The sequence below is a fragment of the Pseudomonas sp. GM55 genome (genome assembly GCF_000282395.1).
Lineage (GTDB): Bacteria > Pseudomonadota > Gammaproteobacteria > Pseudomonadales > Pseudomonadaceae > Aquipseudomonas > Aquipseudomonas fluorescens_CC.
Genome location: NZ_AKJJ01000041.1, coordinates 57672 through 114310, shown reverse-complemented (window position 1 = coordinate 114310; position 56639 = coordinate 57672). Strand labels below are relative to the sequence as shown.

Genomic DNA, 56639 nt, shown 5'->3' with positions numbered 1-56639 from the left:
CGAGACCTTTTGGTTCCTTTTGTGTCGTTTGACAAAAGGGACTCGCCGTAAGGGCGAAACCATAAGCCGCCATTACCGAAGAAACGGATATGTACACAAAACAACAGGGCCAACCCGCAACAACAGATCAAAGCTCGAAACGCAATTCCGGCCAGATCGGCGACGTCCCACGTTTCTGCGATTCAAGGATGGCCCGGCACAGCGAACATAGCCGCTGATCCTGAAACACCCGACGATCAACACCCGACCAGCGAGGTTGTGCCGGCAACAGGCTGCCGCACAAGGTGCGGTCCGCCGAGCCGCCCAACTCCAGTTGACGGGTCACCAGATGCACCCGCACTTCCTGGCAGGCGAACAGATCCAGCTGTTCGTCAGGCTCGATCAGTTGGTAGGCAAATAGTGACCAGGCGGGACGCGGCATCGGGGGCTCCAAATCGGGGGCGCCACCTTAGCCGAAAGCCTGCGTCTAGAAAAGTGTCATAACAGCGGTTTTAGGGTAGGCCAGACATTTTCCAGTAACTTGACCTGGGCCCCGGCCGCCGGGTGTATACCGTCAGCCTGCATCAAGTCCGGATGACCGCCCACGCCCTCGAGGAAAAACGGCACCAGCGGGATCTTTTTCTCATCGGCCAGGTTGCTATAGACCTCGGCAAACGCCTTTGTGTAACGCGCACCGTAATTGGGTGGCAATTGCATGCCGAGCAGCAACACCTTGGCACCGCTGGCCCGGGAGCTGTCGATCATTGACGCAAGATTTTGTTGCAATTGCGTTGGCAGCAATCCGCGCAGCCCGTCATTGCCGCCCAGCTCGAGGATCACCAGCTCCGGCTTATGCTCTGCAAGCAGCGCTGGCAGCCGCGCCTGGCCTCCGGCACTGGTGTCACCACTGATGGACGCATTGACCACTTTATCGTCGAAACCTTCGCGCCTGAGCCGTTGCTCAAGCAGCGACACCCACCCCAGCCGGGTATCCAGCCCGAAACCGGCGCTGATACTATCGCCAACGATCAGGACTGTACCCGCCGCTGCGTTTTGGGCCATGCACAACAAGGCCAGGCCAGCACTCAAAAACCAGACACGCATCGGACTCTCCATGGGCGCAAGCATTCTCATCGCGAAGGACCTTAGCAAAGTGGTTCCCAGCGCGGAAGGTGAACTGACCATCCTGCACGAACTCAGCCTGGAACTGAACAAGGGCGACAGCCTGGCTATCGTCGGCGCTTCGGGCTCCGGCAAATCCACCCTGCTGGGCCTGCTCGCCGGCCTCGACCTGCCGAGCAGTGGCGAAGTCACTCTCGCCGGGCAAGGCCTGAGCAACCTCGATGAAGACCAGCGTGCACGCATCCGCGCCGAGCACGTGGGTTTTGTGTTCCAGTCATTCCAGTTGCTCGACAGCCTCAATGCCCTGGAAAACGTCATGCTGCCGCTGGAACTCGATGGCCGCAAAGACGCCCGCGAGCGCGCCACCCAATTGCTGCAACGCGTGGGGCTGGGCCAGCGCCTGACTCACTCGCCGCGCCAGCTCTCGGGGGGCGAGCAACAACGTGTGGCGATTGCCCGCGCATTTGCCGCGGAGCCCGATGTGCTGTTCGCCGACGAACCGACCGGCAACCTCGACAGCCACACCGGCGAGCGCATCAGCGACTTGCTGTTCGAGCTCAACAAGGAGCGCGGCACGACCCTGGTGCTGGTGACTCACGATGAACGCCTGGCCCATCGCTGCCGGCGCCTGATCCGTCTTGAAGCCGGCCTGCTGGTCGCCCCTCTGGAGCCTTGATGGCACGTCTGCCGCTGTTGCGCCTGTTCAGTCTCGCCATCCGTCAATTGCTGCGCGACGCCCGCGCCGGTGAATTGCGCGTATTGTTTTTCGCCCTGCTGGTGGCCGTGGCCGCCAGCACCGCCATCGGCTACTTTGGCGCGCGCCTGAACGGCGCCATGCTGTTGCGGGCCACCGAATTCCTCGGTGCCGACCTGCTCCTCGAAGGCAGCTCGCCGGCACGTCCCGAGCAAATAAGAAGCGGCACCGAACTGGGTCTGGAACACGCTCAAGTGGTGGAGTTCTCCAGCGTTATCGCCACCGACAAAGGCATCCAGCTGTCCAGCATCAAGGCGGCCGATGGCACCTACCCGCTGCGCGGTGAACTGAAAAGCGCGCCCGCGCCCTTTGCCGTGGAGGAACCCGGTGGAGGACCGAAACCCGGCGAAGCCTGGGTCGAGGCACGCCTGCTGACCGCCCTGGACCTGAAGATCGGCGACAGCATCGATGTCGGCATGAAAACCCTGAAACTGACGCGGGTGCTGACGTACGAACCCGACCGCGCCGGCAATTTCTACAGCCTGACGCCGCGAGTGCTGATCAATCTCGGCGACCTTGCGGCCACCGGCGTAGTGCAGCCCGGCAGCCGGGTCAGCTATCGGGAGTTGTGGCGCGGCGATGCCAAGGCGCTGGAAACCTATCGGCAACTCATAAAGCCGGGCCTCGCCGCCAATCAGCGCCTGCAAGACGCCCGTGATGGCAACCGGCAGATCGGTGGTGCCCTGGGCAAAGCCGAACGCTACCTGAACATGGCCAGCCTGGTGGCGGTGTTGCTGTCCGGCGTGGCGGTTGCGCTGTCGGCAACCCGCTTCGCCACTCGCCGATTCGATGCCAGTGCCTTGCTACGCTGCCTCGGGCTGTCACGCCGGGAAACCCTGGTGTTGTTCAGCCTGCAACTGACTGTCCTCGGACTGCTGGCCAGCATCAGCGGCGCCCTCCTCGGCTCGTTCGCACAGCTGGGGTTGTTTGCCCTGCTGCATGACTTGCTGCCGACCGACGTGCCTGCGGGCGGGCTGTTTCCGGCCATTGCCGGGATCGGCACCGGACTGGTGGCGCTGGCCGGTTTCGCCTTGCCGCCGCTGGCGGCTCTGGGCCGGGTTCCGCCATTGCGCGTATTGCGTCGGGACATGCTGCCCATCCCTTCCAGCACCTGGATGGTCTACGGTGCAGCACTGGGAGCCCTCGGCCTGATCATGTGGCGCCTGAGCCTGGACCTGCTGCTGACCTTTGCCCTGCTCGGCGGTGGCGTGATTGCAGCGCTGGTGCTGGGTGGTTTGTTACTGCTGCTGTTGAAGAGCCTGCGGCGCATGCTCGCTCGTGCGTCCCTGCCCTGGCGCCTGGGACTTGGGCAGTTGCTGCGTCACCCGCTCGCTGCCGCGGGCCAGTCCCTGGCGTTCGGCCTGATTCTGCTGTCAATGGCGCTGATTGCGCTGCTGCGCGGCGAGTTGCTGGATACCTGGCAAAACCAGTTGCCGAAAAACGCCCCCAATTACTTCGCCCTGAACATCCTCCCCGCGGACAAACAGGCCTTCACCGATCACCTGATCGCCGTGTCGGCGCAATCGGCACCGTTGTATCCGGTGGTGCCGGGGCGCTTGATCAGCATCAACGGCGAACCGGTGCAGCAGATCGTCACCAAAGAATCGGCGGGTGATCGGGCAATCCAGCGCGACCTGAGCCTGACCTGGGCCGCAGACCTGCCGTCGGGCAACAAACTCACGGCCGGCAATTGGTGGAACCAGCAGACGCCGGATGATGTTCCCGGCGTGTCGGTGGAAGGCAAGGTCGCTGAAAGCCTGAAAATCAAGCTCGGCGACCATCTGGTTTTCAGCGTTGGCGGGGCCAATCGCGAGGCGAAGGTCACCAGCCTGCGGGAGATCAACTGGGACAACTTCCAGCCAAACTTCTTCATGATCTTCCAGCCCGGCACCCTGAAGGATCTGCCGGCGACTTACCTGACCAGTTTCTATCTGGCACCGGGTCATGACCAACAGATCGTCGACCTGTCCCGTGCCTTCCCGGCGGTGACGATCCTTCAGGTCGAAGCCTTGCTGGAACAACTGCGCAGCATTCTCGCCCAGGTCACCCTGGCGGTGGAGTATGTGTTGCTGTTCGTATTGGCGGCGGGGATGGCGGTGCTGTTTTCCGGTCTGCAAGCGACGCTGGACGAACGCATTCGCCAGGGCGCATTACTGCGAGCGCTGGGGGCCGAACGGCAGTTGCTGGTCAAGGCGCGGCGTATCGAGTTCGGCTTGCTCGGAGCGGTCAGCGGATTGCTGGCGGCACTGGGATCGGAACTGGTGAGCCTGGTGCTCTACCGCTACGCCTTCGACCTGCCATGGCATCCGCATCCATGGCTGTTGTTGCTGCCACTGGCGGGTGCTGTGCTGATCGGTGGTGCCGGGGTGTTCGGCACCCGTCGGGCATTGAACGCCAGCCCGCTGACAGTTCTGCGCGAGGGTTGATAGACTCCAGCCATCCTCACCACAAGAAGCTGTCATGAGCCGTTACCGCCCTCCCCGCACCGCCGGCACCGCGCTGATCACCCCCGAGGGTGAAGCGCGGATGCGTGCCGAGTTCCATGAACTGTGGCATGTACGTCGGCCCCAGGTGACCCAGGCTGTCAGCGAAGCCGCGGCCCAGGGTGATCGTTCGGAGAACGCCGAATACACCTACGGCAAAAAGATGCTGCGAGAAATCGACAGCCGCGTGCGTTTTCTCACCAAGCGCCTGGAGGCGCTCAAGGTCGTCAGCGAAAAACCCAGCGATCCGAACAAGGTCTATTTCGGCGCCTGGGTCACGATCGAGGACGAAGACGGCAAAGAGTCGCGCTACCGCATTGTCGGGCCGGATGAACTGGACCTCAAACAAGGCCTGATCAGCATTGATTCGCCATTGGCCCGCGCCCTGATCGGCAAGGCACTGGACGCCGAAGTTCGAGTCCAGACACCGACCGGTGAGCAATGTGTTTATATCGTGGCGATCGACTACCCGTAAAACTCAACGGCGGGTAATCAGTCCTTGCCGGGCAACGCGGGTCAGTTGCCTGATTACTTCAGGCGCGTCTTCGAGGCTGGGGGATTGAATCACTGCCAGATCGAAACTGTCGTCGGCGAAACGAGCGAGGGACTCACCGTCTTCGACAAACTGGATCAGGAAGGCAGCGGGACCGCCGGTACGACGTGGCCAACCATCGAGATAACGCAAGAGCGTCGGCTGATGTTTGCCGCCAAGCAGGATTTTTGGATTGCGCTGGGTGAGATGTGCCGTGATCGGCGCGGGACGTACAACGGGGTTGAGTGCGTTCATTCTGTCGTGTCTCTGCCTCAAAAGTCTGCATGGCAGGTGAGAGGCAACACCGAACCAGCGCTTTAGCGGTATTTCGAAGCCTGTTCCGGCTTCTATCGGCAACTGAATGAGTCACCTGGCGCCCCGCAAGTAGCTGTTTAAATCGGCGCATGAGCAACATCCTAGAGAAGCTGACTGGACAGTGTCAAGAATGACGCGCAACAAAAAAGGCCCGCACAATGCGGGCCTTTTCGTTGAGCCAGAGCGGTCAACCGGCGATGATGCGGTCCGCCGAGAGTTTGCCCGCACCTTCGATCAATACCGCGATACTGCCACCGAGCAACGCCAGGGCGAATTCATAACCGTTGTTGGCCATGAACAGACCGTTGCTGATGTGCACCGAGAAAATCGCGACCAGCGTCAGCAACGTCAGGCCAAGTGCGGCCGGGCGAACCAGCAAGCCGATGATCAGGGCCAGGCCGGCGAAGAATTCGATGCCGCCCGCCATTGCCGCCATCAGGTAACCCGGCGTCAGCCCGATGCTTTCCATGTATTGCGCGGTTCCCGCCAGACCATAGCCACCGAATGCCCCGAAGAGTTTCTGCGAACCGTGAGCGGCGAAAATAATGCCAACCACGATGCGCAGAACGGTTGGGCCGTAGCCAGCGCGGGTAGACAGTACCTTATTGATCAGAGTGCTCATGCTGTTTCATTCCTTATAAGTGTGTGGTGGTTGGTCGCTATATTAATCAGTAATTCACATATTAAAAGCGCAAAAAACCCATCATACCTATCAGATCAATTGATCATTTGCGTGAGGTAACCTTTTGCCCCTGGGGCTCCAACGACTCCCGCTCTCGTTCGAACGCCAAGTAATACTTGTTCACGCTATTAACATAGCTGACAGGCCCCATACCCACTTGCTCCATGGCAATGCGTTCGACCTGGAAGAACCACTGGTTGGGATTCAAGCCTCGCCGCCGGGCTTCGGCGCGCATACCCTGAACCCGCTCCGGACCGATGTTGTAGGCTGCCAGCACAAAGGCCATGCGTTCGCGTTCGTTGAGTTTCGGACTGGCAAAGAACTTGCGCCGGATCATTGCCAGGTACTTGGCCCCGGCCTGCACATTGCCGTCTACGTCCTGAATATTGTTGACCCCCACCCGCTGCGCCGCAGAAGGCGTGATCTGCATCAGACCGGTCGGGCCACCGCCACTGCCGCCTGCGGGCTGCAGCGCCGATTCCTTGAACGCCAACGCCGCCAGGTTCAGCCAATCCATGCCTTGAGCGTCGGCGTGTTTTTGCAGCACCGGGCGAAGTTTTTCCAGACGCTGCCGGTCCGCTTTGGCCAGTGGATCGTGCACTTGATACAGACGCCGATAGATCCGCAGGAACGCGGCGTCCTGATCCGACGGTTTTTTGTAACCGGTGAGGAAACGATCAATGCTGGCCCGCAGCATCGAGGCATCACGGCGCACGAACCAGAACTCCTCTCCCGGCTCACTGACGAGTACCTGCTTGTCGAAACGCAGCCTGGGCAGGATCTTGCCCCAGCGTTCGGCAATCGGCTGCTCGACGATGGTCAGGTGGAAGATCCCGCCCTGCACCATCTCCAGCACATCCTCGACGGCAAGGCTCGGATCGACCCATTCGATTGTGACCGGAGGCAGTTTGTGCAGGGCGAGCTTCTGATTGATCTGGCTGACGGCATCCCCGGCGGCGCTGCCGGCAGGCAAAGCCAGAGTCTTGCCGGAAAGCTGTTCAAGGCGGGTGTAGCGGCGTTCGCCCTTGATGCCCACCAGGACCAACGGGATATTGCTGGCAATCGGCTCACTGGTGCTGACGGCGAAGCCGGGTTGCAGATCGAGCAACTCGCCTGGAGCCACCAGATCCCCCTCCCCGCGCTGCAATGCGCCAAGCAGTTGATCCTTGGCCTTGGGAATGATCTTGAGGGTGATTTCCTGACCGTCACGGGCGTGGCCGTTGAGGTATTGCTCGAACGCTCTGAGGCGATGGTATTCGACCCCGATCGCCTGCCCCTGGACTTCGCCGGAACTGTTGCGGCTCTGGTTGACCAATACCCGCAGCACGCGGCTGCTGCGGATTTCCGCAAGATCGCGCACCTTGCTGGCCGGTACGGCTTGCAGCGGCCCGGGCAGACGCGCGACCGCCGACATCGGCAGTAGCAGCGAACAGCACAGCAGGAGCAAAACCGAGGGACGAATCATCCACTCTCCGGAAAGAATATGAGGCACGCTTCAATGACGAATGGCATCAAGCGCAGCGACAAAAACAGAGCGCCCAAGGCGCTGGCACGCGCGAAAGACTGGCACAATGATGGCAAAACTACCAACCCGGCCTGTCCCGCGGCTCAAGAGACAGCGTTAACCCGTTGTAGTTCTTGGTTTTTCTTATAAATCCACGGCTCTGATATGCTTTCCGGCCTTTGGGCCGAGGTAGCACCATGCAACTCATCGATATCGGCGTCAACCTGACCAACCCCTGTTTTGCCGACAAACACCAGGCCGTACTCGACCGTGCCTACGCAGCCGGCGTATGCCAACTGGTGCTGACCGGCACCAGCATCGAGGGCAGCGAGCAGGCCCTTGAACTGTGCCAGCAACTGGACGAAAGCACTTTGCGCCTGTTCGCCACCGCCGGTATTCACCCTCACTGCGCCAGTGACTGGAACGCCGACAGTGCCCGACGTTTGCGCAGCTTGCTCAAGGAGCCGAATGTGGTGGCCGTGGGCGAATGCGGGCTGGATTTCAACCGTGACTTCTCGCCGCGCCCACAGCAGGAAAAGGTCCTCGAAGAACATCTGGCCATGGCCGTTGAATTGCAGCTGCCGGTCTTTCTACACGAACGGGACGCCAGCCAGCGTTTGCTGGAAATCCTGCGCGACTTCCGCGACCGGCTACCGGCTGCGGTCGTGCACTGTTTCACTGGCGAACAGAAGGCACTGTTCAGCTATCTCGACCTGGACTTGCACATCGGCATTACCGGCTGGATCTGCGATGAACGCCGGGGCACGCATTTGCATCCGCTGGTCAAGGAGATCAAGCGCGGGCGCCTGATGCTCGAAAGCGATGCACCGTATCTGCTGCCGCGCAGCCTGCGCCCCAAGCCGAAAAACGGGCGAAACGAGCCGGCATATCTGACCGAAGTCTTGCGCGAGGTGGCGCTGCATCGCGGGGAAAGCCAGGAAGATCTGGCGGCGCACACGACAGCCTGTGCACGAGCATTTTATCGGCTGCCCTCGATTCCACAGTGAACACACAATCCCTGTAGGAGCGAGCTTGCTAGCGAAGGTTTTCTATCATTCAACATTGCAGTCGACTGATACACCGCTTTCGCGAGCAAGCTCCCACATTGACCTGCATCAAAATCCGGATTCTGCATGACGGCACAATGATGGCACCTTGCCAAAACTGTTTCCGCTATCAGAGAAGACCTCCATGGGTGCCTGGCTTAGCAATATCTCGCTGAAATACAAATTCTGGGCGGTCAACGCTGTCGCCTTCTTCACCACGCTATTGCTGGTGCTGTACGCCGTGCAGCTCGAACAACAGGCCCGCAGTCATGCATCCCGGGCTTCGGCTCAGTCACAGGCGCGACTGCTTGGCGCCTGGCCTGCCGGGCAACCACTGCCCAAGACCGAGAACCTGCTGACGTTCAATCGCGGACAGGCGCCGTCGCTGAATGGACAACTCATACCGGAGCTCACCCATGAAAACGGCTGGGTCGAGATCAACTCAATGCCACTGTTCGGTGACAATCCGTTGATGGGTGCCGAAGTGTTCTCGCGCACCGACGACCAGCAGGTTGCCGTGATTGCCTATGGGCCAAGCCTGAGCCAGGTGTTCAGCGAGCGCTTCGCCAACTACGCGTTGGCGGTGTTCATCCTGATGCTGGCAATGCTCGGCGCATCGCAGTTATTGATCCGTTTCCTGCTCAGCCAGCTCAACACCTTGAAAGACGTCATGTTGCACGTGGAGAAAACCGGCGACCTGTCGGCCCGCGTGCCATTGGCTTGCAGCGATGAAGTCGGGCAAATGGCCAACGCCTTCAACGCCATGCAGGCCGGTTATCAACGGGTGGTCAACACCGTCGCCAACACCGCCCGGCAACTGGACGTCGGTGCCGCACGGCTGGCGGCCAGCATGAATGAAGTGCGCCACGGCATGCTCGGCCAGCAAAGCGAAACCGACCAGGCCGCCACGGCGATCAATGAAATGACTGCAACGGTCTATCACATCGCCCAACACGCGGGTGCCACCCGTGACCTTTCGCAATCGGCCGACACCCTGGCCGGCAGCGGCCAGGAGGTCGTGACACGGGTACAGCGCTCGATTGCCGGACTGTCCACCGGCGTCCAGCAGACTGCTGAGATGATTCAACGCCTGGCCGAGGACAGTCAGAAGATAAACGGCGTGGTCAACGTGATTCACAGCATCGCCGAGCAGACCAATCTGTTGGCACTCAACGCCGCCATCGAAGCGGCTCGGGCCGGAGAAATGGGTCGCGGGTTTGCCGTGGTCGCCGATGAAGTGCGCAACCTTGCCAAACGCGTGCAGGCCTCCACGGACGAAATCACGATCATGGTGTCAGCGTTGCAGGCCGGTACGCGAGACGCCGTGGATTTCATGCAGGAGAGCTCGTTCAAGGCCGACGACTGCGTGCAACAGGCGCAAGAGGCTGGCGCGGCATTAGCCGAGATCACTGGCGCGGTGGCGCAGATGCGTGAAAGCAATACACAGATCGCGGTGGCGGCCGAGCAGCAGAGCCAGGTGGCGGAAGAGATGAACCGGGCGGTGGTGAGCATCCGTGACGTGACCGAGAACACGGTGCAGCAGACGGTGACTTCGGCAACGACCAGCAATGAGTTGGCGGCATTGGCCGGGGAGTTGAGCAAGGCGATAGGTCAGCTCAAGCTTTGAGGGCCTCATCGCGGGCAAGCCCGCTCCCACAGGAGTTGTGGTGTTTCAAAATCTGTGACCACAGGAAACATTGTAGGGCTTGCCCGCGATGAGGCCGGAACCGGCACCATCAATGTTGGTCATGACACCTATCAAGCCAATAGCCAGCCTTGATTCGCCGCCAGCATTGACCGGGCCTATTCTTGATCACATGTATTCAACATGGATCGAGGATCAGCATCATGGGTAAACGTCACCCCAACCTTCCTGCCTGGCAATGGCGAGCGTACCCGAACAATCATCAGCACCCGACCAATCTGGTGTTACACCTGATCGCGGTGCCGCTGTTCATCGTGGCGTTTCTGTTGATTGTGTCCGGGGTGTTCAGCCTGACCCTTTCGAACATCGCCATCGGCGTGATCGGTGTGATTGCCGCGCTGGCCTTGCAACGTCACGGCCACAGCCTGGAGACGCAAGCCTCCGAACCCTTCAGTGACCGCAAGGATGCGATATCGCGCTTGATGGTCGAGCAGTTCCTGACGTTTCCGCGGTTCTTCCTCAGCGGTGGCTGGTGGCGCGCCTGGCGCGAGCGCCACCGCCGTCACTGATCAGGCAAACACCGTCACCGTCTGCCGGCTCATGGCGATCAACCGACCATCCGCGCTCCACATTTTCGCGGCGGCATGTCCGTAGCCGTCGGTGGCGTGCTCGGTTTCGACGAGGTATTTGCACCAGTCCAGGGTGTTCAGTTCCAGCGATGGTTGCACAAATTCGATGGTCCAGGTCAGTGTGCTGCCCATCGCCGGTTTCTTCAGAAAAGGCATCAGGGCCGGCGGCCAGGCGTCCACCAGCGCCAGGATATGCGCCTCGCTGACGACCTCTTCTTTCACGTCGCCACGCAGGCGCACCCAGCCGCCCATTTGCCGGGATGTGCTGCCGCTGAACGGCAGCCCGCCGACACTCCAGCGCATCGCCAGATGCCGCATGAACTCAGGGATGACGCCTTTGACAAAAGGCAATTCCTGGCACTCGTCCCAGTGCTTCATTTCAGGTGCCGATTCCGCGGCCACCGCCACTTCCGAAGGGCGTGAGGCGCCAAAACTGCCCTGGATCAACGTCACCACCTGACCCTTCTGCATCACCCGGCCCAATACCTGGCTGACCGCCTTGCCTTCGCGCAACACGTCGACTTCAAAACTGACCGGAACCTCGGGTTCGACCGGGCCGACAAAGGTGATTGCCAGCGAGCGCACTGGACGGTCCACCGGCACCCGGGCACGCATGGCTTCGTACTGCAAGGCGGCCACCAGACCACCAAAAGTGGCGCGCCCCTGGGCCCAGGAGGCCGGGATAGACAGCTCCAGCGGCTGGCTACGGACAGCGTCGAGCAGTTCGGAAAAACGCATGAAAACCTCAAGGATCGAAAAAAGACGAAGGGATCTTAACCATCTGGCGAAGTTGATACATCGCCTATTCCGGCCAAATTGACTGACAGATGAGCCGCACAAGGCTTGTGCCGAACCTATAACCTGTAGGAGCGAGCCTGCTCGCGATAGCGCCCGGACAGCCAACATCAGTGTTGAATGTCACGACCTCATCGCGAGCAGGCTCGCTCCTACAATGGATCTCCGGTGTTTTCAGGATTTGAAACAGGCCTTGCTGAGCTTTTCCAGTACCTGGTCTGCACGGCTTTCGGCCTCGGCCATGGTGGCTGTCCAGACCGCAACACAGGGCTGCAAATCCACCTCCCGTTCAGCCATGGCCAGCCATTGCACGCAATCATGCCAGTCACCCAGTGCGCCCTGGGCCGATTTCAATTGGGGCATAGCCGCTTTCGGCAAACGGTCCAGTTCGGGGTAAGCGTCGATGCCATAGCGCACCCGCTTGATCAGCAGGCGCAACCGGTGACGATCGTGGGCCGGGTCGTGCAGTGCCTCGTCGAGTATTTTCCACTGTTTGCCGAGGCGCTTTTCGATGCTCTTGCGCAGGCCCTTGAGCAATCCCTGACGCTGGGCGGCACGCAGAAAACGCGGAAACGCATCGAGGACGATCAGTAATTGCGCGAGCTCCGGGCTGGCCGCAACGGCCGGATAGGCTTCGGCCATTTGCGCCATGCGCCGCTGTGCGGCCTGGGGTTGATGATGCTGGAGCAGGTGAGCCGCCAGCACTTCGCGATCACGTAATGGCGTGGTCAGTTCGCCCACCCGGGAGGCTGCCGCATCCAGTTGTTCGACACCGGGCAGCCCGCGCAAGGGCCGCAACAGGCTGCGTAACCGGCGCATGGTTGTGCGCAGATCGTGTAACGCTTCAGGGTCAGTACGTTCTTTCAGGCGGGCCTGACAGGCCAGCAGACGAATTTCCAGGCCCAGAACTTGAGCCACCAACCGATCGATCATGGGGGTTTACTCCGTAAAACAGTGCCATACACCACCTGTAGGAGCTGGCTTGCCAGCGATGGCGATATCAGGTCACGGTAATATTCGAGAACCTATCGCCGGCAAGCCGGCTCCTACAGGACTAGCAGTGTTTTTAACGCCCCGCGCGCGACTCACGAATATAGAAACGGGCCTTCTCGGCCTTGTGAGAGCAGCCCTCGAATCCCTCGAATTGCTGCTGGGTCTTGGCCGCGGTCAACAGCGACAAGGCTTTGGAGTAGCTGACGGTCCCGGCGAAACCTTCGGCCTTGGCCAGGTCCAGTTCATGCCAGGCGGCATCGAGCTGGCTGCCACAGCTGTCGCGGTAGGCGGTTTTGCCGGCACAACCGGCAAGCGCCAGGGCAATCAATGGCACGCAGATCCAGGCTTTCATCACTCACTCCTCAAAGATAGGTCAACTAGTCGTGCAGGTAAGACGGTGTGGCACCTGAAAAGTGCCGTTGGTCCGCTATGCAAACTATAGCCCTGACGAGAATAACCATGTGCCGCCATGGAGTGTCGAAAATACGACGTTGCTGCCCCATCAAACGACCATGGCGATTGAAGCATGCCCCTCGATGGGTGCATTGTTGAACCATTCAAACGAGGGCGATTCATGAAAAAACGTGTCGCACTGGTATTGGGCTCGGGTGGAGCCCGGGGTTATGCGCATATCGGGGTCATTGAAGAGATCGAACGGCGCGGCTATGACATTGCCTGTGTCGCCGGTTGCTCCATGGGCGCGGTGGTGGGCGGGATCTACGCCGCCGGCAAACTCAATGATTACCGCGACTGGATCGAGAGCCTGGATTATCTCGACGTGCTGCGTCTGGTGGACGTCAGTTTTCGTCTGGGGGCGATTCGTGGCGAGAAAGTCTTCGGGCAGATCCGCAAGATCGTCGGCGAGATCAACATCGAAGATTTGCGCATCCCCTACACCGCGGTTGCCACCGACCTGACCAACCAGCAGGAAATCTGGTTCCAGGAAGGTTGCCTGCATCAGGCCATGCGCGCCTCGGCAGCGATTCCCAGCCTGTTCACGCCGGTGATGCAGGGCAACCGCATGCTGGTGGATGGCGGCATTCTCAACCCGCTGCCGATCGTGCCCGTAGTGTCGAGCCATTGCGACCTGATCATCGCGGTCAACCTCAACTCCACCAACCAGCGCCACTATCAATTGCCGGTCATCCAGCGTCCCGCCGCCTTCAAGACCCGCTTCGACAGCCTGATCAACTCCGTCGGCTCGAAGTTGCCGTTCCGGCGCAAACAGGCTGAGCAATTGTTGGTTCTGGAACAGGAAGCCTTGAAGGCCGAAGGTGCGGACCTCAACCCGTGGATCGAGTCCGCCGAACCCCAGGCGCAGCAACCCGCGGCCGCTCCGGAAACCAGTGGCGCGCCCCGCTCCGCCACCGGCTCGTTCATCATCGACAACGTCGGACCGGCGTCCTTGCTGGACTTGATCAACCAGAGTTTCGAGGTGATGCAGACGTCGCTGGCGCAGTACAAGATTGCCGGGTATCCGCCGGATATCCTGATCAACGTGCCCAAGCGCGTGTGCCGGTTTTTCGAGTTCTACAAGGCGCCGGAGCTGATCGCGTTGGGACGGGAAATTGCGCGGGATACGCTGGATCGCTATGAGAATGAGCAGAACTGAACGTCTGAAAGCTCTCGGGTGACTATCAGGGCCTCTTCGCGGGCAAGTCGGATCGCCGCACCGCCGCTCCCACAGGGTTCGCGTCGTACGCATGATGTGTGACCGACGCGGTCATCGTGGGAGCGACGGTGCGGCGATCCGACTTGCTCGCGAAAGCGTCAGATCAGTCACCACAGAACATCAAACCTATTCACTCAACAATCGATACCCTACCCCCGCCTCGGTCACGATGAACCGTGGTCGTGTCGGGTCATCCGCCAGTTTCTGACGCAAGTGCCCGACCACGATGCGCAGGTAATGAGTGTCTTCGGTGTGCGTCGGCCCCCAGATGTCCTTGAGCAATTGCTGCTGGGTGATCACCCGCCCGGGATGCCGCGCCAGTTGCGCCAGCACGGCGTATTCCTTGCGAGTCAGCGCAACTTCGGTACCGTCGAGCAGTACCCGGCGATACGCCAGGTCGACCGTCAATGGACCGAAGGTCAGCGCCGCTTGCTGCACCTCGCCGACGGACGCCTGGCGCAACAACGCACGAATCCGCGCCAGGAATTCCTGAATGCCGAACGGCTTGGTCACGTAGTCATTGGCGCCGCCATCCAGGGCTTCGACTTTCTGCCCTTCACCGGCGCGCACGGAGAGCACCAGTACGGGCACCGTCGACCACTCGCGAAAATCGCGCAATACCTGTTGGCCGTCCATGTCCGGCAAACCCAGGTCGAGCACCAGCAAGTCCGGTTTGTTCAACGCAGCTTGTGCCAATCCTTCACTGCCGGTGCCGGCCTCCAGCACTTTATAGCCCTGGGATGCGAGGCTGATGCGCAGGAATTTGCGGATCTGCGGTTCGTCGTCGATGACCAAAATGGTCGCGGTCTGGCTCATGAATTCACATCAACGCAAAGAAGTGGCAAGAGAGTAGCGCAAGCACGATCAGGCTTCACTCTCGTATCCCGGCTGAGCCTGTAGCGGCAGGTGCAACGTGATGCAGGTGCCGCGCCCCTCGATGCCGTCGGCGACGCTGATGCGCCCGCCATGGGCGCCGACCATGCCCTGACAAATCGCCAGCCCCAAGCCGGTCCCCTGCCCGCCACGATCACCCCGCGCCGCGGTGTAGAACATGTCGAAAATCTTCGCCCGCTCCTCCTCCGGAATCCCCGGGCCCTCGTCGCTGACCGAGAAAAACAGCTCACTGTCATCAGCCCCGGCGCGCAATTGCAGACGCCCGTGGGACGGCGAAAAACGCGCGGCGTTTTCCAGCACGTTGATCAGTGCCTGTTCGATCAGTGCGGCATGCACGAACAGCAACGGTAACTCGGCCGGCACGTCGGTGCTGACCTGCAACGGCGCAAGGACTGTCCGCAGACGGTTGAGCGCACTTCCGACGATGTCTGCCGGCGATACCCAGTCCCGTGCCAGCTTCAGAGCACCGTGACCGAGCCGGGTCATGTCGAGCAGGTTTTGAATGTAGCGGTCGAGGCGCTCGGCTTCATCGCGAGTACCTTCGAGCAGTTCACGTCGATCCTCCAGCGGGATCGCTTCACCCAGGGCCAGCAGGCTATCGATACTGCCGCGCATGGATGTCAACGGTGTGCGTAAATCGTGGGACACCGAAGCCAGCAAGGCACTGCGCAACTGCTCGGTTTCGCCGTGCAGCCGCGCCGCCTCCAGATCATCGGCCAGTTGCGCCCGGGCCAGCGCCTGGGCCAGCGGCTGGGTCAGCGCGGTCAACAAGCGTCGGCGCTGGCCGCTCAGGGACTGGCCTTCCCTGGCGCACACGCCGAGCAACGCCAGCGGGCCGTCCTCCACCGATAACGGCCACCACCACCAGCGGCCGAACGGCAAAGTGCCGGTGCCCGCACCCGCCGGTTGATCGTGCTGCCAGGCCCAATCGGCAGCGGCGCGTTCGGCTTCGGTAAACGCCAGCGGGCCACCGGTTTCGACTTTCCAGCCGCTTTGCCCGTCGCGATTGAGCAGGCACAGTTGCACATCGCTCCAACCGTTGAGGTGCTGGGCGGCCGCGCTGACCACCGCCTGGCGGTCGGTGGCGGCGGTCAGTTTGCGTGACAGGTCGAGCAATTCAGTGGTCTCTTCCTGGGTGTCGCGCAGGGCCTGCAATTGCCGGCGCTGGCGCGCCGCGAGGTTGCCGGTGAGGGCCGCCATCAGGAGGAAGAACAGCAAGGTCAGCACGTCTTCTTCGCGCTGGATGCTGAGAGAGAAAGTCGGTGGAATGAACAGAAAGTCATAGGTCAGGAACGACAGCGCCGCACAGGCCAGAGCCGGCCCGAGGCTGCTGCGTACCGCCACCAGCAACACGGCGGCGAGGAACACCAGTGAAATATTCGGCAGTGGCAGAACACTCGCCACGGCCCAGGCCAGGGCGCTGGCCATAACCGTCGCGACCACGGCCAACGCATAGTCGAACCAGACCAGTGAATGCATCGACCGCTGATGGGGTTTATGCGGTTGGTGATCGCTGTCGAGAACGTTGATTTCCAGTCCGCGGGCATTACGCAGCAGCCGCGCCGCCAGCCCGCCACCGAACAGACGTCGGCGCAACCGGGGCCGGGACTGGCCAACCAGCACCAGGCTGGCACGACGTTCGGCGGCATGTTGAATCAAGGTTTTCGCCACCTCGCCAGCCCGCAGCAACACCACTTCCCCCCCCAGCCGTTCGGCCAGTTGCTGGGCGCTTTGCAGGCGCAGACGCGACTGTTCGTCGTGCACGCGGCCGTTGTCCACGTGCACCAGGCTCCAGGGCAGGTGCCGCCGTTGGGCCACGCGACTGGCATGCCGTACCAGACGCTCAGCCTGGGCATCGCCGTCGACCCCTACCAGCAAACGCCCGCGCACCGCTGGCGCCGCTTGACCGAGTTGGCGATAGCCCTGGGCCAGATCGTTATCGACTTGAGCTGCCGCGGTTTGCATCGCCAGTTCGCGCAGGGCCGTCAGGTTGGTCTGGGAAAAGAACGCATCGATGGCCGCCCGTGCCTGCTCCGGCACATAGACCTTGCCGTCACGCAGGCGCTCCAGCAGCTCCCGTGGCGGCAAGTCGATCAGCAGCAGTTCGTAGGCCTCCTGCAATACCCAGTCCGGCAGGGTTTCACGGACCTGCACGCCGGTAATGCCGCGCACCTGATCGTTGAGGCTTTCCAGATGCTGGACGTTGACTGTGGTGTACACGTCAATGCCGGCGGCGAGCAGCTCCTGAATGTCCTGCCAGCGTTTTTCGTGACGGCTGCCAGGTGCGTTGCTGTGCGCCAGTTCGTCGACCAGCACCAGTTTCGGTTTGGCTTTGATCAGACCGTCGAGGTCCATTTCTTCGAGCAACACGCCACGGTATTCCGAGCGCACCAACGGCTGCTGCGGCAAGCCACCGAGCAGTGCTTCGGTTTCGGCCCGGCCGTGGGTTTCGACCACGCCGGCAATGACTTTCACCCCTTGGCGTAACTGGGTGTGGGCCGCTTGCAACATGGCGTAGGTCTTGCCCACCCCCGGCGCGGCGCCGAGAAATACCTTGAGCCGGCCACGGCCATCGCGGGGCAGGTCTGCTAACAGCGCGTCGGCGCGGCCGGAGTTGCTCATACTTGAAGTTCTCTTTCTTCAGATGATGTTGTGGTGATTGTTCTATCGCCATCGCGGGCAAGCCCGCTCCCACAAGAGGCTGTGGTGGATGAAGAACTGTGACCACCAAAGATCCCTGTGGGAGCGGGCTTGCCCGCGAATGGCTGCGCCACCGATCTACAGTTTTTCCAGCGCCAGATTCAACTCAAGCACATTCACCACCGGCGGACCAACCAATGGTTGCTCGATGTGGGCGTCCAGCAGTTGTTGCAGGGTCGCGACCGGCAGGTTGCGCGCCGCCGCGACACGCGCCAGTTGATAGGCAATCGCCGCCGGTGGCAAGTGTGGATCCAGACCGCTGCCGGACGTAGTGACCAGCGCCAATGGCACCGGCCCCTGACCTGGCACCAGTTGTTTGTTGGCGTCGTCAATCACGCGAGTGGCCAGGGCCGGGTTGCTCGGTGACAGGTTGCTGGCACTGCTCGACACGGTGGCAAAGGCACCGGCCGAAGGGCGTGGGTGAAACCAGGCGTCACCGACGAAATCCTGGGCGATCAGCGAGGAACCGCGGACCTTGCCCTCGGCATCATGCACCAGGCTACCGTTGGCCTGATCCGGGAACGCGACCTGGGCCACGCCGGTAACCACCAGTGGATAGGCGACGCCGGTGATCAGCATCATCAGGACCAGCAGGCTCAGGGCCGGACGTATCAATGTGGACATTTCAAAATCCTCGAATTGTAGGAGCGAGCTTGCTCGCGATGTACCGGAGAGCACTGCGTTCATCCAGACAGAACGCGTTATCGTTAACGCCCATCGCTAGCAAGCTAGCTCCTACAGTGGGTGTGGGTGTGGGTGTGGGTGTGGGTGTGGGTGAGTTTGCTTAAACCAGATGCAACACCGTCAACAGCATGTCGATCGCCTTGATGCCCACGAACGGCACCAGGATCCCGCCCAGTCCATAGATCAGCAGATTGCGTCGCAACAACGCCGCAGCACTCGCCGCCTGCACGCGCACACCACGCAATGCCAGGGGGATCAGCACCACAATGATCAAGGCGTTGAATACGATCGCCGAGAGAATCGCGCTTTGCGGACTGCTCAGGTGCATCACGTTGAGCACGCCCAGTTGCGGGTAGATCGCGGCGAACAGCGCCGGCAGAATCGCGAAGTACTTGGCCACGTCGTTGGCGATGGAAAAGGTCGTCAGCGCACCGCGGGTCACCAGCAATTCCTTGCCGATCTGCACCACGTCCAGCAGCTTGGTCGGGTCGCTGTCGAGGTCGACCATGTTGGCCGCTTCACGTGCCGCTTGCGTGCCGTCGTTCATCGCCATGCCGACATCCGCCTGGGCCAGTGCCGGGGCGTCGTTGGCGCCGTCGCCGCACATGGCGACCAGACGACCGTCGTTCTGCTCGTGACGGATGCGCGCCAGTTTTTTCTCCGGCGTGGCTTCCGCCAACACGTCATCCACCCCCGCTTCGGCGGCAATGGCGGCGGCGGTCAACGGGTTGTCGCCGGTGACCATGACGGTGCGAATGCCCAGTTTGCGCAACTCGGCGAAACGCTCGCGGATACCGGGCTTGACCACGTCCTTGAGGTGGATCGCACCGAGCAGCTTGCCGTCGGCACACACCAACAACGGCGTGCCGCCGCTTTGGGCGATCCTCTCGATTTCACGGGACAGCGGTGCAGCCAGGTCAGCCCGCTTCAGGCCAACGAACGCCAGCAACGAGTCCACCGCGCCTTTGCGGAACACGCGTCCCTGATAGTCGACACCGGACAAGCGGGTTTCGGCACTGAATGGCACGGCGGTCAGCACATCGGCGGACGGCTCAGGTTGCGGATGAGTGCCACGCAGGTATTCGACGATCGACTTGCCTTCCGCGGTGTCGTCGGCCAGCGAAGCCAGCAATGCGCCTTCGGCCAGCTCCCTGGCTGTCACACCCGGGGCGGCATACACCGCCGAGCAACGACGGTTACCGAAGGTGATGGTGCCGGTCTTGTCCAGCAGCAGGACGTGCACGTCTCCCGCCGCTTCCACCGCACGACCGGACTTGGCGATCACGTTCAGGCGTACCAGCCGATCCATGCCGGCGATACCAATGGCCGACAGCAAACCGCCGATGGTGGTCGGAATCAGCGTGACCAACAACGCCACCAGGAACACCAGCGGCAGGCTGCCATTGGCGAAGTGGGCGAACGGTTGCAGGGTCACGACCACCATCAGGAAGATCAGGGTCAGGCCGATCAGCAGGATGTCCAGTGCCACTTCGTTCGGGGTTTTCTGGCGTTTGGCACCTTCGACCAGAGCGATCATGCGGTCCAGGGTCGACTCGCCAGGGTTGGCGGTGATCTTCACCAGCAGCCAGTCGGACACCAACCGGGTATTGCCAGTGACGGCCGAGCGGTCGCCGCCGGACTCGCGAATCACCGGTGCCGATTCACCGGTAATCGCCGCTTCGTTGACCGCCGCGATGCCTTCGATCACTTCACCGTCACCGGGAATCATCTCCCCGGCTTCGACGCGCACCACATCGCCCTTGCGCAGGCTGATGGCCGGCACCACCTGAAAGGTGCCGTTGCTGGTTTTGCGCCGGGCGCTCAAGCCTTCGCTGCCAGCCTTGAGACTGTCGGCGCGGGCCTTGCCGCGACCTTCGGCCAGGGCCTCGGCGAAGTTGGCGAACAGCACGGTGAACCACAGCCACACTGCGATCTGCGCCGCGACGAAGGTCGGCACCGCCGTGTCCGGCACGAAGCACAACACGGTGGTCAGGATCGCGGTCAGTTCGACCACCAACATCACCGGCGCACGTTGCAATTGCCGTGGGTCGAGCTTGACGAAGGCTTGCAGCAACGCCGGGCGCCAGAGGGCCGAAATTGCGGTTTTCGGTTGTTCCGGCGCTTTGACGGCAGCGGGTTTGATTGCGGGCATATTCATCATCAGCTCCTTAGAAGCCCATGCTCAGGTGTTCAGCGATTGGGCCCAGTGCCAGGGTCGGCAGAAAGGTCAGGCCGCCCACCAGCAAAATGGTCACGGTCAGCAGGGTCACGAACAACGGGCCGTGGGTCGGAAAGCTGTTCTGGCCGATCGGTGCGGTTTTCTTCATCGCCAGGCTGCCGGCCAGGGCCAGGACCGGGAGGATGTAACCGAAACGACCGATCAACATGCCAAGCCCCAGCATCAGGTTGTGGAACGGGGTGTTGGCACCAAAGCCGCCGAACGCGGAGCCGTTGTTGGCACTGGCCGAGGTGTAGGCGTAGAGCAGTTGACTGAAACCGTGGGCGCCAGGGTTGCTCACGGCAGCCACCGGGCCTGGCAGGCTGGCGGCAATCGCGCCGAGCACCAGTACGCCAATCGGCATGACCATCAGGGTCACCACCAGCAATTGCACCTCTTTGGCCTGCAGTTTCTTGCCGAGGTATTCCGGAGTACGGCCAATCATCAGGCCGGCGAGGAACACTGCGATCAGCACGTTGAGCAACATGCCGTAGAGCCCGGCACCGACGCCGCCGAAGATCACTTCGCCGACCATCATGTTGACCATCGCCACCATGCCGCTCAGCGGGTTGAGACTGTCGTGCATGCCGTTCACCGAACCGTTGGACGCGGCTGTGGTGGTCACCGACCACAGCACGGTGGCGGTGGTGCCGAAGCGTGTTTCCTTGCCCTCCAGCGGCGCAGTCTGTTCGACGGCGACGTTGTTCAGGGCCGGGTTCGGTTGGTATTCAGCCCACAGCGAGGTCGCGCCGCCGATCAGGAACAGCGCCAGCATGCAGGCGATGATCGCGCGACTCTGACGCAGGTCCTTCACGTAGTGGCCGAAGGTGAACACCAGTGCCACCGGGATCAGGATGATCGAGGCCACTTCGAACAGGTTGCTCCACGCCGTCGGGTTCTCGAATGGATGCGCCGAGTTCACGCCGAAGAAACCGCCACCGTTGGTGCCCAATTGCTTGATCGCAATCTGGCTGGCGGCCGGGCCCAGCGGGATCACTTGATCAACGCCCTGCACGGTCACCGCATTCACGTATTGCGCGAAGGTTTGCGGCACGCCCTGCCAGACCAGATACAACGCCAGCAGCAGGCACAGCGGCAACAAGCCGTAGAGGGTGGCGCGGGTCATGTCGACCCAGAAGTTGCCAAGCGACGCGGTGGATTTGCGACCGATGCCGCGGCACAGCGCAACCAGAACTGCCAGGCCGGTGGCGGCGCTGACGAAGTTCTGCACGGTGAGGCCGACCATCTGGCTCAGATAGCTCAAGGACGCTTCGCCGCTGTAGGCCTGCCAGTTGGTGTTGGTCATGAAACTGACGGCGGTGTTGAACGCCAGCGTCCACTCCTGGCCCGGCAGGTTTTGCGGGTTCAGTGGCAAGTGGTCCTGGAACAACAGAATCGCGAACAGCACCAGGAAACCCGCGAGGTTGAACGCAAGCAGAGCCAGCATGTACTTCTGCCAGCTCTGTTCGGCCTGCGGATCGACGCCGGCCAGACGATAACAACCGCGTTCGACCGGGCCGAGGATCGGCGTCAGCCAGGTGCGCTGTCCTTCCATCACCTTGTAGTAGAAGCGCCCGAGAAACGGTGTCGGGACCAATACCACCGCGAAAAACGCGAGGATCAGCCAATAATCATAACTGTGCATAGCCGCTCCTAGTTCCGGTCTGCGCGCAACAGCGCAACCAACAGATAAATGAACAGCCCCACTGCCAGTAGCAGTGACACTCCGTCCAGAACGCTCATGGAAGCTCTCCCTGTTACGGCGTATTGCCGCGTGTGGAGTCATTGTCGGAAAGGAGGCTGTAAAGGAACGAGACCGAGGGTGCGTGCGGGGCATAAAGAAAGCGTAAAGAGTGGGTTTGTGGCTTCGTTACGGCAATAACACTATTGCGCGAATGGCCAATCAAACTCGACATGCTGGATGAGTTTCCAAACCTGCCACTCGCTTCGGTGTGCACTTTGAGCAAGAATGTCGATTATTTACGCCTACAACTGGAGAGTCCCCCCATGAATGTAATCACCACCGACCTGCCCGGTGTTCTGATCATCGAGCCGAAGGTATTTGGTGATGAACGAGGTTTCTTTTATGAGAGCTTCAATGCCAAGGCTTTTGAAGATGCGACTGGCCTGAACACCAAATTCGTTCAGGACAATCATTCGCGCTCGCAAAAAGGCGTATTGCGTGGCCTGCACTACCAACTGGAAAACACCCAAGGCAAATTGGTTCGTGTAACCGTTGGTGAAGTACTCGACGTTGCCGTGGATATCCGCCGAAGCTCGCCGCATTTCGGCAAATGGGTTGCTGTGCGCCTGTCCGCCGAGAACCATCGTCAGCTTTGGGTTCCGGAAGGTTTCGCCCATGGTTTCGTGGTGTTGAGTGATTTCGCCGAGTTTCTCTACAAAACTACCGACTACTACACCCCGTCGGCCGAACGCAGCATCCGTTGGAATGACCCGGACCTGGCTATCGAATGGCAATTGAGCGAAGCACCGCAACTGTCGGCAAAGGACCAGGCGGCGGCGTACTTCAAGGAGGCTGAGGTTTTTTCCTGAAATCGGGCATTTGCGCCTGTCAGGCGCGGTAATGATCACCATGGCGGTGTTCGGCGCCATCGTGATGTACATCATGAGCATGCTCAGCCTGTTCAAACTGTGTAAAACCGAACCGAACCTGGAGCGTACGTTCCGTGCGCCATGCTATCCGCTGGTGCCGATGATCGCGTTGCTGCTGGCAGTGGTCTGCCTGGTGGCGATGGTCTGGTTCAACACCTTGATCGGGCTGATCTTCCTCGGCTTCATGGCAGTGGGTTTCGTGTACTTTCTGCTGACCGCGCAGCTGCGCGCGGATGCGCCGGCGGACGCAATGTTGACCGGGCTATAAACAGCTCAGGTGCGTTTGGCCTATCAGGCATAGAATGGAACCACTGCGAAAATCTATCGCTCAAAGTGGTATGCACGATCGATTGCCGAACTCCGTCAATCGGCGTGCCCTCAAGGAGAGCCCTATGCCCTGGTATGCCTGGTTGATTCTGGTCGTTGCAATCGGCTCGATTGTTGGCGGTTTGATGATGTTGCGCGACACTGCCAACAAGGTCGAACTGACCGATGAGCAACGTAAACGCGTCGCTGAACGCAATGCGGAAATGGATGCCAAGGAAGCGAAGGACCGCTAACCCAAAAACCCTGTCATTCTCAGTGAATGACAGGGTTTTGTTTATCTGGCGTTGTAGGCAAACACCTGTTTTTTCTCCACCAGCGTCACGTCGGCCAAGGACTTTCCCTTGCTGATGTACTTGGTCTTATGATTGCCCAATAAACTTTGGTAAAGGAGGAGTCATTATTTTTGACAAGTCTTTGACGCTTTTAGAGCACCGTTAGACGCATCTGCATGCTTTTTAAAAGTAGAAGTACAATCACCATCCCATTTTCATTGGTTAAGATGGCGCATTGTTGCGGAGATTTCAGATGCGTTACTCGCAGGACCATAAAGCCCAGACCCACATGCGCATCATCAAGGAAGCTTCAGCGCGATTCCGTAGGGACGGTATTGGGGCGACTGGCCTGCAACCGCTGATGAACGCGCTCGGGTTGACCCACGGCGGCTTCTACTCACACTTCAAGTCCAAAGACGAACTGGTTGAAAAGGCGTTGCAAGCGGCTGGCGATCAAGTCGATGCGGTGTGTGCCGAACTGTTCGCCCAGGATCGCCCACTGGATGCCTTCATCGACGCTTATTTGTCCGAATGGCACCAGACCTCACCTCATGAAGGCTGCCCGTTGCCAACCATGTCATCAGAACTTGGTTTGCGTGGGCAGCCAAGTCCGACCTCGGACGTAGTGTTGAACGCACGGCTCCAACAAATAGAAGACACCCTTGAAGGCGAAGATGCTGCGGACCAGAGCATCGTCATCATGTCCGCACTTGTCGGGGCGTTGCTGTTATCGCGCAGCGTCGAGAACCCGCAACTGGCCCAGCGGATTCTCGACGTAACACGCGCGTTTCTTAAACAACCTCAGGGCTAATCCTGCCAGCGCTTGAACAATACGCTGGCATTGACTCCGCCGAACCCGAAGCCGTTGGACAGCGCATACTCGATAGCCATCGACCGCGCCTGACCGTGGACGATGTCCACGCCTTGCGCCGCCGGGTCCGGGCTATCGAAATTCAGGGTGGCCGGCACGATCTGATCACGAATCGCCAACAGCGTGAAGATCGCCTCAACCCCTCCGGCCGCTCCGAGCAGATGCCCTGTCGCCGATTTGGTCGACGTCACCGCCACCTTGTTGCCTGTACCGAACAACGACTTGATAGCGGCCAACTCGCCGAGGTCGCCAACCGGCGTCGACGTAGCGTGCGCATTGAGATGTTGCACCTGAGCCGCTGAGATACCAGCCTGCGCCAATGCCAGCGACATCGCCCGGCGCGCACCGCTGCCATCTTCGGGCCCCGCGGTCAGGTGAAAGGCGTCAGCACTGGTGCCATAGCCGACCAACTCGGCTAAGGGTTGAGCCCCGCGCGCCAAGGCATGCTCCAGGGATTCAATCACCAGAAGTCCCGCGCCCTCCCCCATCACAAAGCCGTCGCGATCACTGTCGAACGGCCGAGAAGCCCGCTCAGGCGTTTCGTTATAACCACTGGACAAGGCACGCGCCGCCGCGAACCCGGCCAGGCTGACTCGATCGATCGCTGCCTCCGCGCCGCCACACACGGCAATATCCGCTTCGCCGCAACGAATCAGCCGCGCCGCATCTCCAATCGCTTGCACCCCGGCCGCACACGCAGTCACCGGAGCACCCAACGGGCCCTTGAATCCGTACTGGATCGACACATGACCCGCCGCGAGATTGACCAGGAACGACGGAATGGTGAAGGGCGACAGTCGCCGAGGTCCACGGCTGTCGGTGGTGCGTACAGCATCGGCAATCGCGCCGAACCCACCGACCCCGGAACCGATAATGGTTGCCGTGCGTTCCTGGGCCTGGGGGTCCAGCGCTTGCCAACCGGCCTGCTCCAACGCCTGCCGTGCGGCCTCCATGGCAAACAGAATGAAGCGGTCCATCTTCTTCTGCTCTTTGGGTGGCGTTGCTCGATCCGGGTCAAAACCCGCCTCGGGATCTTCCGCCACGGTGGGTACCGCTCCGCCAACCTTGGCCGGCAGATCGGCGACCACCTCTTCAGCTAAATTACGCAACCCGGAACGCCCGGCCAGCAAACGCTTCCAGACGGCTTCAACACCGCTGCCCAGCGGAGACACCAGGCCCATGCCGGTGACAACTACTCGACGATCACTCATGTCGCAAATACCTCAAACCGATGGAAAGCGCCTCATTTGTAACGTGCGGCGGCCGTACTTCTGGAAAGATTCGGGGCCATTACCAGGCGAGCTTTTACAAAGTCATCCCACTCGGAGGCATTTGGCAACGATGGAATGGTGATCAGTTCACCTTGGTCCAGACCGGATAACGCTGCATCAACCATTTCACCTGCTTCCATGACCATGTCCGCCGGAATCTGGCTAGCGTCGATACCGGAGCGCTCCCAGATTTCGGTGCGCGTCACGCCTGGCAACACGGCTTGAACCTTGACCCCGGTGCCGTCCAGTTCGGCATTCAAGGACTGCGTCAGGCTTAACACATACGCTTTACTAGCGCTGTAAGTCGCATTGAAGCGCTCGGGAAACAACGCCACCACTGACGCTATATTGATGATAGAACCCCGGCCTGCCTTGGCAAAACTGGCGGCTGCCGCTGATGCCAGGCGTGTGACCGTGGTGACGTTCAGTTGAATCAACTTTTCCAGCTGCTCCATGTCGGCATTCGCCAGCAAGCCATCCGCCGCAACGCCAGCGTTGTTCAGCAGCAGACTGATATTCGAATCGCTGCGAAGACGCTGTTCGATCTTCAGTACATTATCCCTTTGTGTCAGGTCTGCCTTGAATACTTCCACCTGAACACCGTGCTCGGCGCGCAACTTGCTCGCAGCAACCTCAAGCCGCTGCTCGTCACGAGCAACCAACAACAAATCAAAACCACGCGCTGCCAATCGCTCAGCGTAAATTGCACCGATACCGGAAGAAGCACCGGTGACGAGGGCCGTACCTTGGGACTGGGTGGAAGTCATGACTGTGCTCCTGGGAGATATTAAGGGGAAGTGCGCGCACTGAGTGCCTGTACGCTTCAGCGAACGACAATTGGATTATAGGCATAATTTAAACGAAATATGATAGCTATAATTTTCTATTGAGCGATGGTAGGCGCAGTACCAACCCTTTCGCCAGAAAGCAAAAAGGCCGGTCAATGACCGGCCCCTGGTGTTGAGCTACAAGCTTAGTTCACGTGGAGATTCTCGCGATTTTTGTCCAGAATCGCTTTACCTATCCCCTTCACTTCCAGCAGTTCGTCTACGGATGAAAATGGCCCATTACTCTCACGATAAGCAACAATCGCCTTGGCCTTGGCCTCTCCGATACCGCTCAACTCGCGCTGCAGTGTCGGAGCATCGGCTGCATTGAGATCGACTTTGCCAGACGACGTCTTAGGGGAAACCTCCAGCACCACAGGCGCGCTGCCTGATTCGGGTTTCGCCGCAGGTGCGGCAATTGTGGCAACAGAAGCGCTGGTGAGCAGGGCAAAAACCAGAGAGTAGAAATAGCCTGTACGCATAATTGAAGCTCCATGACATCGTTTTAGTAAGCAGCCTTTCCGAAGCTGCCTTCCAAACTTAGGCGATGGGTAGGTCTTGTCAAAAATGTGTCTGTTGCAGGATGTGAAACAATTATATGCAATCCATAAAGTACACGTACCCTCAGGTGCGCTCCTCGTCTCCCATGGCATTTCCGGTGAGCAGTTCCACGGTAAACGAGACGGTAGTCTGGCGGTAGGTGTGGTTCATGGATCGGATACCAGAAAGCAACCCGGCTCACACGCCTTTTTCCAGGCGTGTGAGCCGGGTTGCTTATACTTCAATTACCACACGGTGTCGGGAAACCTGATACGTCCTGGTGGTTTTCGTCTGGCGGTATGTCGTCTATGGCGGCAAGCCCTCAAACGTCGCAGCCAGCGTAATCGGCTTCAATGGTCACGCTACGGACGCCTTGCTGACCTCTATATTCCAAGTCCCAAGAATGTACGCCCATACCCGGAGGATCGCTTCGCGTCACATACCCGAGGCAGGAGCCGTATGCGTTAGTTCCGCACGTACGGATCTATGCGGGGTGTGGCAGGTAACTGCCATTCCTACCGCGACTAACGGACTAACTCAATGACATACCCCCGACATCCTGCACCATCATGGTGCCAAGGATTGGCTCCTGCCACCCACTCCTATGATGCCCAGCCTGTTAATCGACTACGGCCGTTCCAGGGCGCGGAAACCTCCGCTAAAGGAAGATCCGGCGTCGATCGTCTGTCCATCGAATTTCACCTGGATACGGTCAAGGCACTGATTGCCCCCCATGTCCGAATTGACCACGTCGGGCCTATACCCTTTTGGGATAAAGAAGCGCTAAAGTGGGTCAAACAAGGCCGTTGCCAGCTGGGCTTCGAGCAACTGCTAACGGTCGATAGCCATCAAGCACATTTGAAGATGGTTCGCTATCTGACGGAAACCGCTCGTCCGGCCATCGCCATCGCAGGGAACGGAATGTGCCGCAGCGGTCGAATCGTCAACTATCTGATAGCCATGCTGCATGACCTGCGACACAATGTTCTCTTCGTCGGTTACCGAGCCTAACGCACACTGGGCCGGGCCATTCAAGCCTACGGCCAGCGCGGTGATTACGTGGAACTGCACAAACAACACCATGACATCCGAGCACAAGTCCATACCATAGGCAGCTATTCGGCCCATGTGAACCATAAAGGCGTAGTGAATTTTTTATGCGAATGCGTGCACGATTGTCAGAAGGACGCATCGTGCATGGCAAACTGCAAGCCAATCAACGATTAGCCGAAATGCTATCCAGCAAGTAAAAGAGTAGAGGAAGGTTCGTAGCTGCTGTTTACCCGAGCCAAGTAAGGGGAGCAGTTGATATGTCAAATAAACAAGCAACGATAAAGAAAAATGTAGATGAGAACTTTAGATACAGGTGGAACTGCTTTTAATGGGTCTGTCGTCATTCCTCACATCATTTGCAACACCAGCGATAGCGTGGTCAATTTCAACAAGCTGACCTATACCGGCAACCTCGAATCACTGGCTGCAGTCAACGACAGCGAGCGCTACGCCTTCGAGCAGCTGAATATCTGCGACCGTACCGAAGTCGAGCGGGTATTCCGTGAGCATCAGCCAGATGCTGCGCTGCATCTGGCTGCAGAAAACTACGTCGATCGGTCCGTCGACGGTCCGGCTGCGTTCATCGAGAACAATATCATCGTGTGTCTATGAATAAAATATTACTATCTCTGCTATCTAATATTTTATTTAGTGCGCCTCCGGTTTTATTGGTCCTGGTCTATGCACGAGTCGGTAGTTTTGAGGATTCAGCTGCTTTAGGACTGGCATTAGCAGTCTGCGCTCCGCTGCAGTTGTTTTTTTCAATGCAGCATGGACTTTCTATTCTATCAGGCCGGATGTCGCTACAGTCGGCCTTGTCGATGAGGGTGTTGTTGCTTGCTCCTTTATTGTTTTTGTCTGCTGCGGCTGCATGGATTTTAAAAGAGCCGATCATTATTGTTTTTGCATTGTACCGAGTGGGGGATTTTTTATACGAGCCATTTTTCTTTGATTTGATTAGGCAAGCTCGTATGGGAATAGTTTTTACCCAGTCCTCAACCAGATTTTTATTGCAGTTTATGTGTGGATGGCTCGGACTATACTTTTCTGCTGATATTTTGGTGGTTGTCTCACTACTGGCCTTTGTGAATGTATTGTATTCGATTTTAAAAATCAATCGTTGCCGGGGGCTTTTATCATTAGGCTTTTCGCGTGAATATTTTTCAGGCTTTTTCTTGGGAGCGGGCGCATTGATTGCGGCTGTATGCATTAACCTTCCAAGGTACTTTTTGTCGAGTGGCAAGGTAGAAGATTTGGCGGTTTATTCAAACATATTAACTATCGTTATGGGGGGGACGCTGCTGTTTGGAGCAGTTAATAGTGTAGTCTTTGCGCGAGCGTCCTCGCTTGGTTTGAAGGGGGTTGTCGCGTTCTTGAACAGATCGATATTTGTTACATTTTTAGGTGTTGCAGCTTCGCTTTCGTTTGTTGCCTTTGATAGTGCTCTATCGAAGTTATTCATTGATGTTTTTTTAGGCAGTAAATACTCAGCCTACTACTCTCTGATTGTTGGCTTTTCCGTGTTTTATTTTATATTGTATATGCAGAACTCCTTAAATCTTGTTTATTTATACTTTGGTCACGAGAAGGATTTTATGATTGGATCTGCTGTTTTGCTTATCATGCTTCTTGTTACATCTTACTGGACTAAAGAGGCTTTGCCCATAGAGCTTGATTTGATGATCTGGCTTGTTAATTTGCTCTATTTTTTATTTTGTTTTTCGATGTTTATAACTGTCAAATGCAAGGCGGGGCGAGTGAAGTGATTGCATATTTTTCAGTAAGCTTGATGTTGTGGATTTTGTTTTTAATATCTATAAGCCTGGGCCAGGATAGCCGGGATAATCGGACTCTGGATTATTGTGCGTTGTTATTGTTTGTTTTATTTTCGGGCCTCAGGTTTGAGACTGGTAATGATTGGCTTACATACAAGCAGGATTACGAGAGTATTGAGTTTTCTGATTTTTTTGCATTTGTTCACGACTCGACATTAGAGCCACTATATTTAGTCGTCACATTTATATGCAGCCAGATTGTAAGCTTTCAAGTGTTCCTATTTTTGGTGTCTGTTTTTAATGGCTTTATTCTTTACCGGTTTTGCAGATTTTTTGGCGCAGGGTTTTCTGGTGTTGGAGCTATTTGTTTTTGTTGGACGTACTTGGCAACAAATATGGCAACGATAAGATTTTCGCTTTCGATTTCATTGGTGTTACTTGCGGTATTGCTTTGGCTTGAAAAGGATAAATTTAAATCTATATTTTACACTTGCCTGTCTGTTGGCTTTCATTCCTTCTCGCTTGTTTTTATGCCTTTATTGCTGTTGTCGGGGGTTAAGTTAAAGGCACGCATGGCTTTTCTGATCTTGTCGGCCGGCGTTGTTTTTGGCTTTAGCTTTCAGTATTTGTTGGATTCGGGAATATTTTCTTACATTCCTTTCTCTGAGAAACTGTTGTTTTATTCTGAGAAATCTGTTCAAACTGATATATCTATCGCTTCTTTGCTTTATGTGGCGCTAAATGGTTTTTTTATGATTTACTTGTTTAGGGATCGACTTGAATCACCATTACTGAATCTTGCCAGGTGGAGTACGCTTATACTGCTTGCCTTTCAAGTTGGCATGTGGTTTTTACCGGTTTTTTGGAATAGATACCAAGTTATCACGATTTTAATTCAAGCTGTTTATATTTCATTTAATTTTGTAAGGCGTGGGTTTATATTGGAAACCGTGGTCCTCATGCTTATTTCGCTATCGGTTTTGGCGAAGTTTTTGTTGGATCCTGCTTTTGTCTCATATATACCCTATCAAAATGTGATCTCTGAAGCTTTGGGTACTGATAGTGGAGATGGAGAGCGAAGATTTTATGAAGCTCTCGACACTCATATAAATCGGAATATCAAATGACAGTGGCAGAGAAGCAATGTAATTCTGCTTTTTTGTTCTGAGTGGGGTCTTCATGATCAGTGTTTGTATTGCTACGTATAATGGAAAAGATTATATTCTGGATCAGCTTGATTCAATATTGAGGGAGGTCCCTTTTGACGCCGAGGTTTTGATTTGTGATGATAATTCATCTGACGAGACGGCTGCTCTTATTGCTAGCGTGAACGATTCACGAATCAAACTGTTAAGAAATAATTCAAACCTTGGGTATGTAAGAAATTTCGAAAGGCTAATTGCTGCTGCGTCGGGCCAGTATATTTTTCTTAGCGACCAAGATGATATATGGCCATCTGGTAGAGTTTCCCTGATGCTGGATGCGATGGTTAGGACTAATAGTTCGGTTGTGGTAGGTAGCATGGAGCTGTTTGAACATGATGTTGGCTTGAGGAGGGCGGCGCCTTTATTTAGTTCTCAGTGTGACAAAACCTCTTGGGTTAATATTTTTGGAATTTTCATGGGGTGGAAATCACTCCCTTATTTTGGTTGCTGCATGTTGATATCCAAAGACTTAAAGGCAAAAATCCTTCCTTTTCGATCACCTTCGACAAGTCATGATATATGGATTGCTCTAATTTCAAATATCGAGGGGAAAGTTTGCCATCTTGTGGACATTGTCACATACCGCCGGATTCATGCGAATAATGTCACTAAGAGTGATCGGAATCTCATATCTAAAATCAAGACACGGTTTGTTTGGGCTACTGGTCTTATAAAATTCTTTTTAAAGCTTTCGTGAGGCGTTTCAATATTTTAAAATAAATGCTTACTAATTTCCGGTGGTACCGGGTCTTTCGGTAATGCCGTGCTTAAACGATTTTTCGCAATCGATATCGCTGAAATTCGTATATTCAGCCGTGGCGAGAAGAAGCGGACTGTTGACGGTGATTGAAAACTGACCCAGCCTACCGTTTGAAAATTGACGCAGAACCGTGTTCGACCCGGTGCTTTTTGTCTTTCTGAATCGCCACCGTAACCGAGTGAAAATCCTCTATTGGGAGCACACGGCTTTTGCCTTTGGCTCAAGCGTCTGGAGTCGGAACGTTTCAAAACATCGCCCGATACCACCGACGAGGCCATCGTGTTAAGCGTCCAGGAATTGAACTGGTTACTCGACGGTTTTGATCTGTGGCGTAACCGCCCCCATCAGGTGGTGACTCCAAGATTTGTCGCCCGAAGGTTGTAATCCGCGGCATGATTTCCATGCCTGACAACCTTCCTGATCACCCAGTGCCTCTCAAGCAGATGCTGCTTGAGACGTACGAAGCGCGTGCACGTGATCAGGAAGTCAAAGAGACTTACCAGACCCATATCGTTGATCTGAAAGAGCAGATCAAGTTGCTGCGTGACCGTATATTTGGCCGTAAGTCCGAACAAACGGTCGAACCCAACACGCCGCAACTGGCGCTGTTCAATGACCCCGAAAGTGAACCGATGCCCGCCGTCGAGGATGCCGATAAAGAAGTCGTTGCTCCAGTTCCATGCCGTGGCAAACGCAAGCCACTATCTGCTGATCTGCCGCGTATCGAAGTCATCCACGAATTGCCTGAGCACGAACTGACATGTGCCTGCGGTTGCCGCAAGCATGTGATCAGCGAAGAAACCAGTGAGCAGCTGGATATCGTGCCGATGCAGATTCGGGTGATCAAACACATCCGCAAAATCTACGATTGCCGTGATTGTGAAACCGCTCCGGACACTACTGACAAACCCGCTCAGTTGATCGAAAAGAGCATGGCCAGTCCGAGCGTCTTGGCGATGCTGCTGACCACCAAGTATGTCGAGGGATTACCGCTGCATCGTTTTGAAACGGTGCTGAGCCGACACGGTATCGATATCCCGCGTCAAACCCTGGCGCGCGGGATCATCCAATGCGGCGAGCACTTACAACCGTTGCTGAATCTGATGCGTGATCGGTTGCTGGAAAGCCCGGTCGTCCACTGCAATGAAAACCGCGTCCAGGTACTCAAGGAGCCAGGTCGACACCCGACCAGCCAATCCTGGATATGGGTGCAAGCCAGTGGGCCGCCAGATCGAAAAGTCGTGCTGTTCGACTACACCTCCAGCCGTGCGCAGGAAGTACCGTTGCGCCTGCTGGAAAGTTATCGAGGCTACGTGGTGACTGACGATTACGCAGGTTATAACGCGTAGGCGTTGCAACCGGGCGTGGAGTGTCTGGCGTGCATGGCCCATGCGCAACGCAAGTTCGTGGACACGCAAAAAGTGCAGCCCAAGGGCAAGACGGGACGTGCCGATATCGCGTTGACGATGATCAACAAGCTGTATGGCATCGAGCGTGAACTCAAGGACGTCAGCGATGAACAGCGCTTTATGGATCGTCAGGAAAAGAGCCTGCCAATCCTGGCGCAGTTGAAAAGCTGGCTGGATAAAACGCAGTCGCAGGTGACACCGCAAAGTGTTTTGGGCAAGGCCGTTAATTATCTGGCCAGCAACTGGAGCCGGTTGGAGCGCTACGTGGAGGCTGGTTTTTTACCCATCGACAACAACCCGGCAGAGCGTGCAATAAAACCGTTTGTGTTCGGTCGCAAGGCTTGGCTGTTCAGCGACACGCCCAAAGGCGGCCAGTGCGCAGATCTACAGTCTGGTCGAGACCGCCAAGGTCAACGGCCAGGAGCCCTATAAGTGGCTGTGCCACGTACTGGAGAGGCTGCCACATGTGCAGTCGGTAGCGGATTACGAAGCGTTGTTGTCGTGGAACTGCTCGCCATAGATGCCACGGTAAACGAGACGGTAGTCTGGCGGTAGATGTGGTTCATGGGTCGGATACGAAGCAGCTTCTCTGAAGCTGCTTTCCAATCTCTGGAAATGCCACTCATCGTCCAAGTGGCAGGGCTATGACATAAGTCCGATCAGGGCTCGAGGCGTCGTTGTTGATAGATCCAGTCGACAATTTCACCATCTGGAGCATATCCGCTGACCGTGGCGCGCAGCAATTGACGTACTCGTGCATAGTCATCCTGCTCAAGTGCTGCGAGCAGTTCCGTCAGCTTGACCTTGAGCACGTCCCAAGTCAGATGATCTTCATTGGCACTCATGATCATGGGATGTTGGGTGGAGACTACGTTGTCACCGATCAATAACTCTTCATAAAGTTTCTCGCCCGGACGCAGACCAGTAAACTCAATGGAAATGTCACCGTGTACATTTTTTTCAGAGCGAACACTCAAGCCGGAAAGATGAATCATCTTTTCCGCCAACTCCACAATTTTCACCGGCTCGCCCATGTCCAGAACAAACACGTCCCCACCCAGCCCCATGGAGCCAGCTTGAATCACCAGCTGTGCCGCTTCGGGAATGGTCATGAAATAACGGGTAATTTTAGGGTGAGTAACGGTGAGCGGCCCACCCGACTTGATCTGCTTGTGAAATAACGGAATCACCGAACCCGATGACCCCAGCACGTTACCAAATCGGACCATGGTAAATCGGGTTTTATTGACCCGCGACACATTGCCCGTATCACCAAAGAGCACCGGGGCCATCTCCCGGCTCAATGCCTGCAGTGTCAATTCCGCAAGCCGCTTGGTGCTACCCATCACATTGGTCGGGCGCACGGCTTTGTCCGTGGAGATCAATACAAAGTTGGCCACACCGGCTTGGAGAGCGGCCTGGGCGGTATTGAGCGTGCCGATCACATTGTTCAGGACGCCTTCGGCAATGTTGTGCTCTACCATGGGTACGTGTTTGTAAGCAGCGGCATGGTAGACAGTGTCTACGTGCCAGGTTTTCATCACGTCCAGCAACTTGTCTGGATTGCGTACGGAACCGAGGATAGGCAACAGATGAACCGATAGTGATTCCCGTGCTATGCGCTGCTCCAGTTCAGACAAAATGCTGTAGAGATTAAACTCACTATGATCTAGCAGTAACAACGTTGTTGGCCGCAACGCCAGGATTTGACGGCAAAGTTCTGAACCGATTGAACCACCTGCTCCAGTAACAAGAACCGACTGCCCCTTGATACAGTGCTCGAGCAACTCTCCCTGAGCAGGTACGGAGTCACGGCCGAGCAAGTCAGCAATGTCTACTTCCTGAATATCGTCGACCTTGACTCTACCACTCGCCAGATCCATGAAACCCGGCACACTTCGAACATGCAGCGGAAAACCTTCAAGGAATGTGAGAATCTCACGGCGACGGCCTCTGTTGGCCGACGGAATCGCAAGAAGGACCTCTTGAGCACCGGTAACGTCGATCATTCGCTGGATTTGCTTGGGATTGTAGACATGCAGGCCTGAGATTATCCGATCGGCGATGCCTTTATCATCATCAATGAATGCTACCGGGCGCATGGCCCGCCCAATACGTAATGCCGCAACAAGCTGATTCCCTGCGGCACCGGCGCCATAAATTGCCACTCTCGGGAGACCATCATCTCGGCTCGTAAAGGGCACATGCTGAACAGCCGTAAACCAGTCTCCCAAGAAGTACTGACGCATTGCCAAACGCAAACCGCCAATCATGATCAGACTCAACCACCAGTAATTGAAGATGATCGAACGCGGGATGATATTTTGGTGGTTGCTGTACCAGTAGACGATGACCCCAAGAATCAGGGATGACAAGCTCACAGCCTTGATAATGGCGATCAGTGCGTCATTGCCGAAATAGCGCATCACGGCACGATACATGCCAAAGCGGATGAACAAAGGTATTGCAACCACTGGAGCAATCAGGAATAGCCAGGGGTGAGCAATAAACGGATTTGCCATCTCATCAATGCCAAGACGAACAACGAACGCCAGCAGCAGGGCGATCCAAACCAGAACGACGTCGGCCGAAACCTGAATCAGTCGCTTCTGGCGGCGTGGTAGCCCGAGTAAATGAGCTCGTAACCTCTCCATAAACGCTTCAAACACCTTGTCCCGCTCCTAAACTGGATATGACTCGATTATTGTACCTATTCGGGCACCCACGACACCTGCTAAATCAGTATCCAAAGCTCAACCGGATGATGTGGAGACTGAGCTTTCGAGTTCTCCTGCATGGAATTTCACAGCGAGAATGATCAGTGGGATGTACGCCATTGCTAGGCCAAGTGCACCATCGAGTTTCCAGTAAACCACGCAGAAAGCAATGGGGAACAACCAGAACATATTGATTGCGCCTACTGCCAGCGTTACCGGTAGATGCTTGCCGAATTGCCGTGAAGCGAACTGGTAAGCGTGACTGCGATGGGCTTCATAAACCTTGTCGCCTCGGGCCATGCGACGTAATAGAGTGAACGTTGCATCGACGATGAAGACCCCTAATAGAATCAACCATGCCCAGAATAGCTCTGAAGACGTCCATGCTGCCTGGAGTGACAGCACTCCCAGGGCAATGCCCAGGAACCCACTGCCCGCATCCCCCATGAAAATGCGTGCCGGGGGAAAGTTCCAATATAGGAAACCGAGGACCGCCATAGCCAAGACCATCGGTCCCCATATCAGCGCTGGAGTCCCATTGATCCAGTAGAGGAAACACGCGCCAAGACACACACACAAAGATTCTATGCTGGCAATTCCGTCAATCCCGTCCATGAAATTATAAAGATTGAGGACCCAGACCAGATAAATTGCCGCCAGAATATAGCCAAACCAGTGAAGGTCCATGCTCATTCCAAAAACGACTATAGGAGGAAAGCCTCCAGTCCATAACAGTGCCCATATACCCGCACCGAAATGACCGAGCAATCGCCAACGCGCTGCTATATGGCCATGGTCATCCATAAAGCCAATCAGGGCGACCAACATCCCCGCTCCGCCTACAGCAATGAGCTGCGACCACGTAACCAACCCCGCATAACCAAGAACAGGCAGCGATACGAGAAAAGCGATTACGATGGCCACTCCACCACCGCGTGGGGTTGGGATGGAGTGAGAGCTTCGCGCATTGGGGATATCGATAATGTTTCGACTCAGAGCATAACGACGTAACGCCGCAGTCAGCCCCAAGGAAAGAACGGCAACAGCTGGTATGAGCCACAAGTAAATCATTGTTATTGATGTTCCCGAAAATGTAATGCAGTTGCTGCCAAAGCATCATCAGTACTGACTGGCGGCGTCCAGCATAAAAGAGTGCGAGTCTTGGTAATATCGACTTGCAGCGATCCACATAGACGCTGGGAGAGTGCTTTTTTACCCAATAAAGCAGCACCTCCCTGGAGCACCCAACTGGGTACAGGAATGAGTCGAGCCGGCTTGTGAAGCGCTTTCGCCATCTTGTTTAGCAGTGCGGTAGTGGATAAATCCTCGCCATCGCTCACGAGAAAGGTTTGATTGCCGGCTGCCGGGTGATCTATACAGGTCACTATCAGATCTACCAGGTTATCCAGCGCAACGAGACTCCGATTATTATAAATCGCGCCGAAAGGCAACGGAACGCCCTTGTCCAACCAGCGCATCATATTCAGAAAGTTCGCCTTGACTCCCGGTCCATACACCAGGACCGGGCGGATAATAACCACCTCCATCGCGGTTTCCGCCGAAAGCTGGCGAAGTCCCTGCTCAGCCTCCATTTTCGAAATACCGTAGGGATCTACCGGAGCGGGAATATCATCGCTTGTATAGGGAATACCTGCGGCCGTCCCCTCTCCGTTGACCTTGATCGAACTTATGAAAACGAATCTTCGCACACCAGAGGCGGCCGCCTGACGAGCCAGGTTCAAAGTACCTTCAACATTCACTTTGCGAAACGCTGCCAACGGATCGGACTCGGCATCATTCATGACATGAACTCGTGCCGCAGAGTGAATAATCACATCAAAGTTACTGAGACTTTCTTTCCACTGGGTTTCGCCATCAAAGCTGCCGATGCGTACCGTGCGAACGTCCTGAACCTCAAGTTGGGATTCGCCTCGGACAACAGCAACAACAGTATATTTTTTTTCGGTGTATAAACGCTTGAGAATAGCGCCACCGACGAAGCCCGTCGCCCCAGTCAATAAAATAGAATTCTGCATCAATAGCTGGCCTTTCTTAAAGTGGCGTTTCTGAAAAGATCTTCCAGTAGGGATAGAAGGCGAGATTTTGAATAATTATTCAAGTAATACTGCCGACCGAATTCACCCATCGCCCTCAATTGACTTGCGTCAGATTGCGCCAGCGCCAACGTGATCTCTGCCAAACCTTTCGAATCACCAGAAGAGCATGTGAGACCGGCCCCCGAGTCTCTGATCACTCTTGCTGCCTCTCCGTTGATCATCCCTAACAGCGGCCTGCCAGAGGCAAGATAAGCCTGTACTTTTCCAGGTATTGTCTTCTCAAAAACGTCGTTGGTCTTCAGTGACACAAGCAAAGCGTCTGCACAAGCGAACAGGGCTGGCATCTCATCCAAAGGATGTCGACCTAGTAGCAGCACGTTATCAAGTCCTCTGGACTGGACTTGTTGACTTAACCAATCGCTCATACGCCCGTCACCAACAATCACCCAGCGCACAGATACCTTGCCAACCAATGCTTCGGCCGCATCTAACACAGCGGGAAGATCTTGAGCTTCTCCGAGATTGCCTGCGAACAATACAGTAAAGACAGTATCGTCACGTGCCAACAACGTTGAGACTCGATTTTCGTCTGTAGAAAAATCATCTTCAGCCCAACTTGGAAAATAAACCAGTCGTTGGGGAGATATGTCTTTCGTGCAATACTTTTGAACGTTGTCAAAAAAACCATGCGATTGCAAAAGCAAATAGTCAGTACGATTATAAATCCATGAAACCATCTTGCCGACCATCGACAGCAGCACAGGCTTCTTCAAAACGCCGACAGCTCTGAGCGTTTCAGGCCAGAGATCAAGAACCCACACAAAAACGGGTGCTTTTTTCAATCGACCAATCACCAATGCCGGAATAGCGGCCATGATCGGTGATACGGCATATACGAAGATTGCGTCGAACTGCTCACCACGCAGTTTGTAGGCGCCAAAAACTGAGGCACTAGTAAAGAAACTGAGATAATTCAATGCCAATTGAATGCTACGCTTACCTCGCGGAAGCATCGGCACCCGGACAATTCTGGCATCAAAGTATTCATTGAAACGCTCAGGCATCGCCTGGAATTCATCGAATACTCTGCCTTCCGGATAATTTGGAAGACCCGTCAGTACAGTGACCGAATGTCCCTTCTCGGTAAAATCACGAACCAAATCGTTTATGCGCATATTTTCTGGCCAAAAATATTGCGTAACCAGCAGGATTCTCAGTTTCTTCTCAGGCATGATAACAACTCGAATTAGTAGCGTTTCCAGACGATTCGATTTACATAATCGGTATAACTGTGAACAATCCGGGCTACTTTTTCTGACACATTGGGCATGCTGTAATCTTCGACCAGGCGCAGGGTACGCTCCGTACCGGAAGCTTGCGTATCCAGAACCATCAGTCCCTGCAGTACTCGCTCGACCTCGAGCCCCACCATCATCACCGCAGCCTCCTCCATTCCCTCTGGACGCTCGTGAGCCTCACGGATATTCAATGCAGGAAAATTGAGTATCGAAGACTCTTCGCTGATGGTACCGCTGTCAGAAAGCACCGCTTTGGATTCCAACTGCAGCTTGTTGTAATCTTTAAAACCCAAAGGTTTCAGAAGTTTCACGTTTTCGTGAAATACAATCCCCATCGCATCTACACGCTTTTGAGTGCGCGGATGAGTGGAAACTATCACCGGATAACCGAAGGTTGCCGCGACGGTATTGAGGACATCAACCAACTTCAAGAGATTTTTGTCAGAATCGATATTCTCTTCACGGTGTGCGCTTACTACAAAAAATTTACCAGCCTCAAGTCCCAAACGTACCAACACGTCCGAAGATTCGATCCCCTGGCGATAATAATTCAGGACTTCGAACATCGGACTACCCGTCTTGATCACCATATCAGGTGACAGACCTTCCTTGAGCAAGTAATCGCGCGCAATTGTGCTGTAAGTAAGATTAATGTCAGCAGTATGATCGACAATCCGCCGATTGATTTCCTCAGGCACTCGCATATCAAAACAACGATTACCAGCTTCCATGTGGAAAGTTGGAATCTTGCGACGTTTGGCAGGAATAACAGCCATGCAACTATTGGTATCACCCAAGACAAGCAAAGCCTCTGGTTGAACAGACGCGAGTACTCGGTCCACAGAAATGATCACATTCCCTATGGTCTCAGCACCACTGCTGCCCGCGGCGTTGAGAAAATGATCCGGTTTGCGGATCCCGAGATCCTGGAAAAATATTTCATTCAACTCGTAATCGTAATTTTGCCCTGTGTGGACCAGTACGTGATCGCAATACTTATCCAGCGCAGTGATGACACGCGACAAGCGAATGATTTCAGGACGGGTGCCTACTACAGTGACGATTTTCAACTTTTTCATTGTAATTCTCATTCCTAATACGATCAGGCTTCGGAGCCCACTGGCATAGTGTAGGTGTCCGGAAGCTCACGATCAAAAATCTCGTTCGCCCACAGCATGACGATCATTTCACTTTCACCAACGTTGGTAATGTCATGACTCCAACCGGGCACGGTCTCTACAATTTTCGGGGTTTCTCCATCTGTGAATAACTCATAGAACTCACCCGATGTTATATGGCGAAATCGGAAGCATGCCCTGCCGGAAATAACCAGAAATTTTTCTGTTTTCGTATGATGATAATGACCGCCACGAGTAATGCCTGGGTGTGCAGTAAAGTATGAAAACTGACCTGAATCCTTGGTTTTGAGCATCTCCACGAAAACGCCGCGAGCATCTCCGTACTTAGGAACTTCGTAAGTGAACTCTTCGGGTGGCAAATAGCTGAGATAGGTCGAATACAAAGCTCGCACGAGGCCAGTGCCGACCCGCTCAGCAATCATAGACTGCCGACTCTCTTTAAAGGCATACAGTTGTGCCGATAGATCACCTACAGTTATCGAGTAATTTTGTTCTATTTTTACAAACGGATTACCTGCCTGCTTACCGTCCATTACAGAAATAAAACTGCTTATGACGTCGTCGATGTAAACAAGTGAAATTTTAGCGTTGGCGTCATTTATGCTGACAGGCAAATTATTTGCTATATTATGACAGAAAGTCGCTACAGCCGAATTGTAGTTAGGTCGAGCCCACTTCCCAAATACGTTTGGCAGCCTGAACAAATGCACACTATTGCCACATGTCGTAGAAAGGTTCAGCAGAGCATCTTCAGCTTCGCGCTTACTTTCGCCGTAAGCATTAGCCAACTCAGCTTGAATTGAAGAGGTATAAAGTATTGGAATTTTACGTCCACTCACCGCGACCGCTGCGCATAACGCTTGAGTCAAATCGGCGTTACCAACCTTAAACTCTTCGACATTCTGAGGACGATTGACACCGGCCAAGTGGAAAACGAAATCCACCTCAGATACGAGCGAATGCAGACTGGCGATATTATCTTCGCGACAGAATCGCAGCACCTCGACGTCTTTTCGCTCATGCAGATGAGCTATAAGGTTTTTACCAACGAATCCGTTAGCACCGGTGATCAATACTTTCATGCTTTATTCCTCGGGTGTCGCATATTCGCCGCGCTGAATGGCACGCATAAAGTCAAGTTTCAGTAGCAAACTCTGCATCCCCTGAACATCCAGGCGCTCGGTGTTGTGCGAGTTGTAGTCCTCCATGGTGGAAATTTTTTCTTCGCCTTGCTCGACAAATTTACTGTAATTCAAATCTCGAAGATCCGGCGGCACTCGGAAATAATCGCCCATGTCCTCTGCGCAGGCCATTTCTTCTCGGCTCAAAAGAGCCTCGTAGAGTTTCTCGCCGTGGCGTGTGCCGATAATCTGAATAGGATGCTCAGGCTGCCCTAGCATCGATGTCAGGGCAAGAGCAAGAGTCTCCACAGTCGCAGCAGGGGCCTTCTGGACGAATAGATCACCGTTGTTGCCATGCTCAAAAGCATACAAAACCAGATCAACAGCATCCGCGAGAGTCATCATGAAACGTGTCATGTTTGGATCTGTAATCGATAACGGTTGGCCAGCTCGAATCTGACCAATGAACAAAGGAATTACGGACCCACGCGAAGCCATGACATTCCCGTAGCGCGTACCACAAATCACCGTCTTGGTTTCATCCACATTGCGGGATTTGGCAACCATGACCTTTTCCATCATGGCTTTGGAAATACCCATGGCATTGATCGGATACACAGCCTTGTCGGTACTTAGACAAACCACCCGTTTGACTTCATTCTGTATCGCCGCCTCAAGAACATTCTCGGTACCAAGAACATTCGTTTTGACAGCCTCCATCGGGTGAAACTCGCAAGATGGGACTTGCTTGAGCGCTGCGGCATGAAAAATGAAATCCACACCACGACTAGCATTCAATATGCTTTGATAATCCCGCACATCCCCAATGTAAAATTTCAGCTTCGGACTGGCATAGCGCTTGCGCATGTCATCCTGCTTTTTCTCGTCGCGGCTGAAAATGCGAATTTCAGTTATGTCAGTATCTAGAAATCGCTTGAGCACAGCGTTACCAAAAGAACCTGTCCCCCCCGTTATCAGTAGAGTTTTTTTATCAAACACGGCCTACCCTCTTTGTTAAATAATATGAAAAATAGCCAACGACCAGACAAACCGAGTTTTTATGTTATCGAAAAATCTACGGTTATTATTGGTCAGATTACTACTATGAATACGCCTTAATATAACCGCGTCGTTCAAATGAACGGCGGACCAGCGCGATCATGAAACCAAGTACACAGCCCAGGAATAACCCCAGCAACATGATGAGATCCTTTTTGGGTTTGATAGGGCGGTCGGGCTGCTCGATTGGACCATCCTGACGATAGACAGAGACAGTGTCCGGGTTAACCTGCAGATCCTTGTAAAAGCTTTGCTTGTTTTGAAGCTCTCTTAGTTGCCCTATGAAAGGATCATTAGATTTTCGCGTTTCAAGGTTATGAATTTCCGCCTTTAGGGCTTTACTACCGCGCATATATGTCAGCTGTCCATCCATATCTGCGGAGACCTCAGCGGAAAGATTGCCCGAGATGATAGGTGGATTCTCTAGGCCAATGGCCTCGGCAACCGCTAGCGCCTCGCGCAAGCGTGTGATGGAATCCTGGCGAATCTGGTTTTGAGCTTCTTGCAGCGTAGTGATCTGCTGGCCAAGATTGCGTGCCCGCACTTCAGCTTCACGGGTGATATTACTGATCATTTCTTCTTCCGCTGCGGCACCCGCCCGCGCTGCAAAATCCTTGACCCACACGACGGCACGTGCAGGATCCTCACCTTTAGCTACAACGGAATAACGATCTGGCTGTTCCTTGGTTGGTAGGCCTATAGTCAATAATTTTAAAAAATTAGAGTACAGCAGATCTTGCGATCCACTGCGCTCGGACGGCGACAGTGAAGGTAGATATACTTGATTGAAGAAAGCACGTCGTAATGATTCACTCTGCAAATTACGGGTGAATACGTCGTATACATCTTTGATCGTAAATGGTGCCAGTTCCGCACCGAAAGTTCGGCCATAGTTGAAATCGGCGATATCGTTCATGGTAGGTGGCTGCAGGTAAACACGCGCCTCATACACCGGTTTACTCAAAAATGCATAAGTCGCTGCTGCCAATACTCCGACTAAAGCGACGCTGAATATCAAAAGCTTCTGAGTCCATAACGCCGCAACCAGTTCAAACAGGTCAGTCTCATCGGTGCGCGGCGTGGATGCCGGGGTGTTCGCCATATAAAATTTCGCCTATTCATTTTAATTGTAGATAGGATGCGAGCTTTATTTCTTTCGCATCCTATCGACACGAATCTTCACAATAACCAGGCGATCCGCAGAGCTACCAGCTATTAGTAGCGACTGAAACTCTCTGACGAGCGCGGGCTCTGGAGCGAACAATTCGCGACCGTCTCACAGGGAAGGTAAGACCAACAACCTTTGCAGGTACTGACCATAGCCAGTCTTCTTCAGTGCATCAGCTTGAGATCCCAACTGCTCAGCAGTAATCCAGCCACTGTTGTAAGCAATTTCTTCCAGACAAGCCACCTTCAACCCCTGACGCTGCTCGATGGTATGCACAAAATGGCTGGCTTCAAGCAGCGAATCATGAGTACCGGTATCCAACCATGCAAACCCGCGCCCGAGCATTTCAACGTTGAGAGTCTTTTTTTCGAGATAGACACGATTGACATCGGTAATCTCCAATTCGCCACGTTCGGACGGCTTGATATTTTTTGCTATCTCGACAACCTGATTGTCGAAGAAATACAAACCAGTCACCGCGTAGCTGGATTTAGGCCTGAGCGGTTTTTCTTCAATACTCAAGGCACGGCCTGAGGAATCAAACTCCACCACGCCGAATCGCTCGGGATCGGAAACGTGATACCCGAAAACTGTCGCACCATGAGTTTGAGCACTGGCGGAACGGAGTTTGTCCGAAAAGTGCTGACCGTAAAAAATGTTATCACCCAAGATGAGGCAGCATGGATCTTTGCCGATGAACTCTTCACCTATGATGAATGCTTGCGCAAGACCATCCGGGCTTGGCTGTTCCGCGTAAGTAAGCTTGATGCCATAAAGGCTGCCATCACCCAGCAGCTTGCGGAAGCACGGTAAGTCTTCCGGGGTGGAAATGATCAGAATTTCACGCATCCCGGCAAGCATGAGCACCGACAGCGGATAAAAAATCATTGGCTTGTCGTATATCGGCAGCATTTGCTTGGAAACACCGAGCGTCAACGGATGCAACCGAGTTCCCGAACCACCGGCCAGAATGATGCCTTTACGATTTGTCGTTGTCATTTGTTCAGAACTTCCATAAGCATTCGGGTTACACCACTTTGCCAATCCGGTAAGTGCAGAGAAAAATTATCACGCAGTTTCCGGGTATTCAGCCTGGAATTCAAAGGACGGCGTGCAGGCGTTGGATACGCGGTGGTTTCTATGGGATCTACAGCTGTGACGGCAAGTTGCTCGGCATTGGCCTTGGCAAATTCGATCACATAGCGGGCATAACCGTGCCAGGAAACCTCACCGCTTGCTGCCAAGTGATATAGACCTGACAGCTCCGGACGCTGGACGGCTTGCTGGATGGCCAACGCCGTCACATCTGCAATCAGGTCGGCACCAGTGGGTGCTCCGATCTGGTCTGCAATGACGTTCAGTGTTTCTCGATCCTTGGCCAGACGCAGCATGGTCTTGGCGAAGTTGTTACCGCGAGCTCCGTAGACCCAGCTGGTACGGAAAATCAGGTGCTTACATCCAGATGCAGTTATTGCCTGCTCACCCGCCAGCTTGGTGGCACCGTAATGATTCACGGGGGCGACAGCATCTGTCTCCTGCCAAGGGGTGGAGCCCTGCCCGTTGAAAACATAATCGGTAGAATAGTGAATCAGCCATGCACCCGAGGATGCAGCCTCTTCAGCCATGACTTGGGTTGCCAGACTGTTCACTCTGTCTGCCAATTCGGTTTCGGACTCGGCCTTGTCCACGGCAGTGTAGGCCGCCGCATTGACGATGACATCAGGTTTGACCTTGCGAATTGTGGCGCGCAAGGCATCGAGATCGGAAATATCTCCCGTCAAACCATCATTCGCACGACGGTCCAATGCGATCAGCTCACCCAAAGGCGTAAGGGAGCGTTGCAGCTCCCAGCCCACTTGACCATTTTTTCCCAACAGAAGGATTTTCATGCTTTGCTCGAGCGATCCGCGTAATTCTGGTCGATCCACTGCTGATAGGTGCCGCTCTTGACGTGCTCTACCCACTCGGTATTGTCCAGATACCATTCAACCGTCTTGCGGATGCCGGTTTCGAAGGTTTCTTCCGGAGTCCAGCCTAGCTCGCGCTGGATTTTTCTGGCATCGATCGCGTAGCGCTGATCATGGCCAGGTCGATCTTGTACGTAGGTGATCAGGCTGGCGTGCGGACGGTGTGCGGAATCTGGACGCAGTTCATCAAGCAATGTGCACAGGGTGTGAACCACTTCGATGTTTTGCTTTTCGTTGTGGCCGCCGATGTTGTACGTCTCACCAATCACGCCTTCGGTGACAACTTTGTAGAGTGCCCGGGCGTGATCCTCGACGTAAAGCCAGTCACGAACCTGGTTACCTTGACCGTAGACAGGAAGCGGCTTGCCTTCCAGAGCATTGAGGATGATCAGCGGGATCAGCTTCTCAGGGAAATGACAGGGACCATAGTTGTTTGAACAGTTGGTCACCAAAGTTGGCAGGCCGTAGGTACGGCTCCATGCGCGAACCAGGTGATCGGAACTAGCCTTACTGGCGGAGTAAGGCGAGCTTGGCTGATAAGGCGTGGTTTCGGTGAAGAGGTCTTCCGGACCTTCGAGGTCTCCGTAAACTTCGTCAGTCGAAATGTGGTGAAAACGGAAGTTAGCTTTACGCGCATCATCCAGTGCCGCCCAATAGTGGCGCGCAGCTTCCAGCAACGTGTAAGTACCGATGATGTTAGTCTGAATAAATTCAGACGGGCCGGAGATCGAACGATCGACGTGAGACTCTGCCGCCAGGTGCATGATGGCATCTGGCTGGTGATCACGCATGACGCGGTCGATCTGTTCACGATCACAAATGTCGACGCGCTCGAACACGTAACGCGAGTTCTGGCTAACTTCGGCCAACGACTCAAGATTACCCGCGTAAGTAAGTTTATCGACGTTAATGACCGAGTCGGTAGTGTTGGAGATGATGTGACGGATGACTGCCGAGCCAATAAATCCGGCGCCGCCGGTTACTAGAATTTTCACGCGAAACCATACCCTTGAGTAACTGACAGGGCCGCCAACCGAGCGCTGTCTAATCCATGAACGCAAAAGCCATCAAGCTTGCTGAGGCTTCTGACAGAGTCAGCCTGAACCGATGGGGGGCATATGCCACTATCGGACATGCGCAGCATTTTACAGCTTAATGAAGGTTTTACTATTGGATAGAGACAAGCTGCGGTAAAACTCGTCTTGCATCATGGGCCTATTCCAGTCAGACAACGCGCTTGCGCGGAGATCTGGACGCACGCCCCAAAACCCAACTCAGAATCGGCCCGATTGCCATGCCGACCAATAGCGTCAGGACCATGAGCAACGAAACTGGTAGCTGTGGTCCGACCAATCCAAAGAACAGCAGGGAAATTGATTGCTGATTTTCGAGGATAAATGCAAGGACCACAAGAACAAGCAATAGAACGAATACAGCAAGCAGTACGCGCTTGACGTTACGCATGAACGGCTCCTTGAAGCACTACAGAAATCACACCTCCTCCTCATCCTCATTCACCCGATCCCTAAGCTCCTTCCCCGGCTTGAAATGCGGAACAAACTTTCCATCCAGGCTAACCGACTGCCCAGTCTTCGGATTACGCCCAACCCTCGGCGCTCTGTAGTGCAAAGAAAAGCTGCCAAACCCCCGGATCTCGATACGATCTCCAGTAGCCAGACATTGGGACATTTGCTCAAGCATGGTCTTGATGGCCAGCTCAACATCCTTGGATGAGAGCAGCCCTTGATGGGTGACAATTCGTTCGATCAACTCCGACTTCGTCATATTTTTCCCTTCTTTTTCAAGCAGCTAGATCAGCGCTTCAAAGGTTGTAGCACGGCCGCATGATTTTGAACAGCCCGAGTTTTGCCATCTATTCCCCTGCCCCAAAATGCTTGCCCCCAGGAAGAGGGAAGACATTTGGGCCATCGCCATCTCATCGGCAAATCACCAACATAGTGCGCGTCAGGAAACCCGCGGGATTGAATCCGAAGGGGAAAACCTCCTCCTCTTCCTTGAGATCATCAGACCTCGCCACAACCTTGTAGCCCGCCCCCTTGCACTCCTTGGCCGCACGCTTGTAACACCTACCCCATTTCGAACCGAGCCCCGAACAATCCACCTCAATGCCACTTACCCCGCGTACCGCATGAGTTTTGGCATTGGTGGTACAACCCGCTAGCACCAGCACTGCTACTGCAATAATGAGCTTGTTCATTCACGTCCTTTTGCCAGAAAGCCCAACGGGCGATCATTAGCCTCAGGCTAAAGACTAGCTGCAAATAAGCGCTTGATCCGACTAAACAATCAGACATTTTTTCAGCATCTTTGGTTCACAACTCAAGCCACTAAAGCCGGGCGCGACTCACCAAATCCAAGGCACAAAAAAGGGCGACCGAAGTCGCCCTTTTTTACAGAAAACCAGAACTTAGTTCTGTTTTTCCATTTGTGCACGCAGCAGGTCACCCAGAGTGGTGGCCACAGGAGCATCAGTAGCTACTGGCTTGTCGCGCAGGCTCTGGATTGCTTCTTTCTCGTCTTCAACGTCTTTCGACTTGATCGAGAGCTGAATTACACGGCTCTTGCGGTCAACGCTGATGATCTTGGCTTCTACTTCTTCGCCTTCTTTCAGAACGTTGCGCGCGTCTTCAACGCGGTCACGGCTGATTTCGGAGGCTTTCAGAGTCGCTTCGATATCGTCGGCCAGAGTGATGATGGCGCCTTTAGCGTCAACTTCCTTCACGATGCCTTTAACGATGGCGCCTTTGTCGTTCTCTTGAACGTACTCTGAGAACGGATCGCTTTCCAGTTGCTTGATACCCAGGGAGATGCGCTCGCGCTCTGGGTCAACCGACAGGATAACGGTGTCCAGCTCGTCGCCCTTCTTGAAGCGGCGAACGGCTTCTTCGCCCACTTCGTTCCAGGAGATGTCGGACAGGTGAACCAGACCGTCGATGCCGCCGTCCAGACCAATGAAGATACCGAAATCGGTGATCGACTTGATGGTGCCGGAGATTTTATCGCCCTTGTTGAACTGGCCAGAGAAATCTTCCCATGGGTTGGATTTGCACTGCTTGATGCCCAGGGAGATACGACGACGCTCTTCGTCGATGTCCAGAACCATAACTTCCACTTCGTCGCCGACTTGTACGACTTTCGAAGGATGGATGTTCTTGTTGGTCCAGTCCATTTCGGAAACGTGTACCAGACCTTCAACGCCTTCTTCCAGCTCAGCGAAGCAGCCGTAGTCGGTCAGGTTGGTTACACGAGCGGTAACGCGAGTGCTTTCTGGGTAACGGGCTTTGATAGCAACCCATGGATCTTCGCCCAGCTGCTTCAGGCCCAGGGAAACACGATTGCGCTCGCGATCGTACTTCAGAACCTTGACATCGATCTCGTCGCCAACGTTGACGATTTCGGAAGGATGCTTGATACGCTTCCAGGCCATGTCGGTAATGTGCAGCAGGCCATCGACGCCACCCAGATCGACGAATGCGCCGTAATCGGTGAGGTTCTTGACGATACCTTTGACTTGTTGGCCTTCCTGCAGGGATTCCAGCAGAGCTTCGCGCTCGGCGGAGTTCTCGGCTTCCAGGACACTGCGACGGGAAACGACAACGTTGTTGCGCTTCTGGTCCAGCTTGATGACCTTGAATTCCAGCTCTTTGCCTTCCAGGTGCGTGGTGTCGCGCACTGGACGGACGTCAACCAGAGAACCTGGCAGGAACGCACGGATGCCGTTAACGTCGACAGTGAAGCCGCCTTTAACCTTACCGTTGATAACGCCCTTGACCACTTCTTCGGCTGCGAAGGCTGCTTCCAGAACGATCCAGCATTCAGCGCGCTTGGCTTTTTCACGGGACAGCTTGGTTTCACCGAAACCGTCTTCAACCGAGTCCAGAGCAACGTGAACTTCGTCACCGACGTTGATGTTCAGTTCGCCAGCGTCGTTGTAGAACTGCTCCAGCGGGATCAGTGCTTCGGACTTCAGGCCAGCGTGAACGGTTACCCAGCGAGCCTGGTAATCGATATCAACGATAACACCGGTGATGATGGAGCCTGCCTGAAGGTTCAGGGTCTTTAGGCTTTCTTCAAAGAGTTCCGCAAAGCTTTCGCTCATTTTAATTCCTGTTGATGAGGGCGAAGAATACGCCCATCTCCACACCCCAGACGGTGTGGGTTAGTTTCATTTAAAAGAAGCCACCGCAGGACTATGACTGGTCCCCTGCGGCCTTCTTGGTCACCCGGCGATATCGCGGATGGCGATCTCGCTCATGATGCGTTCCAGCACCTGGTCGATGGATAATTCCGTGGAATCCAGCTGTATGGCGTCAGCCGCCGGTTTGAGCGGGGCTACCGCTCGCTGGGTGTCACGCTCATCGCGCGCACGTATCTCATCTAGCAGACTCGACAGACTAACACCCTCGACCTTGCCCTTCAACTGCAAATATCGACGGCGTGCCCGCTCCTCGGCGCTGGCGGTCAGAAAAATCTTCAGCGGTGCGTCAGGAAAAACCACTGTACCCATGTCGCGCCCATCCGCCACAAGGCCCGGCGCTTCCTGAAAAGCGCGCTGGCGCTGCAGCAGCGCCTCGCGCACAGCGGGCAGCGCAGCCACCTGGGAAGCGCCGGAACCGACGCTTTCGGTACGAATGACATCGCTGACTTCATCACCTTCCAGAATGATGCGTTGCAACTGACCGTCCGTCGCCGCGATGAACTGCACATCCAGATGAGCGGCGAGTTTCTTCAGCAGCTCTTCATTGGTCAGGTCGACACCATGGTTATGCGCGGCGAAGGCCAGCAATCGGTACAACGCACCGGAATCCAGCAGATTCCAGCCCAGGCGCTTGGCCAGAATCCCGGCTACCGTGCCCTTGCCCGAACCGCTTGGCCCATCGATGGTGATGACCGGTGCAATGTTGTTCACGACTGTGCCTCTTGCGCCACGCGAATACCGACCTGTGCGCACAGCGCCAGGAAGTTCGGGAACGACGTCGCGACGTTGGCGCAATCATGGATGCGGATCGGAGCATTGGCGCGCAGCGAAGCAACGCTGAACGCCATGGCGATACGGTGATCACCATGACCGTGCACTTCACCGCCGCCGATCTGGCCGCCGTCGATGATGATGCCATCCGGGGTTGGCTCGCATTTGACGCCCAGCGCCAGCAAACCATCCGCCATGACCTGGATGCGATCCGACTCCTTGACCCGCAGCTCTTCGGCACCGCGCAACACGGTGCGCCCTTCGGCACAGGCTGCGGCGACGAACAGCACCGGGAACTCGTCGATCGCCAGCGGAACCAGCGCCTCGGGAATCTCGATACCTTTGAGTTTAGCTGCACGTACGCGCAAATCCGCCACCGGCTCGCCACCCACTTCACGCTGGTTTTCCAGGGTGATGTCGGCGCCCATCAGGCGCAGGATGTCGATCACACCGGTACGTGTCGGGTTGATGCCGACGTGCTCCAGCACCAGCTCGGAACCCTCGGCGATCGATGCCGCCACCAGGAAGAACGCCGAGGACGAAATGTCACCCGGGACTTCGATGTGGGTCGCGGTCAGTTTGCTGCCGGACTCGACCGATGCGGTCGCACCGTTGACCGTTACCGGGTAGCCGAAGCCACGGAGCATGCGCTCGGTATGGTCGCGGGTCGGAGCAGGTTCGGTAACCGTGGTCTTGCCTTCTGCATACAGGCCGGCCAACAGCAGGCAGGACTTAACCTGGGCACTGGCCATCGGCATGGTGTAGGTCAGCCCCTTGAGCTTGTTGCCACCACGAATGGTCATCGGCGGACGACCTTCAGCAGCGGTTTCGATCACCGCACCCATTTCACGCAGCGGATTGGCCACGCGATTCATCGGGCGCTTGGACAGCGAGGCATCGCCGGTCAGGGTACTGTCGAAGTTCTGCGCAGCCAGCAAGCCGGACAGCAGGCGCATCGAAGTACCGGAGTTGCCCAGATAGATCGGGCCCGGCGCCGGCTTCAGACCATGCAGGCCAACGCCGTGAATGGTCACGCGACCGTGGTGCGGGCCCTCGATGACCACGCCCATGTCACGAAAAGCCTGCAGGGTCGCCAGGGCATCTTCACCCTCAAGGAAACCTTCGACTTCGGTGACACCTTCAGCCAGAGAACCGAGCATGATCGAACGGTGGGAAATCGATTTGTCACCTGGTACGCGAATCCGACCGGACAGGCGGCCACCAGGTTGAGCCAGGAAAATCAGATCGTTGGAATTCATAGCGTCCACATAGGCCCTGCGGGCCAGGATTTTACTGAAATGCTCGCGGGCAACCCGGGCGCGAGTGAAAACGCCCAACAATTGGTGCCCATCCCCTGCATCGACCGCTTCGCGCAAGGCGTCGAGATCGCTGCGAAATGTATCGAGTGTGCGCAGGACAGCTTCGCGGTTGGCGAGGAAGATGTCGTGCCACATGACCGGGTCGCTACCGGCGATTCTCGTGAAATCGCGGAAACCGCCCGCAGCGTAACGGAAGATCTCAAGATTTTCATTGCGCTTGGCCAGCGAGTCGACCAAACCGAACGCCAGCAAGTGCGGCAGATGACTGGTCGCAGCCAATACTTCGTCGTGACGCTCGACCTGCATGTGCTCGACATCGGCGCCCAATTCGCGCCAAAGACGGTCGACCACTGCCAGGGCTGCCGGATCGGTTTGCTCCAGCGGCGTGAGGATCACTTTGTGGCGACGGAACAGCTCGGCGTTGGAGGCCTCCACCCCACTCTGCTCCGAACCGGCAATCGGATGCCCCGGCACGAAGCAGGACGGCATGCTGCCAAACGCTTCGGTGGCAGCGCGCACCACATTGCCCTTGGCGCTGCCGACATCGGTCAGGATCGCCTGCCCCAGATCCATGCTGGCCAGACGCGCGAGCACTTTCTCCATGGCCAGAATCGGTACCGCCAGCTGAATGACGTCGGCGCCCTGACAAGCAACGCCCAGGTCTTCCTCGCAGCGATCCACCACCCCCAGCTCGACCGCGAGTTTGCGCGATTGCGGATCGAGATCGACCCCGACCACTTCGCGGCATAGACCGCTTTCACGCAAACCCTTGGCAAACGAACCGCCGATCAACCCGAGACCGACCACCACCAGGCGACCGATCATAGGTTCAGCAGATTGCAGTGCAGTGACATCAACCACGAGCCAGAACCTTACTCAGCGCTTCAAGGAAGCGGCTGTTTTCTGCCGGCAGACCAATGGTGATGCGCAGGTGATTCGGCATGCCGTAGTTGGCCACCGGACGCACGATCACACCTTCATGAAGCAAGCCCTGGAACACCGGGGCTGCGACCTGACCAAGATCGACGCAAATGAAATTGCCCTTGGACGGAATCCAGCTCAGCCCCAGTTCACGCAAACCGGCTTCCAGTTGCTGCATGCCGGACTCGTTCAACTGACGGCTCTGCGCCAGATATTCTTCATCCTTCAACGCCGCACAGGCAGCGGCCAGGGCCAGGCTGTTGACGTTGAACGGCTGGCGCACACGGTTCAGCACGTCCGCGACCACCGCCGTGGACAAGCCATAACCCACGCGCAGTGCCGCCAGGCCATAGGCCTTGGAGAAGGTGCGGGAAACCAGCAGGTTCGGATAGGCCGCCAGGAAGTCCAGACCATCCGGCAGATCACTGCCTTCGGCGTACTCGATGTAAGCCTCATCCAGTACGACCAGCACATGCTCTGGAACATCCTGCAGGAATTCGTCCAGCGCCTCGGCGTCGAACCAGGTACCCGTCGGGTTGTTCGGGTTGGCGATGAACACCACGCGGGTGTTGGCATCGATGGCCGCCAGCATGGCAGGCAGGTCATGCCCCCAGTCTTTGGCGGGGATGACCTTGGCCTGTGCGCCGACAGCCTGAGTGACAATCGGGTAGACCGCGAACGCATGCTCGCTGAACACGGCATTCAGGCCAGGTGCCAGATAGGCACGCGCGACCAGCTCCAGGATGTCGTTGGAACCATTGCCCAGCGTGACCTGATCGAGTTCGACACGGCACTGTTCGGCCAACAGGGTCTTGAGTGCAAAACCGTTGCCGTCCGGATAGCGGGTCAACTCGGCCAGCGCATCGCGGATGGCCGCCAGCGCCTTGGGGCCGGGGCCCAGCGGGTTTTCATTGCTCGCCAGTTTGACGATGCTGGCCGGATCGAGATCCAGCTCACGCGCCAGCTCGTCCACGGGTTTGCCCGGAACGTAAGGCGAAAGTTGTTGCACGCCCGGCTGTGCCAGAGCGAGGAAATTGCCACTCATTTGCTACCGCCCCTTAGAGAACTGCTTTCGGGTAGGAACCCAGCACCTTGAGTGCTACTGCTTCCTGACTGATCTTCTCCAGCACACCTTTGACCAGCGGGTCGCGATGATGGCCGACGAAATCGATGAAGAACACATAGGTCCATTTACCGCTGCGCGACGGACGAGTCTCGATTCGCGTCAGGTCGATGCCATTGTCGTGGAACGGCACCAGCAACTCGTGAAGCGCACCCGGCTTGTTGCTCATCGAAACGATGATCGATGTCTTGTCGTCACCGGTCGGCGGCACTTCCTGGTTACCGATCATGAGGAAGCGCGTGGAGTTATCCGGGCGATCCTCGATCTTCTCGGCCAAACGGGTCAGCCCGTACAGGCCGGCCGCCATGTCGCCGGCAATCGCCGCCGAGTTCCACTCACCCTTGACCCGCTTGGCCGCTTCAGCGTTGCTGGACACCGCCACGCGCTCGACATTCGGGTAATGGGCGTCCAGCCACTTGCGGCACTGGGCCAGTGACTGGGCGTGGGAGTAAATGCGGCTGATGCTGTCGGTCTTGGTATTTTCACCGACCAACAGGTGATGGTGGATACGCAGCTCGACTTCGCCGCAGATCACCATGTCGTGCTCGAGGAAGCTGTCGAGGGTGTGGTTTACCGCGCCCTCGGTGGAGTTTTCCACCGGCACCACGCCAAAGTTCACCGCACCGGCCGCCACCTCACGGAACACCTCGTCGATCGCCGCCATCGGCTTGCTGATCACGGCATGGCCGAAGTGCTTCATGGCCGCCGCTTGGGTGAAGGTGCCTTCAGGGCCGAGGTAAGCCACTTTCAGCGGCTGCTCGAGCGCCAGGCAGGAGGACATGATTTCACGGAACAACCGCGCCATCTCTTCGTTGCCCAGCGGCCCCTGGTTACGCTCCATGACACGCTTGAGCACCTGAGCTTCGCGCTCGGGACGATAGAACACCGGCACTTCGCCTTCGGCCAGCGAGGCCATCTTTACTCGCGCGACTTCCTGGGCGCAGCGCGCACGCTCACTGATCAGCTCCAGGACCTTTTCGTCCAGGGCATCAATGCGCAGGCGCAGTGCCTTGAGTTCTTGCTCAGACATTAGCCGTGTTCCTTCTCGAACTCTGCCATGTACGAAACCAGCGCGTTGACGGCGTTGATGTCGACGGCGTTATAGATGGAGGCGCGCATGCCGCCCACGGAACGGTGACCCTTGAGGTTCAACAGGCCACGCTCGTCGGCACCGGCCAGGAACGGCTTGTCCAGACGATCATCAGCCAGGCGGAACGGCACGTTCATCCACGAGCGGTCCGACTTGTTGATCGGGTTGCTGTACAGGCCGCTGGCATCGATGAAACCATACAGCGTGCGCTGCTTGACTTCGTTGAGCTTGCCGATGGCCTCGACGCCGCCCTGCTCTTTCAGCCACTCGAACACCAGGCCGGACAAATACCACGCCAAGGTCGGCGGGGTGTTGTACATCGAACCGTTATCGGCCGCGATCTTGTAGTTGAGCATAGTCGGGCACAGGGAACGAGCCTTGCCCAGCAGGTCTTCGCGAACGATGTTGACGACGATACCGCTCGGGCCGATGTTTTTCTGGGCGCCGGCGTAGATCATGCCGAAACGCGAAACATCAATCGGGCGCGACAGGATGTCCGAAGACATGTCGGCGACCAGCGGAACATCACCGGTTTCCGGAATCCACTGGAACTCCAGACCGCCGATGGTTTCGTTCGGCGCGTAATGGACATAGGCCGCGTCTTTCGACAACTTCCATTCGTTCTGGCCGGGAATGGCGAAATAGTCGTAAGGCTTGGCGGTGCCGGCAACGTTGACATGGCCGTAGCGCGAAGCTTCTTCGATGGCTTTCTGCGACCAGATACCGGTGTCGATATAGTCGGCCGAGCCGTTTTCCGGCAACAGGTTCAGAGGAATCTGAGCAAATTGCTGGCTGGCGCCACCTTGCAGAAACAGCACTTTATAGTTCGAGGGGATATTCAGCAGATCACGCAGATCCTGCTCGGCCTTGGTGGCAATGGACACGAACTCATCGCTGCGATGGCTCATTTCCATGACCGACAGACCCTTGCCGTGCCAGTCGAGGAGTTCACCCTGGGCGCGCTGCAGGACAGCTTCGGGAAGCGCCGCAGGACCGGCACAGAAGTTATAGGCTCTCTTGCTCACATCCAATCTCGCTCTGATTTGGTGGTATCTGCATTCAATCAAACACTGTAGGAGCGAGCGTGCTCGCGATGGACT

51 protein-coding genes and 5 pseudogenes are annotated in these 56639 nt (G+C 56.1%); 19 read left to right on the top strand and 37 right to left on the bottom strand.

Annotated features, from left to right (window positions below):
• Window positions 1-127 precede the first annotated feature (127 nt).
• Window positions 128-421 carry a hypothetical protein gene (locus PMI31_RS09965; RefSeq protein ID WP_008017853.1) on the bottom strand — a complete coding sequence of 98 codons (294 nt, stop codon included), beginning with the start codon at window positions 419-421 and terminating at the stop codon, window positions 128-130.
• Window positions 422-477: 56 nt separating this feature from the next.
• A complete protein-coding gene (locus PMI31_RS09960; RefSeq protein WP_008017852.1) occupies window positions 478-1083 on the bottom strand; it encodes an arylesterase in 606 nt (201 codons plus the stop codon).
• Between the two features lie 10 nt (window positions 1084-1093).
• Between PMI31_RS09960 and PMI31_RS09955 the strand changes: the two genes are divergently transcribed.
• The 3 genes from PMI31_RS09955 to greB are packed head-to-tail and all read left to right on the top strand — an operon-like array spanning window position 1094 to window position 4813.
• A complete protein-coding gene (locus tag PMI31_RS09955) occupies window positions 1094-1777 on the top strand; it encodes an ABC transporter ATP-binding protein (protein ID WP_007991765.1) in 684 nt (227 codons plus the stop codon).
• The gene (locus PMI31_RS09950; RefSeq protein WP_008017851.1) at window positions 1777-4281 is read left to right on the top strand and encodes an ABC transporter permease; all 2505 of its coding nucleotides are present in this window, start codon (window positions 1777-1779) and stop codon (window positions 4279-4281) included. The genes PMI31_RS09955 and PMI31_RS09950 overlap by 1 nt, the downstream gene beginning before the upstream one ends.
• A gap of 34 nt (window positions 4282-4315) precedes the next feature.
• Window positions 4316-4813, top strand: a complete 498-nt coding sequence (greB, locus tag PMI31_RS09945) for a transcription elongation factor GreB (RefSeq protein ID WP_007973570.1) — start codon at window positions 4316-4318, stop codon at window positions 4811-4813.
• Between the two features lie 3 nt (window positions 4814-4816).
• Here greB and PMI31_RS09940 read toward each other — a convergent pair whose 3' ends face one another.
• The 3 genes from PMI31_RS09940 to PMI31_RS09930 form a co-directional block, all read right to left on the bottom strand.
• Window positions 4817-5125 carry a hypothetical protein gene (locus PMI31_RS09940; RefSeq protein WP_008001428.1) on the bottom strand — a complete coding sequence of 103 codons (309 nt, stop codon included), beginning with the start codon at window positions 5123-5125 and terminating at the stop codon, window positions 4817-4819.
• Window positions 5126-5372: 247 nt separating this feature from the next.
• Window positions 5373-5807, bottom strand: coding sequence for a DoxX family protein (locus PMI31_RS09935; protein ID WP_008017848.1), 435 nt, complete (start codon window positions 5805-5807; stop codon window positions 5373-5375).
• A 103-nt stretch (window positions 5808-5910) separates the two neighbouring features.
• A complete protein-coding gene (locus PMI31_RS09930; RefSeq protein WP_008017846.1) occupies window positions 5911-7332 on the bottom strand; it encodes a transglycosylase SLT domain-containing protein in 1422 nt (473 codons plus the stop codon).
• Between the two features lie 236 nt (window positions 7333-7568).
• Here PMI31_RS09930 and PMI31_RS09925 point away from each other — a divergent pair, with 236 nt between their 5' ends.
• The 3 genes from PMI31_RS09925 to PMI31_RS09915 all read left to right on the top strand — a co-directional run bounded on the left by PMI31_RS09925 (window position 7569) and on the right by PMI31_RS09915 (window position 10631).
• Complete coding sequence (locus PMI31_RS09925; RefSeq protein WP_008017844.1) at window positions 7569-8378, top strand: TatD family hydrolase; 810 nt, start codon at window positions 7569-7571, stop codon at window positions 8376-8378.
• 184 nt (window positions 8379-8562) lie between these two features.
• The gene (locus tag PMI31_RS09920) at window positions 8563-10044 is read left to right on the top strand and encodes a methyl-accepting chemotaxis protein (RefSeq protein ID WP_008017843.1); all 1482 of its coding nucleotides are present in this window, start codon (window positions 8563-8565) and stop codon (window positions 10042-10044) included.
• Between the two features lie 221 nt (window positions 10045-10265).
• Window positions 10266-10631 carry an Mpo1-like protein gene (locus tag PMI31_RS09915; protein WP_008017842.1) on the top strand — a complete coding sequence of 122 codons (366 nt, stop codon included), beginning with the start codon at window positions 10266-10268 and terminating at the stop codon, window positions 10629-10631.
• Here the strand turns inward: PMI31_RS09915 and PMI31_RS09910 are convergent, their stop codons facing one another.
• From PMI31_RS09910 to PMI31_RS09900, 3 genes are all read right to left on the bottom strand, one after another.
• Window positions 10632-11429 carry an acyl-CoA thioesterase gene (locus PMI31_RS09910; RefSeq protein WP_008017841.1) on the bottom strand — a complete coding sequence of 266 codons (798 nt, stop codon included), beginning with the start codon at window positions 11427-11429 and terminating at the stop codon, window positions 10632-10634.
• Window positions 11430-11660: 231 nt separating this feature from the next.
• A complete protein-coding gene (locus PMI31_RS09905) occupies window positions 11661-12419 on the bottom strand; it encodes a CHAD domain-containing protein (protein WP_008017840.1) in 759 nt (252 codons plus the stop codon).
• 133 nt (window positions 12420-12552) lie between these two features.
• Window positions 12553-12831 (bottom strand): hypothetical protein, encoded by a 279-nt coding sequence (locus PMI31_RS09900; protein WP_008017838.1) that lies wholly within the window; start codon window positions 12829-12831, stop codon window positions 12553-12555.
• A 222-nt stretch (window positions 12832-13053) separates the two neighbouring features.
• On the opposite strand from PMI31_RS09900, the gene PMI31_RS09895 reads away from it, so the two are divergent.
• Window positions 13054-14091 carry a patatin-like phospholipase family protein gene (locus PMI31_RS09895; RefSeq protein ID WP_008017837.1) on the top strand — a complete coding sequence of 346 codons (1038 nt, stop codon included), beginning with the start codon at window positions 13054-13056 and terminating at the stop codon, window positions 14089-14091.
• 186 nt (window positions 14092-14277) lie between these two features.
• Here the strand turns inward: PMI31_RS09895 and PMI31_RS09890 are convergent, their stop codons facing one another.
• The 6 genes from PMI31_RS09890 to kdpF form a co-directional block, all read right to left on the bottom strand.
• Window positions 14278-14967, bottom strand: coding sequence for a response regulator (locus PMI31_RS09890; RefSeq protein ID WP_008017835.1), 690 nt, complete (start codon window positions 14965-14967; stop codon window positions 14278-14280).
• Window positions 14968-15015: 48 nt separating this feature from the next.
• Window positions 15016-17667: a sensor histidine kinase gene (locus tag PMI31_RS09885; RefSeq protein WP_008017834.1), complete on the bottom strand. Its 2652-nt coding sequence runs from the start codon at window positions 17665-17667 to the stop codon at window positions 15016-15018.
• A 156-nt stretch (window positions 17668-17823) separates the two neighbouring features.
• On the bottom strand, window positions 17824-18369 hold the full coding sequence (kdpC, locus tag PMI31_RS09880) for a potassium-transporting ATPase subunit KdpC (protein WP_008017833.1): 546 nt from the start codon (window positions 18367-18369) through the stop codon (window positions 17824-17826).
• Window positions 18370-18529: 160 nt separating this feature from the next.
• Window positions 18530-20587: a potassium-transporting ATPase subunit KdpB gene (gene kdpB / locus PMI31_RS09875; RefSeq protein WP_008017832.1), complete on the bottom strand. Its 2058-nt coding sequence runs from the start codon at window positions 20585-20587 to the stop codon at window positions 18530-18532.
• Window positions 20588-20597: 10 nt separating this feature from the next.
• On the bottom strand, window positions 20598-22292 hold the full coding sequence (gene kdpA, locus PMI31_RS09870) for a potassium-transporting ATPase subunit KdpA (protein WP_008017831.1): 1695 nt from the start codon (window positions 22290-22292) through the stop codon (window positions 20598-20600).
• Window positions 22293-22300: 8 nt separating this feature from the next.
• Window positions 22301-22390, bottom strand: coding sequence for a K(+)-transporting ATPase subunit F (kdpF, locus tag PMI31_RS29880; protein ID WP_007899818.1), 90 nt, complete (start codon window positions 22388-22390; stop codon window positions 22301-22303).
• Between the two features lie 264 nt (window positions 22391-22654).
• On the opposite strand from kdpF, the gene rfbC reads away from it, so the two are divergent.
• The 4 genes and pseudogenes from rfbC to PMI31_RS09855 all read left to right on the top strand — a co-directional run bounded on the left by rfbC (window position 22655) and on the right by PMI31_RS09855 (window position 24670).
• Entirely contained in the window at window positions 22655-23200 is a 546-nt protein-coding gene (gene rfbC, locus PMI31_RS09865) for a dTDP-4-dehydrorhamnose 3,5-epimerase (protein WP_008017830.1), read from the top strand.
• Between the two features lie 25 nt (window positions 23201-23225).
• Window positions 23226-23528: pseudogene (locus PMI31_RS09860) on the top strand (ethanolamine permease); the annotation flags it as partial.
• Window positions 23529-23652: 124 nt separating this feature from the next.
• Entirely contained in the window at window positions 23653-23820 is a 168-nt protein-coding gene (locus PMI31_RS29875) for a DUF2897 family protein (protein WP_008017828.1), read from the top strand.
• Between the two features lie 292 nt (window positions 23821-24112).
• Window positions 24113-24670, top strand: a complete 558-nt coding sequence (locus PMI31_RS09855) for a TetR/AcrR family transcriptional regulator (protein ID WP_008017827.1) — start codon at window positions 24113-24115, stop codon at window positions 24668-24670.
• On the opposite strand, the gene fabF is transcribed toward PMI31_RS09855, so the two are convergent.
• The 3 genes from fabF to PMI31_RS09840 form a co-directional block, all read right to left on the bottom strand.
• The gene (gene fabF, locus PMI31_RS09850) at window positions 24667-25941 is read right to left on the bottom strand and encodes a beta-ketoacyl-ACP synthase II (RefSeq protein WP_008017826.1); all 1275 of its coding nucleotides are present in this window, start codon (window positions 25939-25941) and stop codon (window positions 24667-24669) included. The two genes, PMI31_RS09855 and fabF, sit on opposite strands and share 4 nt — an antisense overlap.
• A gap of 32 nt (window positions 25942-25973) precedes the next feature.
• Complete coding sequence (locus PMI31_RS09845; RefSeq protein ID WP_008017825.1) at window positions 25974-26768, bottom strand: SDR family NAD(P)-dependent oxidoreductase; 795 nt, start codon at window positions 26766-26768, stop codon at window positions 25974-25976.
• 206 nt (window positions 26769-26974) lie between these two features.
• Window positions 26975-27310: a ComEA family DNA-binding protein gene (locus tag PMI31_RS09840; protein ID WP_008017823.1), complete on the bottom strand. Its 336-nt coding sequence runs from the start codon at window positions 27308-27310 to the stop codon at window positions 26975-26977.
• A 640-nt stretch (window positions 27311-27950) separates the two neighbouring features.
• Here PMI31_RS09840 and PMI31_RS31300 point away from each other — a divergent pair.
• From PMI31_RS31300 to tnpC, 8 genes and pseudogenes are all read left to right on the top strand, one after another.
• Window positions 27951-28379, top strand: coding sequence for a hypothetical protein (locus PMI31_RS31300; protein WP_238539275.1), 429 nt, complete (start codon window positions 27951-27953; stop codon window positions 28377-28379).
• A gap of 336 nt (window positions 28380-28715) precedes the next feature.
• A pseudogene (locus PMI31_RS09830) lies at window positions 28716-29021 on the top strand (GDP-mannose 4,6-dehydratase); the annotation flags it as partial.
• Between the two features lie 8 nt (window positions 29022-29029).
• Window positions 29030-30187: a hypothetical protein gene (locus tag PMI31_RS09825; protein ID WP_008017820.1), complete on the top strand. Its 1158-nt coding sequence runs from the start codon at window positions 29030-29032 to the stop codon at window positions 30185-30187.
• Window positions 30184-31323 carry an EpsG family protein gene (locus PMI31_RS09820; RefSeq protein ID WP_043302315.1) on the top strand — a complete coding sequence of 380 codons (1140 nt, stop codon included), beginning with the start codon at window positions 30184-30186 and terminating at the stop codon, window positions 31321-31323. Before PMI31_RS09825 ends, PMI31_RS09820 begins: the two co-directional genes overlap by 4 nt.
• Window positions 31324-31375: 52 nt before the next feature.
• On the top strand, window positions 31376-32098 hold the full coding sequence (locus PMI31_RS29860; RefSeq protein WP_008017818.1) for a glycosyltransferase: 723 nt from the start codon (window positions 31376-31378) through the stop codon (window positions 32096-32098).
• Between the two features lie 33 nt (window positions 32099-32131).
• Window positions 32132-32233: pseudogene (locus PMI31_RS30745) on the top strand (polysaccharide biosynthesis protein); the annotation flags it as partial.
• Window positions 32234-32291: 58 nt separating this feature from the next.
• A pseudogene (gene tnpB / locus PMI31_RS31855) lies at window positions 32292-32545 on the top strand (IS66 family insertion sequence element accessory protein TnpB).
• An 8-nt stretch (window positions 32546-32553) separates the two neighbouring features.
• Window positions 32554-34090 (top strand): annotated as a pseudogene (gene tnpC / locus PMI31_RS09815) (IS66 family transposase).
• A 139-nt stretch (window positions 34091-34229) separates the two neighbouring features.
• Here tnpC and PMI31_RS09810 read toward each other — a convergent pair.
• From PMI31_RS09810 to serC, 20 genes are all read right to left on the bottom strand, one after another.
• Window positions 34230-36224 carry a polysaccharide biosynthesis protein gene (locus PMI31_RS09810; protein WP_043302321.1) on the bottom strand — a complete coding sequence of 665 codons (1995 nt, stop codon included), beginning with the start codon at window positions 36222-36224 and terminating at the stop codon, window positions 34230-34232.
• A 99-nt stretch (window positions 36225-36323) separates the two neighbouring features.
• Entirely contained in the window at window positions 36324-37358 is a 1035-nt protein-coding gene (locus tag PMI31_RS09805; RefSeq protein WP_043302314.1) for an MraY family glycosyltransferase, read from the bottom strand.
• Between the two features lie 2 nt (window positions 37359-37360).
• The gene (locus PMI31_RS09800; protein ID WP_008017811.1) at window positions 37361-38323 is read right to left on the bottom strand and encodes a UDP-glucose 4-epimerase family protein; all 963 of its coding nucleotides are present in this window, start codon (window positions 38321-38323) and stop codon (window positions 37361-37363) included.
• The gene (locus PMI31_RS09795) at window positions 38323-39576 is read right to left on the bottom strand and encodes a glycosyltransferase family 4 protein (RefSeq protein ID WP_008017809.1); all 1254 of its coding nucleotides are present in this window, start codon (window positions 39574-39576) and stop codon (window positions 38323-38325) included. The genes PMI31_RS09800 and PMI31_RS09795 overlap by 1 nt, the downstream gene beginning before the upstream one ends.
• A gap of 14 nt (window positions 39577-39590) precedes the next feature.
• A complete protein-coding gene (wecB, locus tag PMI31_RS09790; protein ID WP_008017808.1) occupies window positions 39591-40721 on the bottom strand; it encodes a non-hydrolyzing UDP-N-acetylglucosamine 2-epimerase in 1131 nt (376 codons plus the stop codon).
• A gap of 23 nt (window positions 40722-40744) precedes the next feature.
• Entirely contained in the window at window positions 40745-41863 is a 1119-nt protein-coding gene (wbjC, locus tag PMI31_RS09785) for a UDP-2-acetamido-2,6-beta-L-arabino-hexul-4-ose reductase (protein ID WP_008017807.1), read from the bottom strand.
• 3 nt (window positions 41864-41866) lie between these two features.
• Window positions 41867-42901, bottom strand: coding sequence for a polysaccharide biosynthesis protein (locus PMI31_RS09780; RefSeq protein WP_008017806.1), 1035 nt, complete (start codon window positions 42899-42901; stop codon window positions 41867-41869).
• Window positions 42902-43004: 103 nt separating this feature from the next.
• A complete protein-coding gene (locus PMI31_RS09775) occupies window positions 43005-44063 on the bottom strand; it encodes an LPS O-antigen chain length determinant protein WzzB (RefSeq protein WP_008017805.1) in 1059 nt (352 codons plus the stop codon).
• Between the two features lie 174 nt (window positions 44064-44237).
• Window positions 44238-45128, bottom strand: a complete 891-nt coding sequence (gene rfbA, locus PMI31_RS09770) for a glucose-1-phosphate thymidylyltransferase RfbA (protein ID WP_008017804.1) — start codon at window positions 45126-45128, stop codon at window positions 44238-44240.
• Window positions 45125-46018: a dTDP-4-dehydrorhamnose reductase gene (rfbD, locus tag PMI31_RS09765; protein ID WP_008017803.1), complete on the bottom strand. Its 894-nt coding sequence runs from the start codon at window positions 46016-46018 to the stop codon at window positions 45125-45127. Before rfbD ends, rfbA begins: the two co-directional genes overlap by 4 nt.
• Entirely contained in the window at window positions 46015-47091 is a 1077-nt protein-coding gene (gene rfbB, locus PMI31_RS09760) for a dTDP-glucose 4,6-dehydratase (RefSeq protein ID WP_008017801.1), read from the bottom strand. Before rfbB ends, rfbD begins: the two co-directional genes overlap by 4 nt.
• A 229-nt stretch (window positions 47092-47320) precedes the next feature.
• On the bottom strand, window positions 47321-47560 hold the full coding sequence (locus PMI31_RS09755; protein ID WP_008017800.1) for a lipopolysaccharide assembly protein LapA domain-containing protein: 240 nt from the start codon (window positions 47558-47560) through the stop codon (window positions 47321-47323).
• 27 nt (window positions 47561-47587) lie between these two features.
• Window positions 47588-47881, bottom strand: coding sequence for an integration host factor subunit beta (gene ihfB, locus PMI31_RS09750; protein ID WP_008017798.1), 294 nt, complete (start codon window positions 47879-47881; stop codon window positions 47588-47590).
• A 151-nt stretch (window positions 47882-48032) separates the two neighbouring features.
• Window positions 48033-48314, bottom strand: coding sequence for a hypothetical protein (locus PMI31_RS09745; protein WP_008017796.1), 282 nt, complete (start codon window positions 48312-48314; stop codon window positions 48033-48035).
• A 210-nt stretch (window positions 48315-48524) separates the two neighbouring features.
• The gene (gene rpsA, locus PMI31_RS09740) at window positions 48525-50216 is read right to left on the bottom strand and encodes a 30S ribosomal protein S1 (RefSeq protein ID WP_007973639.1); all 1692 of its coding nucleotides are present in this window, start codon (window positions 50214-50216) and stop codon (window positions 48525-48527) included.
• Between the two features lie 120 nt (window positions 50217-50336).
• Window positions 50337-51026 carry a (d)CMP kinase gene (gene cmk / locus PMI31_RS09735; RefSeq protein ID WP_007973641.1) on the bottom strand — a complete coding sequence of 230 codons (690 nt, stop codon included), beginning with the start codon at window positions 51024-51026 and terminating at the stop codon, window positions 50337-50339.
• Window positions 51023-53230 carry a bifunctional prephenate dehydrogenase/3-phosphoshikimate 1-carboxyvinyltransferase gene (locus PMI31_RS09730; protein ID WP_008017794.1) on the bottom strand — a complete coding sequence of 736 codons (2208 nt, stop codon included), beginning with the start codon at window positions 53228-53230 and terminating at the stop codon, window positions 51023-51025. The genes cmk and PMI31_RS09730 overlap by 4 nt, the downstream gene beginning before the upstream one ends.
• Before the next feature lie 28 nt (window positions 53231-53258).
• Window positions 53259-54371, bottom strand: a complete 1113-nt coding sequence (hisC, locus tag PMI31_RS09725; RefSeq protein WP_008017791.1) for a histidinol-phosphate transaminase — start codon at window positions 54369-54371, stop codon at window positions 53259-53261.
• A gap of 13 nt (window positions 54372-54384) precedes the next feature.
• Window positions 54385-55479, bottom strand: coding sequence for a prephenate dehydratase (gene pheA, locus PMI31_RS09720; RefSeq protein ID WP_007939916.1), 1095 nt, complete (start codon window positions 55477-55479; stop codon window positions 54385-54387).
• Complete coding sequence (gene serC / locus PMI31_RS09715; protein ID WP_008017789.1) at window positions 55479-56564, bottom strand: 3-phosphoserine/phosphohydroxythreonine transaminase; 1086 nt, start codon at window positions 56562-56564, stop codon at window positions 55479-55481. Before serC ends, pheA begins: the two co-directional genes overlap by 1 nt.
• Window positions 56565-56639 lie beyond the last annotated feature (75 nt).

What these genes read in the sequence shown, in the direction of transcription:
- PMI31_RS09965 (WP_008017853.1), bottom strand. Translation starts at nt 421, where the DNA reads ATGCCGCGTCCCGCCTGGTCACTATTTGCCTACCAACTGATCGAGCCT.
- PMI31_RS09960 (WP_008017852.1), bottom strand. Translation starts at nt 1,083, where the DNA reads ATGCGTGTCTGGTTTTTGAGTGCTGGCCTGGCCTTGTTGTGCATGGCC.
- PMI31_RS09955 (WP_007991765.1), top strand. Translation starts at nt 1,094, where the DNA reads ATGGGCGCAAGCATTCTCATCGCGAAGGACCTTAGCAAAGTGGTTCCC.
- PMI31_RS09950 (WP_008017851.1), top strand. Translation starts at nt 1,777, where the DNA reads ATGGCACGTCTGCCGCTGTTGCGCCTGTTCAGTCTCGCCATCCGTCAA.
- greB (WP_007973570.1), top strand. Translation starts at nt 4,316, where the DNA reads ATGAGCCGTTACCGCCCTCCCCGCACCGCCGGCACCGCGCTGATCACC.
- PMI31_RS09940 (WP_008001428.1), bottom strand. Translation starts at nt 5,125, where the DNA reads ATGAACGCACTCAACCCCGTTGTACGTCCCGCGCCGATCACGGCACAT.
- PMI31_RS09935 (WP_008017848.1), bottom strand. Translation starts at nt 5,807, where the DNA reads ATGAGCACTCTGATCAATAAGGTACTGTCTACCCGCGCTGGCTACGGC.
- PMI31_RS09930 (WP_008017846.1), bottom strand. Translation starts at nt 7,332, where the DNA reads ATGATTCGTCCCTCGGTTTTGCTCCTGCTGTGCTGTTCGCTGCTACTG.
- PMI31_RS09925 (WP_008017844.1), top strand. Translation starts at nt 7,569, where the DNA reads ATGCAACTCATCGATATCGGCGTCAACCTGACCAACCCCTGTTTTGCC.
- PMI31_RS09920 (WP_008017843.1), top strand. Translation starts at nt 8,563, where the DNA reads ATGGGTGCCTGGCTTAGCAATATCTCGCTGAAATACAAATTCTGGGCG.
- PMI31_RS09915 (WP_008017842.1), top strand. Translation starts at nt 10,266, where the DNA reads ATGGGTAAACGTCACCCCAACCTTCCTGCCTGGCAATGGCGAGCGTAC.
- PMI31_RS09910 (WP_008017841.1), bottom strand. Translation starts at nt 11,429, where the DNA reads ATGCGTTTTTCCGAACTGCTCGACGCTGTCCGTAGCCAGCCGCTGGAG.
- PMI31_RS09905 (WP_008017840.1), bottom strand. Translation starts at nt 12,419, where the DNA reads ATGATCGATCGGTTGGTGGCTCAAGTTCTGGGCCTGGAAATTCGTCTG.
- PMI31_RS09900 (WP_008017838.1), bottom strand. Translation starts at nt 12,831, where the DNA reads ATGAAAGCCTGGATCTGCGTGCCATTGATTGCCCTGGCGCTTGCCGGT.
- PMI31_RS09895 (WP_008017837.1), top strand. Translation starts at nt 13,054, where the DNA reads ATGAAAAAACGTGTCGCACTGGTATTGGGCTCGGGTGGAGCCCGGGGT.
- PMI31_RS09890 (WP_008017835.1), bottom strand. Translation starts at nt 14,967, where the DNA reads ATGAGCCAGACCGCGACCATTTTGGTCATCGACGACGAACCGCAGATC.
- PMI31_RS09885 (WP_008017834.1), bottom strand. Translation starts at nt 17,667, where the DNA reads ATGAGCAACTCCGGCCGCGCCGACGCGCTGTTAGCAGACCTGCCCCGC.
- kdpC (WP_008017833.1), bottom strand. Translation starts at nt 18,369, where the DNA reads ATGTCCACATTGATACGTCCGGCCCTGAGCCTGCTGGTCCTGATGATG.
- kdpB (WP_008017832.1), bottom strand. Translation starts at nt 20,587, where the DNA reads ATGAATATGCCCGCAATCAAACCCGCTGCCGTCAAAGCGCCGGAACAA.
- kdpA (WP_008017831.1), bottom strand. Translation starts at nt 22,292, where the DNA reads ATGCACAGTTATGATTATTGGCTGATCCTCGCGTTTTTCGCGGTGGTA.
- kdpF (WP_007899818.1), bottom strand. Translation starts at nt 22,390, where the DNA reads ATGAGCGTTCTGGACGGAGTGTCACTGCTACTGGCAGTGGGGCTGTTC.
- rfbC (WP_008017830.1), top strand. Translation starts at nt 22,655, where the DNA reads ATGAATGTAATCACCACCGACCTGCCCGGTGTTCTGATCATCGAGCCG.
- PMI31_RS29875 (WP_008017828.1), top strand. Translation starts at nt 23,653, where the DNA reads ATGCCCTGGTATGCCTGGTTGATTCTGGTCGTTGCAATCGGCTCGATT.
- PMI31_RS09855 (WP_008017827.1), top strand. Translation starts at nt 24,113, where the DNA reads ATGCGTTACTCGCAGGACCATAAAGCCCAGACCCACATGCGCATCATC.
- fabF (WP_008017826.1), bottom strand. Translation starts at nt 25,941, where the DNA reads ATGAGTGATCGTCGAGTAGTTGTCACCGGCATGGGCCTGGTGTCTCCG.
- PMI31_RS09845 (WP_008017825.1), bottom strand. Translation starts at nt 26,768, where the DNA reads ATGACTTCCACCCAGTCCCAAGGTACGGCCCTCGTCACCGGTGCTTCT.
- PMI31_RS09840 (WP_008017823.1), bottom strand. Translation starts at nt 27,310, where the DNA reads ATGCGTACAGGCTATTTCTACTCTCTGGTTTTTGCCCTGCTCACCAGC.
- PMI31_RS09825 (WP_008017820.1), top strand. Translation starts at nt 29,030, where the DNA reads ATGAATAAAATATTACTATCTCTGCTATCTAATATTTTATTTAGTGCG.
- PMI31_RS29860 (WP_008017818.1), top strand. Translation starts at nt 31,376, where the DNA reads ATGATCAGTGTTTGTATTGCTACGTATAATGGAAAAGATTATATTCTG.
- PMI31_RS09810 (WP_043302321.1), bottom strand. Translation starts at nt 36,224, where the DNA reads ATGGAGAGGTTACGAGCTCATTTACTCGGGCTACCACGCCGCCAGAAG.
- PMI31_RS09805 (WP_043302314.1), bottom strand. Translation starts at nt 37,358, where the DNA reads ATGATTTACTTGTGGCTCATACCAGCTGTTGCCGTTCTTTCCTTGGGG.
- PMI31_RS09800 (WP_008017811.1), bottom strand. Translation starts at nt 38,323, where the DNA reads ATGCAGAATTCTATTTTATTGACTGGGGCGACGGGCTTCGTCGGTGGC.
- PMI31_RS09795 (WP_008017809.1), bottom strand. Translation starts at nt 39,576, where the DNA reads ATGCCTGAGAAGAAACTGAGAATCCTGCTGGTTACGCAATATTTTTGG.
- wecB (WP_008017808.1), bottom strand. Translation starts at nt 40,721, where the DNA reads ATGAAAAAGTTGAAAATCGTCACTGTAGTAGGCACCCGTCCTGAAATC.
- wbjC (WP_008017807.1), bottom strand. Translation starts at nt 41,863, where the DNA reads ATGAAAGTATTGATCACCGGTGCTAACGGATTCGTTGGTAAAAACCTT.
- PMI31_RS09775 (WP_008017805.1), bottom strand. Translation starts at nt 44,063, where the DNA reads ATGGCGAACACCCCGGCATCCACGCCGCGCACCGATGAGACTGACCTG.
- rfbA (WP_008017804.1), bottom strand. Translation starts at nt 45,128, where the DNA reads ATGACAACGACAAATCGTAAAGGCATCATTCTGGCCGGTGGTTCGGGA.
- rfbD (WP_008017803.1), bottom strand. Translation starts at nt 46,018, where the DNA reads ATGAAAATCCTTCTGTTGGGAAAAAATGGTCAAGTGGGCTGGGAGCTG.
- PMI31_RS09755 (WP_008017800.1), bottom strand. Translation starts at nt 47,560, where the DNA reads ATGCGTAACGTCAAGCGCGTACTGCTTGCTGTATTCGTTCTATTGCTT.
- ihfB (WP_008017798.1), bottom strand. Translation starts at nt 47,881, where the DNA reads ATGACGAAGTCGGAGTTGATCGAACGAATTGTCACCCATCAAGGGCTG.
- PMI31_RS09745 (WP_008017796.1), bottom strand. Translation starts at nt 48,314, where the DNA reads ATGAACAAGCTCATTATTGCAGTAGCAGTGCTGGTGCTAGCGGGTTGT.
- rpsA (WP_007973639.1), bottom strand. Translation starts at nt 50,216, where the DNA reads ATGAGCGAAAGCTTTGCGGAACTCTTTGAAGAAAGCCTAAAGACCCTG.
- PMI31_RS09730 (WP_008017794.1), bottom strand. Translation starts at nt 53,230, where the DNA reads ATGATCGGTCGCCTGGTGGTGGTCGGTCTCGGGTTGATCGGCGGTTCG.
- hisC (WP_008017791.1), bottom strand. Translation starts at nt 54,371, where the DNA reads ATGAGTGGCAATTTCCTCGCTCTGGCACAGCCGGGCGTGCAACAACTT.
- pheA (WP_007939916.1), bottom strand. Translation starts at nt 55,479, where the DNA reads ATGTCTGAGCAAGAACTCAAGGCACTGCGCCTGCGCATTGATGCCCTG.